The 57,671-nt window shown below is 74.1% G+C and carries 46 protein-coding genes (1 of these 46 cut by a window edge); 23 read left to right on the top strand and 23 right to left on the bottom strand.

The features are described 5' to 3' along the window. Positions 1-82 precede the first annotated feature (82 nt). Together OG556_RS03000 and OG556_RS02995 are read right to left on the bottom strand one after the other, a co-directional pair. Positions 83-1,681, bottom strand: coding sequence for an FG-GAP-like repeat-containing protein (locus OG556_RS03000; RefSeq protein ID WP_371515712.1), 1,599 nt, complete (start codon positions 1,679-1,681; stop codon positions 83-85). 181 nt (positions 1,682-1,862) lie between these two features. Beyond that, positions 1,863-3,827, bottom strand: a complete 1,965-nt coding sequence (locus tag OG556_RS02995) for an FG-GAP-like repeat-containing protein (protein WP_371515711.1) — start codon at positions 3,825-3,827, stop codon at positions 1,863-1,865. Between the two features lie 440 nt (positions 3,828-4,267). Here OG556_RS02995 and OG556_RS02990 point away from each other — a divergent pair, with 440 nt between their 5' ends. The 5 genes from OG556_RS02990 to OG556_RS02970 all read left to right on the top strand — a co-directional run bounded on the left by OG556_RS02990 (position 4,268) and on the right by OG556_RS02970 (position 12,564). Then, the gene (locus OG556_RS02990) at positions 4,268-7,795 is read left to right on the top strand and encodes a chemotaxis protein (RefSeq protein WP_371515710.1); all 3,528 of its coding nucleotides are present in this window, start codon (positions 4,268-4,270) and stop codon (positions 7,793-7,795) included. Between the two features lie 251 nt (positions 7,796-8,046). Beyond that, positions 8,047-8,655, top strand: a complete 609-nt coding sequence (locus OG556_RS02985; protein WP_371515709.1) for a hypothetical protein — start codon at positions 8,047-8,049, stop codon at positions 8,653-8,655. Positions 8,656-8,886: 231 nt separating this feature from the next. Next, positions 8,887-9,915, top strand: a complete 1,029-nt coding sequence (locus tag OG556_RS02980; protein WP_371515708.1) for a phosphotransferase family protein — start codon at positions 8,887-8,889, stop codon at positions 9,913-9,915. Positions 9,916-9,918: 3 nt separating this feature from the next. Beyond that, positions 9,919-11,130 (top strand): acyl-CoA dehydrogenase family protein, encoded by a 1,212-nt coding sequence (locus tag OG556_RS02975; protein ID WP_371515707.1) that lies wholly within the window; start codon positions 9,919-9,921, stop codon positions 11,128-11,130. 144 nt (positions 11,131-11,274) lie between these two features. Continuing rightward, complete coding sequence (locus OG556_RS02970; RefSeq protein ID WP_371515706.1) at positions 11,275-12,564, top strand: alpha/beta hydrolase family protein; 1,290 nt, start codon at positions 11,275-11,277, stop codon at positions 12,562-12,564. 46 nt (positions 12,565-12,610) lie between these two features. On the opposite strand, the gene OG556_RS02965 is transcribed toward OG556_RS02970, so the two are convergent. The 3 genes from OG556_RS02965 to OG556_RS02955 all read right to left on the bottom strand — a co-directional run bounded on the left by OG556_RS02965 (position 12,611) and on the right by OG556_RS02955 (position 15,176). After that, positions 12,611-13,582, bottom strand: coding sequence for an NADPH:quinone oxidoreductase family protein (locus OG556_RS02965; RefSeq protein ID WP_371515705.1), 972 nt, complete (start codon positions 13,580-13,582; stop codon positions 12,611-12,613). Further along, entirely contained in the window at positions 13,579-14,337 is a 759-nt protein-coding gene (locus OG556_RS02960) for an SDR family oxidoreductase (protein WP_371522537.1), read from the bottom strand. The genes OG556_RS02965 and OG556_RS02960 overlap by 4 nt, the downstream gene beginning before the upstream one ends. A gap of 80 nt (positions 14,338-14,417) precedes the next feature. After that, on the bottom strand, positions 14,418-15,176 hold the full coding sequence (locus OG556_RS02955) for an SDR family oxidoreductase (protein ID WP_371515704.1): 759 nt from the start codon (positions 15,174-15,176) through the stop codon (positions 14,418-14,420). A gap of 207 nt (positions 15,177-15,383) precedes the next feature. Between OG556_RS02955 and OG556_RS02950 the strand changes: the two genes are divergently transcribed. The 4 genes from OG556_RS02950 (at position 15,384) to OG556_RS02935 (ending at position 21,215) form a co-directional block, all read left to right on the top strand. After that, positions 15,384-16,013, top strand: coding sequence for a TetR/AcrR family transcriptional regulator (locus OG556_RS02950; RefSeq protein ID WP_371515703.1), 630 nt, complete (start codon positions 15,384-15,386; stop codon positions 16,011-16,013). Between the two features lie 311 nt (positions 16,014-16,324). Beyond that, positions 16,325-16,915 carry a GNAT family N-acetyltransferase gene (locus OG556_RS02945; protein WP_371515702.1) on the top strand — a complete coding sequence of 197 codons (591 nt, stop codon included), beginning with the start codon at positions 16,325-16,327 and terminating at the stop codon, positions 16,913-16,915. A 199-nt stretch (positions 16,916-17,114) separates the two neighbouring features. Next, entirely contained in the window at positions 17,115-18,842 is a 1,728-nt protein-coding gene (locus OG556_RS02940) for a glycosyltransferase family 2 protein (protein ID WP_371515701.1), read from the top strand. A gap of 225 nt (positions 18,843-19,067) precedes the next feature. After that, complete coding sequence (locus tag OG556_RS02935) at positions 19,068-21,215, top strand: acyltransferase family protein (protein WP_371515700.1); 2,148 nt, start codon at positions 19,068-19,070, stop codon at positions 21,213-21,215. 109 nt (positions 21,216-21,324) lie between these two features. On the opposite strand, the gene OG556_RS02930 is transcribed toward OG556_RS02935, so the two are convergent. Beyond that, complete coding sequence (locus OG556_RS02930) at positions 21,325-21,819, bottom strand: hypothetical protein (protein ID WP_371515699.1); 495 nt, start codon at positions 21,817-21,819, stop codon at positions 21,325-21,327. A 272-nt stretch (positions 21,820-22,091) separates the two neighbouring features. Between OG556_RS02930 and OG556_RS02925 the strand changes: the two genes are divergently transcribed. Genes OG556_RS02925 through OG556_RS02915 form a run of 3 tightly spaced genes read left to right on the top strand, consistent with a single transcriptional unit; the run spans position 22,092 to position 23,501 of the window. Continuing rightward, positions 22,092-22,322 (top strand): hypothetical protein, encoded by a 231-nt coding sequence (locus OG556_RS02925; RefSeq protein WP_371515698.1) that lies wholly within the window; start codon positions 22,092-22,094, stop codon positions 22,320-22,322. Positions 22,323-22,347: 25 nt separating this feature from the next. After that, positions 22,348-22,854 (top strand): hypothetical protein, encoded by a 507-nt coding sequence (locus OG556_RS02920; RefSeq protein ID WP_371515697.1) that lies wholly within the window; start codon positions 22,348-22,350, stop codon positions 22,852-22,854. A gap of 5 nt (positions 22,855-22,859) precedes the next feature. Further along, positions 22,860-23,501, top strand: coding sequence for a class I SAM-dependent methyltransferase (locus OG556_RS02915; protein WP_371515696.1), 642 nt, complete (start codon positions 22,860-22,862; stop codon positions 23,499-23,501). Positions 23,502-23,562: 61 nt separating this feature from the next. Here the strand turns inward: OG556_RS02915 and OG556_RS02910 are convergent, their stop codons facing one another. Further along, positions 23,563-24,036, bottom strand: a complete 474-nt coding sequence (locus OG556_RS02910; protein ID WP_371515695.1) for a MarR family winged helix-turn-helix transcriptional regulator — start codon at positions 24,034-24,036, stop codon at positions 23,563-23,565. A gap of 57 nt (positions 24,037-24,093) precedes the next feature. On the opposite strand from OG556_RS02910, the gene OG556_RS02905 reads away from it, so the two are divergent. Next, positions 24,094-24,924, top strand: a complete 831-nt coding sequence (locus OG556_RS02905) for an alpha/beta fold hydrolase (RefSeq protein ID WP_371515694.1) — start codon at positions 24,094-24,096, stop codon at positions 24,922-24,924. An 82-nt stretch (positions 24,925-25,006) separates the two neighbouring features. Here the strand turns inward: OG556_RS02905 and OG556_RS02900 are convergent, their stop codons facing one another. The 4 genes from OG556_RS02900 to OG556_RS02885 all read right to left on the bottom strand — a co-directional run bounded on the left by OG556_RS02900 (position 25,007) and on the right by OG556_RS02885 (position 28,638). Continuing rightward, the gene (locus OG556_RS02900) at positions 25,007-26,119 is read right to left on the bottom strand and encodes an SDR family oxidoreductase (RefSeq protein WP_371515693.1); all 1,113 of its coding nucleotides are present in this window, start codon (positions 26,117-26,119) and stop codon (positions 25,007-25,009) included. Positions 26,120-26,283: 164 nt separating this feature from the next. After that, on the bottom strand, positions 26,284-26,877 hold the full coding sequence (locus OG556_RS02895) for a TetR/AcrR family transcriptional regulator (protein WP_371515692.1): 594 nt from the start codon (positions 26,875-26,877) through the stop codon (positions 26,284-26,286). An 82-nt stretch (positions 26,878-26,959) separates the two neighbouring features. After that, positions 26,960-27,598: a histidine phosphatase family protein gene (locus OG556_RS02890; RefSeq protein WP_371515691.1), complete on the bottom strand. Its 639-nt coding sequence runs from the start codon at positions 27,596-27,598 to the stop codon at positions 26,960-26,962. 104 nt (positions 27,599-27,702) lie between these two features. Next, positions 27,703-28,638, bottom strand: coding sequence for an aldo/keto reductase (locus OG556_RS02885; protein WP_371515690.1), 936 nt, complete (start codon positions 28,636-28,638; stop codon positions 27,703-27,705). 234 nt (positions 28,639-28,872) lie between these two features. On the opposite strand from OG556_RS02885, the gene OG556_RS02880 reads away from it, so the two are divergent. Both OG556_RS02880 and OG556_RS02875 read left to right on the top strand, forming a co-directional pair. Further along, the gene (locus tag OG556_RS02880; protein WP_371515689.1) at positions 28,873-29,595 is read left to right on the top strand and encodes a rhomboid family intramembrane serine protease; all 723 of its coding nucleotides are present in this window, start codon (positions 28,873-28,875) and stop codon (positions 29,593-29,595) included. An 82-nt stretch (positions 29,596-29,677) separates the two neighbouring features. Then, positions 29,678-30,646: a D-2-hydroxyacid dehydrogenase family protein gene (locus tag OG556_RS02875; protein WP_371515688.1), complete on the top strand. Its 969-nt coding sequence runs from the start codon at positions 29,678-29,680 to the stop codon at positions 30,644-30,646. Between the two features lie 153 nt (positions 30,647-30,799). Here OG556_RS02875 and OG556_RS02870 read toward each other — a convergent pair whose 3' ends face one another. Both OG556_RS02870 and OG556_RS02865 read right to left on the bottom strand, forming a co-directional pair. Further along, positions 30,800-32,395: an L-lactate permease gene (locus tag OG556_RS02870; RefSeq protein WP_371515687.1), complete on the bottom strand. Its 1,596-nt coding sequence runs from the start codon at positions 32,393-32,395 to the stop codon at positions 30,800-30,802. A gap of 234 nt (positions 32,396-32,629) precedes the next feature. After that, the gene (locus OG556_RS02865; protein WP_371515686.1) at positions 32,630-33,376 is read right to left on the bottom strand and encodes an IclR family transcriptional regulator; all 747 of its coding nucleotides are present in this window, start codon (positions 33,374-33,376) and stop codon (positions 32,630-32,632) included. Positions 33,377-33,474: 98 nt separating this feature from the next. On the opposite strand from OG556_RS02865, the gene OG556_RS02860 reads away from it, so the two are divergent. Then, positions 33,475-34,641, top strand: coding sequence for an alanine--glyoxylate aminotransferase family protein (locus tag OG556_RS02860; RefSeq protein WP_371515685.1), 1,167 nt, complete (start codon positions 33,475-33,477; stop codon positions 34,639-34,641). Between the two features lie 106 nt (positions 34,642-34,747). Further along, positions 34,748-37,789 carry an FAD-binding and (Fe-S)-binding domain-containing protein gene (locus OG556_RS02855; protein ID WP_371515684.1) on the top strand — a complete coding sequence of 1,014 codons (3,042 nt, stop codon included), beginning with the start codon at positions 34,748-34,750 and terminating at the stop codon, positions 37,787-37,789. Positions 37,790-37,839: 50 nt separating this feature from the next. Here OG556_RS02855 and OG556_RS02850 read toward each other — a convergent pair whose 3' ends face one another. Continuing rightward, positions 37,840-39,435, bottom strand: a complete 1,596-nt coding sequence (locus OG556_RS02850; protein WP_371515683.1) for a M4 family metallopeptidase — start codon at positions 39,433-39,435, stop codon at positions 37,840-37,842. A 209-nt stretch (positions 39,436-39,644) separates the two neighbouring features. On the opposite strand from OG556_RS02850, the gene OG556_RS02845 reads away from it, so the two are divergent. Next, on the top strand, positions 39,645-40,973 hold the full coding sequence (locus OG556_RS02845) for a hypothetical protein (protein WP_371515682.1): 1,329 nt from the start codon (positions 39,645-39,647) through the stop codon (positions 40,971-40,973). A gap of 36 nt (positions 40,974-41,009) precedes the next feature. On the opposite strand, the gene OG556_RS02840 is transcribed toward OG556_RS02845, so the two are convergent. Beyond that, positions 41,010-43,166 carry an amino acid adenylation domain-containing protein gene (locus OG556_RS02840; protein ID WP_371515681.1) on the bottom strand — a complete coding sequence of 719 codons (2,157 nt, stop codon included), beginning with the start codon at positions 43,164-43,166 and terminating at the stop codon, positions 41,010-41,012. Between the two features lie 206 nt (positions 43,167-43,372). Between OG556_RS02840 and OG556_RS02835 the strand changes: the two genes are divergently transcribed. The 4 genes from OG556_RS02835 (at position 43,373) to efeU (ending at position 47,862) form a co-directional block, all read left to right on the top strand. Further along, positions 43,373-44,197, top strand: a complete 825-nt coding sequence (locus OG556_RS02835; RefSeq protein ID WP_371515680.1) for an ABC transporter ATP-binding protein — start codon at positions 43,373-43,375, stop codon at positions 44,195-44,197. A gap of 209 nt (positions 44,198-44,406) precedes the next feature. Continuing rightward, positions 44,407-45,555 (top strand): iron uptake system protein EfeO, encoded by a 1,149-nt coding sequence (gene efeO, locus OG556_RS02830; protein WP_371515679.1) that lies wholly within the window; start codon positions 44,407-44,409, stop codon positions 45,553-45,555. A gap of 106 nt (positions 45,556-45,661) precedes the next feature. Beyond that, positions 45,662-46,993 (top strand): iron uptake transporter deferrochelatase/peroxidase subunit, encoded by a 1,332-nt coding sequence (efeB, locus tag OG556_RS02825; RefSeq protein WP_371515678.1) that lies wholly within the window; start codon positions 45,662-45,664, stop codon positions 46,991-46,993. A 35-nt stretch (positions 46,994-47,028) separates the two neighbouring features. Next, complete coding sequence (gene efeU, locus OG556_RS02820; RefSeq protein ID WP_371515677.1) at positions 47,029-47,862, top strand: iron uptake transporter permease EfeU; 834 nt, start codon at positions 47,029-47,031, stop codon at positions 47,860-47,862. Positions 47,863-47,930: 68 nt separating this feature from the next. On the opposite strand, the gene OG556_RS02815 is transcribed toward efeU, so the two are convergent. The 5 genes from OG556_RS02815 to OG556_RS02795 form a co-directional block, all read right to left on the bottom strand. Next, positions 47,931-48,203 carry a hypothetical protein gene (locus OG556_RS02815; RefSeq protein WP_371515676.1) on the bottom strand — a complete coding sequence of 91 codons (273 nt, stop codon included), beginning with the start codon at positions 48,201-48,203 and terminating at the stop codon, positions 47,931-47,933. A gap of 145 nt (positions 48,204-48,348) precedes the next feature. After that, positions 48,349-50,913, bottom strand: a complete 2,565-nt coding sequence (locus OG556_RS02810) for an ABC transporter permease (protein ID WP_371515675.1) — start codon at positions 50,911-50,913, stop codon at positions 48,349-48,351. Between the two features lie 58 nt (positions 50,914-50,971). Beyond that, entirely contained in the window at positions 50,972-51,742 is a 771-nt protein-coding gene (locus tag OG556_RS02805; RefSeq protein WP_371515674.1) for an ABC transporter ATP-binding protein, read from the bottom strand. Between the two features lie 194 nt (positions 51,743-51,936). Continuing rightward, on the bottom strand, positions 51,937-54,081 hold the full coding sequence (locus OG556_RS02800) for a restriction endonuclease (RefSeq protein WP_371515673.1): 2,145 nt from the start codon (positions 54,079-54,081) through the stop codon (positions 51,937-51,939). A 136-nt stretch (positions 54,082-54,217) separates the two neighbouring features. Continuing rightward, positions 54,218-54,901 carry a maleylpyruvate isomerase N-terminal domain-containing protein gene (locus tag OG556_RS02795; protein WP_371515672.1) on the bottom strand — a complete coding sequence of 228 codons (684 nt, stop codon included), beginning with the start codon at positions 54,899-54,901 and terminating at the stop codon, positions 54,218-54,220. 102 nt (positions 54,902-55,003) lie between these two features. Here OG556_RS02795 and OG556_RS02790 point away from each other — a divergent pair, with 102 nt between their 5' ends. Continuing rightward, positions 55,004-55,942, top strand: coding sequence for a DUF2797 domain-containing protein (locus OG556_RS02790; RefSeq protein WP_371515671.1), 939 nt, complete (start codon positions 55,004-55,006; stop codon positions 55,940-55,942). A 52-nt stretch (positions 55,943-55,994) separates the two neighbouring features. Here the strand turns inward: OG556_RS02790 and OG556_RS02785 are convergent, their stop codons facing one another. From OG556_RS02785 to OG556_RS02775, 3 genes are all read right to left on the bottom strand, one after another. Continuing rightward, a complete protein-coding gene (locus OG556_RS02785; RefSeq protein ID WP_371515670.1) occupies positions 55,995-56,303 on the bottom strand; it encodes a hypothetical protein in 309 nt (102 codons plus the stop codon). A 326-nt stretch (positions 56,304-56,629) separates the two neighbouring features. Then, positions 56,630-57,367, bottom strand: coding sequence for a succinate dehydrogenase/fumarate reductase iron-sulfur subunit (locus OG556_RS02780; RefSeq protein WP_363372913.1), 738 nt, complete (start codon positions 57,365-57,367; stop codon positions 56,630-56,632). Next, positions 57,364-57,671: the 3' end of a fumarate reductase/succinate dehydrogenase flavoprotein subunit gene (locus OG556_RS02775; RefSeq protein WP_371515669.1), read on the bottom strand. 1,636 nt of this gene lie beyond the right edge of the window; 308 of the gene's 1,944 nt are visible here — the last part of the coding sequence; its start codon lies beyond the right edge, outside the window — the gene reads right to left on this strand; its stop codon occupies positions 57,364-57,366. Before OG556_RS02775 ends, OG556_RS02780 begins: the two co-directional genes overlap by 4 nt.

Raw genomic sequence — 57,671 nt, 5'->3', positions numbered from 1 at the left:
GCCGGACGGCGAGGTCGTGGCCACGGCCGGTACAGGGGTGCCGGGGCCTGCGGCGGAGGCGTTCCCGCAGGCCCCGGACCGGTCAGGCGCCGCCGGCGATCTGGCCGAGGCCGGCCCACCCGCCGGCTCCGGCGCTGTCGCCCCCTCGGTAGGCGTAGGCCGTGACGGCTCCACCGGTTTCCGTCCGGAGGTAGTCGGCATGGGTGTCACCGTCGAAGTCCACGAAGGTGACCAGCTCCTGACGATCCGTCACGCCGGTGGCGATCCGGCCGATGGGGAGCCAGCCGCCGTGGCGGTCGCCGCCGCGGTTGAGCCAGGCGTTGACGGAGCCGTCGGGGTTGATCAGGAGGTAGTCGGCCTTGCCGTCGCCGTCGAGGTCGGCGAGCCGGACCCGGGTGCGGTCGTTGGTGACGCCGGTGGCGATCTGGCCGATGCCGTACCAGCCGCCGGCGCCGGCCTGGTCGCCGCCGCGGTTCAGCCAGACCTTGACCGCGCCGTTGTCCTCGATGACCAGGTAGTCGCTGCGGCCGTCGCCGTCGAAGTCGGCGAAGCGGACCTGGTCCTGTCGGTTGGTGACGCCCGCGGCGACCCGCCCGATCGGCTGCCAACCGCCGGCCTGGTCGCCGCCGCGGTTGAGCCAGACGTTGACGGAGCCGTCGGGGTTGATCACGATGTAGTCGGCCTTGCCGTCGCCGTCGAAGTCGGCGAAGCGGACCCGGGTGCGGTCGTTGGTGACGCCGGTGGCGATCTGGCCGACGCTCTGCCAGCCGCCGGCGCCGGCCGGATCGCCGCCGCGGTTCAGCCAGACCTTGACGGCGCCGCTGTCCTCGACCGTCAGGTAGTCGGGCTTGCCGTCGCCGTCGAAGTCGGCCCAGCGCACGCGCCCGCTGCCGCCCGCCTCGGTACCGGCACGGGGGGCTGTGGGGTGGGACGCCCAGCCGTCGGCGACGACCTGGTCGAGGGCCCGGTGGAAGACCTCCGCCATCTTGCGGTACCCGTTGTCGTTGGGGTGCAACTGGTCCGGGAGGTCGGTCGCGGCGTCGAGGTTCGCGGGGTCCACGTACCGGAGGTGCCGTCCGGCGGGCCCGCCGGCCGTGCTCTGGCCCTGCTCCTGGAGGGCGGCGAACTCGCGGTTGAACCGGGCGGTCCTCTGCTCCAGGCCGGGGGTCGCGGTCAGCAGGCCCTGCACGACGACGGTCACGCCCGGCTTGTCGGCGAAGATGCGGTCGACCAGCTCGGACAGCTGGTGGGCGGACTGCACCGGGTCGGCGGCCGGATCCCACTTCAGGTCGTTGATGCCGAGGTGCAGGAGAACGACGTCGGGGTCGGCGGCGGACAGCCAGCGGTCGATGTCCGCGCGGACCTGGGCGATCCGGTAGCCGCTGTGTCCCTCGTGGTCGGGGTCCGCGACGGAGCCCGAGCTGTTGGTGCCGACCAGGTCGACGGTGTAGGAGGACTGCTGGGCGGTCAGGTCCCACAGGGGCGCGCGGTAGCCGGCTCCGCTGGTGCTGCCGGCCCCGTCGGTGATCGAGTCGCCGAGCGGCATGACCTTGATGGGGGGAGCCGTCGGCGCCGGAGCCGAGGCCGCCGCCTGGGGCACGGCCGCTGCGGGAACGACGGCGGGGCCGGAGGTCAGGGCGGCGGCGAGGGCCGCCAGGGTGATCAGGGAGGCACGTTTCACGGGGTGTCCAGTTCTGGGGAGATCAGGGGAACGCGGGCCGGGCCCGAGCGGCCGCTGCTCGTGGCGGTCGCGCGGGCCCGGCCGCGCGGATGGTGAATCCGCTGCCGTCAAGCCCCGGGCCGTTTCGCCCGGCACCGCGCGGCGGTGGGGGCGGAACGGCCCGGGGAGGTGGGGCGCGGGCTCAGGCGCCGCTGGCGATCCGGCTGAGGAACTCCCAGCCGCCGCGGCCGTCGCCGCCCTTGTTGGCGTACGCGTTGGTGGTGCCGTCGCCGGGGTTCCAGAGGTAGTCGGCGCGGCCGTCACCGGTGAAGTCCGTGAGGAAGACGGAGTTGTTGTCCGTCGTCAGACCGGTGGCGACGCGGCCGAGGAAGTCCCAGCCGGTGCTGCCGGCCTGGTCGCCGCCGCGGTTGAGATAGACGTTGACGGAGCCGTCGGGGTTGATCACGATGTAGTCGGCCTTGCCGTCGCCGTCGAAGTCGGCGAAGCGGGCCCGGGCGCGGTCGTTGGTGACGCCGGTGGCGATCTGGCCGATGCCCTGCCAACCGCCGGCCTGGTCGCCGCCGCGGTTCAGCCAGACCTTGATGGCGCCGCTGTCGTCGATGACCAGGTAGTCGCTGCGGCCGTCGCCGTCGAAGTCGGCGAAGCGCACCTGGTCCTGTCGGTTGGTGACGCCCGCGGCGACCCGCCCGATCGGCTGCCAACCGTTGGCCTGGTCGCCGCCGCGGTTGAGCCAGACGTTGACGGAGCCGTCGGGGTTGATCACGATGTAGTCGGCCTTGCCGTCGCCGTCGAAGTCGGCGAAGCGGACCCGGGTGCGGTCGTTGGTGACGCCGATGGCGACCTGACCGATGCCCTGCCAACCGCCGGCCTGGTCGCCGCCGCGGTTCAGCCAGACCTTGACGGCGCCGCTGTCCTCGACCGTCAGGTAGTCGGGCTTGCCGTCCCCGTCGAAGTCCGCGAATCGCAGACGGCCGGTGCCGGCCTCGTAGGCGGCGGCGGAACGCCGACCCTGCAACGCCGTGATCCACGGTCCGAGGTCGTCCACCCGCGTCTCGTAGGCGCCGGTGCGCGTCTCGGTGGCGGTGAGGCAACCGCCCTGCCAGGAGCGGCTGGTGACGGCGACGACCTCGGCCTTGCCGCCCACCTCGCGGACGGCCGGCCCGCCGGCGTCGCCCAGGCAGACAGTGGCGTCGACCGGAGCCTTGGCCGTCACGTCGATGCCGGTGGCCTCGACGGCGCCGACGCTGAAGGCCGCCGTGTGGGGAGCAGCCGGAACCCACTCCGTCCGGGTGCGGCCGTAGCCGGTGACCTTCAGCTCCTCGCCCTGGACCGGGGCGGTGGAGGCCACGGCAACCGGGGTGATGCCGTAGGCGGGGAGGTCCAGGCGGGCCATCACCAGGTCGCGGTCGGTGCGCGGCACCAGCTCGACGATGTCGGTGGTGTGGCCGCCGGTGCCGTTGAGGTCCCCGCGGCCGATCGTCGCGGTGGTCTTCTTCTTCGGGGCGCCCGCCGGGATGGTGAGGGACTGGGCGGGGTTGTCGGCGAAGCAGCTCGCGGTGGTGAGCACCCAGCGCGGGTCGACCAGCGTGCCGGTGCAGCCGCGGCCTCCGATGTCGAGGTTGGCCACGTAGGGGCGGTCCGACGGCCCCGAGTTGGCCGGTCCCGGCCCGGTGGCGGTGATGTCCAGCAGGGTGTGGGGGCGGCTCTGGGGGTCGGCGGCCTCGCCGACCGCTGTCCACAGGTTCTTGTCGACCTTGAACGACGTGGTCGCGCCGTCGACGGACATCGAGACGGACACGTCGCGCACGCCGTCGCTCTGGATGCCGTGCACCCGCGGCACCTCGAGGCTGAGGCGGCCGACCGCGCCGGTCATCCGGAAGCAGATGTCGTCCCGGGTGCGCGCCATGATCCGCAGGAGGCCGGCGCCGGACGAGCAGGTGGTGAGAGTGATGTTGCCGTTGCCGGACTTCAGGCGGATGCCCGACTCGGCCAGTATTCGGTCCGCGCCCGGATACGAGTAGTCCTCGACGGTGAACGGTGCGGTACCGGTGGTCGACGCGTTCGCGACCGGGACGCCGGTGGTTCCGGCGAGAAGCGTGAGACCGGCCGTCGCGGCGGCGGCCAGGATTCGAGAAGAGGCCCTCATTTCGGGCTCCTCACCCCCCATGGATGCGGTTTTTCTGTCTGGGTGTCCTGCCGGGGCGAAGGCCCGAGCGGACCCCGGACAAAGGCCGCGTACGGACGCGTGCGATCCAGGACCTGCCATGCTCTCCCCCACCGAACTGACGGGGACATTGATATCACTACCGCGGGCCGGCCGACGCGGGGGCGTCCGCGATGTGACCGATCGCGAACCATGATCCGAAAATATCTATTTGATCCACGATCAGCCAAGGAAGCGTCAAGGATCGGTATCCAAAATTTTCGTCGGACGTGTCATCATGTGCGGTCGGGCGGGCCTGACTGCCCGACCGGTCTGTTTCCGAACTGACTTGTTTTCGAGGGGATATGACACAGCAGATACCTGGGGGGCGCTGGAAGGCATCCCCCTCACCGCGGCCACGCAACGGACTGACGCTTCGTCTTGTGACGGTCGCCACCGCGATCGCGCTCACCACCGGGTCGCTCTCCGGCGTCGCCGCCGCGACGGACACGGCACCCGGTGCGACCCCGCTGAGCCCGCGGGCCCAGGCCGTCGCCGAATGGAAGTCGGGCGGCGACTCCGTCCGCGCCGCCGCCGAGCTCGCCCTGGTCGGTACCGACGCCGACATCGACGCCTTCCTGACGACCGGACGCAAGGTCGCCACCGAGGCGGACGAGAGGCTCGCCGTCCTCCAGCTGCTGAACGTCAGCGGGCTCGGTGTGCGTGAGGCCGCGCAGACCGCGCTGGCCGGAACGCCGCAGGACGTGCACGCCTTCCTGGCCTCGGGCTGGACCAAGCCGCTGGCCGACGACCGGAGGGTCAGCGTGCTGCGCGCGATGAACACCGGCGGCGTCGCGGTGCAGGAGGCTGGGCAGAAGGCGCTCAACGACGGCTCTCCCGAGGCCATCGCCCAGTTCCTCGCCGTCGACCTCCAGAAGGCGCAGGAGGAGGAGGACCGGGTCCAGACCCTGCGGCTGATGAACCTCGGCGGCCCGCAGCTGAAGAGCGCGGGCAGCGCGGCCCTGAGCGCGGGAGCCCCTGCCGTCCGGGCCTTCCTGCGGGAGGGGCAGTACGCGGCCCGCGCCCAGGACCAGGAGTCCATGACGGTCGGCCAGCTCGTCGAGACCGCCCGTCAGGCCGGTCAGGAGGCCGGCAAGGAGACAGCCGCGGCGAAGGAGGCCTCCGGCCGTGCGGTGGACGCCGCGCGCCTGGCCAAGGAGGCGGCCCAGAAGGCCGCCTCCGAGACCGCCGCCGCCCAGGGCTCCGCTCAGCGGGCGACCGCCGCCGCCCACCGCGCCGCCGACGCCGCCGAGAGCGCGGCGAACGCCGCCCGCACCGCGATCGACGCTGCCAACGCGGCCAGCAGCGCGGCCCGGACCGCCTCGGCCGCGGCCTCCGCCGCCGCGTCCGCCGCAGCCGCGGCGGGACGGGCGGCTGCCCGTGCCTACCAGTCCGCGTCCGCCGCGGCGAAGGACGAGTCGCAGGCCGCTGCCGCCCGGGACGCGGCGAAGACCGCCCGGGACGCCGCGCAGGGCGCCACCACGGCCGCCGAGTCCGTGTTCCGGGCCGTCGGCGCCCTGACGGACGCCCTCACCTCGGTCGGCGAGGCCGTCAGCGCCGGCGTCCACGCCGCCGCCGCAGCCCAAGCCGCCGCCGACGCGGGCGGCAACAGCGTGGTCGCCCGGGCCGAGGCCCAGCGGGCGAACGCGGCCGCCGCCAAGGCCCGCCGCCTGTCCGCCACGGCCGGCAGCGCCGCCGGCACCGCGAGGACGATGGCGACCCAGGCCCTGGCAGCCGCCCAGGAGGCGCGCTCCGCTGCCACCGAATCCGCCGGACATGCCACCGCCGCCGCGCAGGCGGCAGAGGACGCGGCGAACCATGCCGGCCAGGCCGGCAACTGGGCCAACCTCGCCACCGAGCACGCGAACGCCGCCATCAAGGCGGCGGAGCGGGCCACTGGCGCCGCCAACCAGGCGGACCAGGTGGAGAAGACCGCCAGGGAGGCCGAGAAGGTCGCCCTGGAGACCAACCGCGACCTCGCCATCGAGGCCGCGGGCGAGCTCAAACAGCGGTACACCGAGCAGCAGTCCGTCCAGGTGACGGAGCGCGCCGAGGCGTTGCGCCAGGACGAGGAGACCAAACAGCTCCTGGCCGAGGCCACCGCGCCCGGCACCACGCCCGCGACCGTGCTCGACAAGGCCCGCAAGGCGGCCGTGCACCTGATGGCGACCGGCTCGCCGTGGACGGAGCGCGCCGCCGAGGCGGCCCTGTCCGGCACCGAGGCCGACGTCCGGCAGTGGCTCGGCACCGGGCGGCAGGAGGCGGCGTCCCAGGACGACTACACGAAGGTCGCCAACCTGGCCGTGACGGGTACCCCCGCGCTGAGGACGGCCGCCCTCGCCGCGCTCAACACCTCCTCGGACCAGCAGGCGGTGTTCCTGGAGACGGGCCAGCACGCCGTGCTGAAGGACGACTACCGGGTCCAGGTCCTCGCCCTGATGAACGCGGGTGGCAAGGCGGTCAAGGAGGCCGGCTCGGCCGCACTCGGCACCAACACCACCGAGGCACTGCGCGAGTTCGTCGCCACCGGTCAGCACCGGGCGCGCGAGGAGGACGACAAGGTCGAAGCGCTCCGGCTCACCGCCGAGGGCGGGCCGCGGGTGCGCGCAGCGGCCCAGGTCGCCCTCTCCGGCCCCGCCCCGCTGCTGCGCGACTTCGTCGCCGTCACCCAGTACGTGGCGGCCCAGCGCGACCAGACCGACGCCGTCCACGTCGCCAGCGTCCAGCGCATGGTCGCCGAGGGCAAGGCGATCGCCGCGACCGCCACCCAGGACGCGACCCAGGCCGCCGCCGCGGCGGCCACCGCGCGCGGTGCCGCCACCGAGGCCGCGGGCTACGCCCAGCAGGCGAACGCCTCGGCTGCCGCGGCCAACGTCGCCGCCGGCCAGGCCTCGGCCGCGGCGAACGCCGCCGACGCCTCGGCCCGTCGGGCGGCTGCCTCGGCCACGACGGCGAAGAACGCGGCCACCGCGGCCGGCAAGTCGGCCGCGGTGGCGACCCAGTCGGCCCACCGCGCCGCCAACTCCGCAACCGCAGCGGCTGCTTCGGCCCGTTCCGCGTACGCCTCGGCCGACCAGGCGTACGCCTCGGCGGTGGCTGCGGGCAAGAGTGCCACCGAGGCGCTCACCGCCGCGGGCGAGGCGCTGTCCCACGCCATGGAACTCGCCCGGCAGGAGGCCCAGGCGAACGCCACCGCCCCGACCGAGCCTGGCGATCCGGGCGGTGCGGACGACGGGTACGAGCCGGAGCACCCGGACGAGGACCTCGTCATGGAGGGCGGCATCTCCCTGGCCGAGGCCACCACCCTCGCGCTGGACATCGCCGGGATCTTCGACCCCACGCCGATCAGCGACGGGGCCTCGGGCGTCATCAGCCTCTTCCGTGGCGACTTCACCGGTGCGGGCCTGTCCGTGGTCGGCTTCATCCCCTACGCGGGTGACGCCCTCAGCAAGCCGGCGAAGATCGCCAAGCTGCTGGCCAAGAACGAGAAGATCGCCAAGCGGGCGACCGACATGAAGTGGGTGGAGTGGGCCGCCCAGAGCCTGAAGCACATGTCGGTGACCAAACTCAGCGACGGTGTTGCCACGCTCAACTCGCTGGCCCGCGACGCCGAGAAGGCATACAAGTCGAACACCAAGCTCCGGGCCGCGGCGATCAAGCACAACCTGCCGACCGACCTCGAAGGCCCCGTCCCGTTCGTCCCGCCGAAGGGCTGGATGGGAAAGCCGGAAAGGGGAGGCGGTTTCAAGGATGCCTACGGCAATCTCTGGAAGAAGGCGACGGACGGCAAGGACGAATGGGACGTCCAGGTGAAGAAGGGAACGAAGTTCTCCATCTTCTCCAGCGGCAAGAACCAGGGGAAGGACATGGAGCACGCCAACATCGCTCCGGACGGATACGTGACGCACTGAGCACGGCGAACCGCCCCGAGTGGTAACGCCTTTCGGCCCCGGTCCCGATGGAGGAACACGACGACATCGGGGCCGGGGCCCTTCCCCTCCGTTCCGTGATCCGCGGATTCCGCGGATTCCACGGATACGATCCATGGACGGGGCGGCCCCCGTCGGCGCCTCCCCTTCCTCCGTATTTCCGCTCGACACCTCCGCACCGCCCGTGATGTGTCCGGCACCACCGACCGCGCCACCCCGGAGGCGACTGCACCATGGCCCTGGCCCCCCACCGCCTCGTCTGGATGAGCCTCTGGCTGGAGGCACCCGTCGAGCAGGACGCCGCGCTCACCCGCGAAGTCGCCGTCGCCCTGGCCCCGTTCGGCCGCGCGACGGTCACCTCCCGGGGCCCCTACCGGCGCACCCCGGAGCTGCTCTCCTTCGACGTCGAGCTCGTGCCCTCGTCGTCCACCACCGACTGCCTCCTCGCCCTGGGCCTGAGCCCCGACGAGGACGGCGACTGGCCGGTCTGGGAACGCACCGGCGGCGGCGTCTTCCTGCACCCCGCCGTCCGCGGCGCCCAGGTCGGCGAGGAGGAGGCTGCGACGCCACCGCCGTTCGAGAACGGCGACGTGGTGACGGTCCTCGACAGCCCGACCGCCCGTGAGGAGGGCCTGGTGGGCGTGGAAGCCGTCGTCCACAGTTCCTTCTACCTCCCGGACGAGCCCGACCCGCTGCTCCGCCGGTGGCACCACCAGGTGATGCCCGAGGGCCGGGAGATGCTGGAGCCCTTCGAGAGCGCTGAGCTGAGCCCCACCGGCCGTCGCGAGGTCGTCGCGGACGTACCCGATCCCGTGTACATCGCGCACGCCGGGCCGGTCTGAACCGGCCCCGGTCGGACGCAGGGCGGTCTCCGACGCGGTGCTGCGTCGGCGCATCTCGGACGGTGCTGACCGGTGCCGTCCGACCCGATTCCTCGTAGCGAGCCCCCGGACCAAGAGGCCCGGGGGCTCGTCGCGTGCGGGGTGGCATTGACAGCGGGCGGCGTCCGGCTGAATGCTAAGCAAGCGCTTAGTCAACGAGGCCACACCCCGAGGACCCCGAGGAGCCGCCCGATGCCCGAGACCCCCGCCGAGCCGCCCGGGCTGGACCTGGCCCGCCTCCGCGCCCACCTGGACCGGGAGCTGCCCGGCCTCGTCCGGGGCCCGCTGCGGGCCGACCTCATCGAGGGGGGCCGCTCCAACCTCACGTACGTCCTCGCCGACGGCGCCGGCCGCTGGGTGCTGCGCCGCCCGCCGCTCGGGCACGTCCTGGCCACCGCGCACGACATGGGCCGCGAGTACCGGGTCATGACCGCCCTGCGCGACACCGACGTGCCCGTCCCGCGCACCCTGCTGCTCGATCCCGGCACGGAGGTGCTCGGCGCCCCCTGGTACCTGATGGAGTTCGTCCCCGGCGTCGCGCACCGGGCCCTCGCCCCGGTCGCCGCCCTCGGCGAGCAGCGCGTCCACGCGCTCGGGCGGCGGCTGGTTGACACCCTCGCCGCCCTGCACCGGATCGACCCGGCCGACGTCGGCCTCGCGGACTTCGGCCGCCCCGACGGCTACCTGGAGCGCCAACTGAGGCGCTGGTCCACCCAGTTGGCGAACTCCCGCAGTCGCGAACTGCCCGACGTGGAGCGGCTGCACACGCTGCTCGCCGAGCGGCGGCCGATCTCCCCGGCGCCCGCCCTGGTGCACGGCGACTACCGGCTGGACAACGTGCTGGTCGGTGACGACGACGCGATCACCGCCGTGCTGGACTGGGAGATGTCCACCCTCGGCGACCCGCTCACCGATGTCGGCCTGCTGGTGATGTACACCGAGGTCGCCGGCGTCGGCGGCGGCATCATCCCCTCCGCCGCGACCGCCCCCGGCTTCCCGAAGCCGGACGAACTGGTCGCGTACTACGCCGAGTTGACCGGCCGGCAGGCCGCCGACCTGGACTGGTACGTCGCCTTCGCCTCCTTCAAGCTCGCCGTCGTCGCGGAGGGCATCCACTACCGCTACCAGCAGGGCCGCACCCTCGGAGCGGGCTTCGAGCGGGCCGGCGAGATGGCCCCGATCCTCGCCCGGTACGGCCTGAGCACCCTCAAGGAGCACTGACCGATGGACTTCGCCTACGACGCCCGCACCGACGAACTCCGCGCGCAGCTGCTGGCCTTCATGGACCAGCACGTGTACCCGGCGGAGGCGGCTCTCGCGCAGCAGCTCGCCGATCCGGCCCGCGAGGCCTGGAGCATCCCGCCCGTGGTCGCCGAACTCCAGGCCGAGGCACGCAAACAGGGCCTGTGGAACCTCTTCCTCTCCGGGGAGGGCGGCGCCGGCCTGACCAACCTCCAGTACGCCCCGCTCGCCGAGATCACCGGCCGCAGCCCGCACTTGGCCCCGCCCGCGCTCAACTGCGCGGCCCCCGACACCGGGAACATGGAACTGCTCGCCCAGTTCGGCACCGCCGAGCAGCGCGATCGCTGGCTGCGCCCGCTGCTGGACGCCGAGATCCGCTCCGCCTTCGCGATGACCGAGCCCGAGGTCGCCTCCTCGGACGCCACCAACATCGCCACCCGGATCGAGCGCGACGGCGACGAGTACGTCGTCAACGGCCGCAAGTGGTACATCACCGGGGCGATGAACCCGCAGTGCCGGATCCTCATCGTGATGGGCAAGACCGACCCGGCCGCCGAACCGCACCGCCAGCAGAGCATGGTGCTCGTCCCGCGCGACACCCCCGGCGTCACCGTCAGGCGCGGTATGACGGTCTTCGGCTACGACGACGCTGACCACGGCGGCCACGCCGAGGTGCTGTTCGAGGACGTCCGCGTCCCGGTCGGGAACCTGATCGGGGAGGAGGGCGCGGGCTTCGCCATCGCGCAGGCCCGGCTCGGCCCAGGCCGGATCCACCACTGCATGCGCGCGATCGGCATCGCCGAGCGTGCCCTGGAGCTGATGTGCCGCCGGGTGAACGGGCGGGTCGCCTTCGGCCGGCCGCTCGCCGAGCAGGGCGTGGTGCAGGACTGGATCGCCGAATCCCGGGTCAGGATCGAGCAGTTGCGGCTGCTGGTGCTCAAGACCGCCTGGCTGATGGACACCGTCGGCAACCGGGGCGCGCACACCGAGATCCAGGCGATCAAGATCGCCACCCCGCGCACCGTCGAGTGGATCCTCGACAAGGCCGTCCAGGCGCACGGCGCCGCGGGCGTCAGCCAGGACACCCCGCTCGCGCAGCTCTGGGCCGGCAACCGCACCCTGCGGCTGGCCGACGGCCCGGACGAGGTGCACAAGCGCTCGCTGGCCCGGCGGGAGCTGCGGCGGCACCCGTAGGGGTGTCATACCGGAGTACTCAGGGGCGGGTTGGCTCCTGGGTATGACGGCTGCGGACCGCCCCCGCCCGTACTGTCCTGATCAGCGGGTCGGTAGGTCGGCAGATCAGAGGGCCGACAGGTCGACGGGGCGAGGAGAGACATCATGGGCGGGCGGGGACGGGCCGCGGCGGCGGTACTGCTGGCGGCGACGGCGGTGCTCGGAGCGGCCGGCGCACCCGGGGCGGTGGCGGCAGCACCGGCGCCCGGGGCGGACGGCGGCGGCGAGCGGCAGGTCCGGGCCTGGCTGCCGGAGCCTACCGGGCCGTACCCGATCGGCACCACCACGCTGCACCTCACCGACACCGGTCGGGAGGACCCCTGGAAGCCCAGGCAGCGCCGCGAGCTGATGATCAGCCTCTGGTACCCGACCGCCCGCCCGGCCACCGGCGCCGACCGCGCCCGGTACATGGCGCCCGCCGCCGGCGAACACTTCGGCACCGAGGGCAGCACCGGCCAGGCGAACTACGGGGCCACGCCCGGCCGCACCGACTGGGCGGGCATCCGCACCCACGCCCGGCCCGACGCCCCCGCCCTGCCCGGCGGCCCGCGCCCGGTGGTGCTGTACTCGGCCGGCCTCGGCGACCCGCGCACCTGGGGCACCGGGCTGGTCGAGGACCTGGCCTCGCGCGGCTACGTCGTGGTCACGCTGGACCACACCTACGAGGCCTCCGAAGTCGCCTTCCCCGGAGGCGAGCTGGCCACCTCCGTGTTCCCCGCGCTGGTCGGACAGCCCGGCCTGGACATCGGCGCGGTGCTGCGCAGGTCGATGCGGACCAGGGTCGACGACACCCGCTTCGTCCTGGACGAACTCGGCGGCCTGCGCCTGGACCCACGGCTGCCCGCCGGCCTCGCCGCCTCGCTGGACCTCGACCGGATCGGCATGGTCGGCCACTCGGCGGGCGGCTTCACCGCCCTCCAGACCATGCACGACGACCCGCGCATCGCCGCCGGCGTCAACCTGGACGGCCAACTGCACTTCCCCGGGCCCGACGGCCACACCGGGGTGTACCTGCCCAGCGTCGCCCAGGACGGCCTGGACCGCCCGTTCCTGCTGATGGGCACCCGCAACGAGGACTCCGGGGACCACCACCGACAGCCCGGCTGGGACGCCCTCTGGCAGCACAGCACCGGCTGGCACGCCGACGTCACGCTGAACGGCTCCCGGCACGGCTCCTACACCGACGCGCAGTCCCTGCTGCCCCAGCTCGCCCGGCAGGGCGCGATCCCCCCGGAGCGGCTGAGCGAGGACGTCGGCGACATCCGCCCCGACCGGGCGGTGCTCGCCACCCGCTCCTACGTCGCGTCCTTCCTCGACCGCTGGCTGCGCGGACACGACGACCACCTGCTGGACGGGCCCTCCGCGCGCTTCCCGGAGATGGAGTACGCGCGGTAGGGCAACACCCGCCGGCCACCGCACCGCGCTCCCGTCGAGCCCGCCGTCAGTCCCCGAGGACGGCGATCCGGCCGGTGCTGCGCCCGTCGGCGACGAGCTGGACGGCGTCGGCGGCCCCGGCGAGCGGCACCCGGGCGCTCACCAGCGGGCGGACCACGCCCCGGTCGGCGAGCCGGGTCAGTTCGTCGTGGGCGGCGCGGACGGCCTGCGGGTCATGGGTGTTGTAGAGGCCCCAGTGCAGGCCGAGGATGGCGTAGTTCTTCACCAGCGCGTGGTTGAGCGCCGGCGCCGGGATCCGGCCGGCGGCGAAGCCGACCACCACGATCCGGCCCTCGAAGGCGACGCACTTGGTGGAGCCGGTGTAGGCGTCCCCGCCGACCGGGTCGAAGACCACGTCTGCGCCGCGCCCGCCGGTGAACTCCTTGACGGCGGCGACGAAGTCCCCGGCCGTCCGGTCCACCACCAGGTCGGCGCCGAGCGCCCGGGCCGCCTGCGCCTTGGCGGGGCCGCCGACCACGGCGACCACCCGGGCCCCGGCGGCCCGGCCCAGCTGGACCGCCGCGCTGCCCACGCCGCCCGCCGCCGCGTGCACCAGCAGCGTCTCGCCGGCCGCCAGCCGGGCCCGGCGGTGCAGGGCGAACCACGCGGTCTGGTAGCCGATGTGCAGCGCGGCCGCCTCGGCGTCGTCCAGCGCCCCGGGCGCGGGGAAGGCGGCGGCCGCGTCCAGCAGCGCGTACTCGGCGAAGGCGCCGTGCGGCAGCACCGGGTTGCCGATCAGCCGCTCGCCCCGCCGCGCGCCGTCCGCCACCTCGCCGCACAGCTCCACGCCGGGCGTGAACGGCAGCGGCGGGCGGACCTGGTACTGGCCGCGCACCATCAGCGCGTCCGGGAAGTTGACCGCCGCGGCCCGCACCCGGACCAGCAGCTGCCCCGGCCCGGCCACCGGCCGCGGCACCTCCTCGGCCAGCCGCATCACCTCGCCCGGCTCGCCGAGCTGCCCCACCTGCCAGGCCCTCACAGCGCCTCGCTCCTCTCCAGCCCCTGCTGGAGCCGGTTCATCCCGTTGATCCAGCGGTCCGGTTCGGTGGCCCGGACCCTGTAGTACTCGGCGACCTCGGGGTGCGGCAGGATCAGGAAGCGGCCCTCGCGCAGTCCGGCCAGTGCCGCCTCGGCGACGTCCTCCGGGTCCAGCGCGGTGGGCGCGAGCAGCGCCTCGCCGACGGCGCCGGTCGAGGCGAGCATGTCGGTGCGCACACCCTGGGGGCAGAGCGCGTGCACCCGGACGCCGCGGTGGCGGTACGTCGCGGAGAGCCACTCGGCGAAGGCGAGCGCGCCGTGCTTCGTGACGGCGTACGGGGCCGAGCCCAACATGGTGAGCAGCCCGGCGGCGGAGACCGTGGCGAGGAAACGGCCGCCGCCGCGCTCCAGCCAGCGGGGGAGCAGCAGGTCGGCGGCCCGGACGTGCGCGAGGACGTTGACCTCCCAGGCGCCGGCCCAGGCCGCGGCGGGCGCGTCGGCCCCGCCGACCGGGGCGACGCCCGCGTTGGCGCACCACACGTCGATCTCGCCGAGCGCGGCCCGGGCCTGCCCGACCAGGGCGGCCAGGCCCTCGGGGGAGGCGGCGTCCCCGGGGGCGGCGGTGCCGCCGCAGTCCTCGGCGACGGCGCGGGCGGCGTCGGCGTCCAGGTCGTTGACCACCACCCGGGCGCCGGTCGCGGCGAAGGCCCGGGCCAGCGCGGCGCCGATGCCGCGCCCGCCGCCGGTCACCACCACGCCCTGGCCGGCGAAGTCCGTCGTCGGGGCCTCCTGGTTCGCTGTCGCTGTCGTCGGTGCGTTTGCGTCCGCCGCGCCGCTCACAGGCCGCCGCCGAGGGTGACGCCGCCGTCGACGACCAGGGTCTGGCCGGTGATCCAGGCGGCGTCCGCGGAGAGCAGGAAGGCGACCGCGCCCGCGACGTCCTCGGGCACGCCGAGCCGGCCGAGCGGGTAGGCGGCGGCGACCTGCTCCTCCCGGCCCTCGTACAGGGCCTCGGCGAACCTGGTCTTGACCACGGCGGGGGCGACGGCGTTGACCCGGATGCCCTGGCCGCCCAGTTCGGCGGCGAGTTCGGTGGTGAGCCGGATCAGCGCGGCCTTGCTGACCCCGTACATGCCGATCCCGAGCGAGGAGCGGATGCCCGCGACGGAGGCCACGTTGACCACCGAGCCGCCGTGCTCGCCCATCCAGGCGGCGTGCGCGCGGCGGGTCCAGGCCAGCGGGGCCAGCACGTTGACGGCGAGGATCTTGGCGGCGGCGGCCTCGTCGGTGTCGAGGACCGGGCCGTAGAGGGGGTTGATGCCGGTGTTGTTGACCAGGTGGTCGAGCCGGCCGAAGGCCTCCAGGGTGCGGGCGACGGCCTCCTCCTGGTGGGCCGGGTCGTCGGTCTTGCCGGGGACGGCGATGGCGTTCTCCGGCCCGCCCAGGTCGTGGACGGCCTCGGCGAGCGGCTCGGGGTTGCGGGCGGTCAGGCAGACCTTGGCGCCGCGGGCGACCAGCTCGCGTGCGATGCCGAGGCCGATGCCCCGGCTCGATCCGGTGACGACGGCCACCCGGCCCTTGAAGGAGTACGCCACGGAGGGTCCTGCCTTTCGCACGGAACGTTCGACGGGGGTGCCGGGTGGACGCAGACGCAGGTTCGGCGGGGGTGCCTGGTCGGCGGGTGTGCCGGTCCGTCGGCTGACTAAGCGCTTGCTCAGCATGGTGTCGGTGCGGGAGCCTGTCAACAGCCCGCCGACCGGCCGGCGGGAATGTGTGTACGAGTTCTCTGGGAGGATGGCGCCATGACCAGCACGCCCATCGCCGACCTCTGGCGCACCCTGCCCGGCGGCGCCGACTCCCGTCCCGAGGCGGCGTACCGGCTGCTCCAGGCGGCCGTCGAATCCTTCGCGGAGCGCGGTTTCCACGCCACCACCACCCGGGACATCGCCACCGCCGCCGGGATGAGCCCGGCGGCGCTGTACATCCACTACCAGTCCAAGGCGGCGCTGCTGGCGGAGATCAGCCAGGCCGGGCACGCGGCCACGCTGGAGCTGGTCCGGGCGGCGGCGGCCGGCGAGGGCGGCCCGGTGGACCGGATGCGTCGGCTGGGCGAGGAGTTCACCGCCTGGCACGCCCGGGCCCGTACGGTCGGCCGGGTGGTCAACTACGAGCTGCACGCGCTGCCCGAGGATGCCTACGCGGTGGTCGCGGTGCTGCGGCTGGACATCGAGCGCGAGGTCAGCGCGCTGATCGAGGAGGGTGTGAGGGCCGGCGCCTTCCAGGTGTCCGAGGTCCGGACGGCGGCCCGCGCGGTCACCTCGCTGGGCATCGACGTCTCCCGCTGGTTCACCGACCGCTCCACCGAGACGCCGGATGAACTCGGCCGTCGATACGGCGAGTTGGTGCTGCGGATGCTCGGCGCCCGGGTCTGATCCGCCGGTCCGCCCGGCCTTCGTCGAGGCGGCGGCCGGTCGCGGGGCCGCGGCGGTCCTGCCCGTCATCCGCCGACGCCGGGGCGCGGCGCGCAGGACGCGAAGGCGGAGCTGTGGTCGGGGTGGACGGCGGCCGGGCCCGCGCCCCCGCCGGCCGGGCCCGCGGGGGCCGTCGCCGCAGGTCCCCGGGTCTCGGGGCCGGTTCGCGGGCTGTGGCACGATGCCCGCAGGCCGGTCACCAGGGACGGCCCGCGCCACGCCGCAGGCACGAGCGGCGGGCGGTTCCACCGCACGCAGAATGAGGGCCCGCCATGTCCGAGACCATCCCCAGCCACGCCCGGCCCACCGGGCAGCCCGCCTTCCGCCCCGCCACCCTCGCCGACGTACCGGCGCTGGTCGAGCTGGTCGAGTCCGCCTACCGCGGCGACGCCAGCCGGGCCGGCTGGACCACCGAGGCGGACCTGCTGGAGGGCCAGCGCACCGACGCCGCGGGCGTCGCCGAGGTCATCGGCCGCTCCGACGGTGTGCTGCTGGTCGCCGAGCGGGACGGCCAGCTGGTCGCCTGCTGCCAGCTGGAGCACCGCGGGGACCGTGCGTACTTCGGCATGTTCTCGGTGCGCCCCGGGCTCCAGGGCGGCGGCCTCGGCCGGGCCGTGCTCGCCGAGGCCGAGCGGCTGGCCGGCGAGGAGTGGGGCGTGGGCGAGCTGGAGATGACCGTGATCGAGCAGCGCGCCGACCTGATCGCGTGGTACGAGCGGCGCGGCTTCCGCCGGACCGGGGTCTTCACCCCGTTCCCCTACGGCGACGAGCGTTTCGGCGTCCCGCTGCGCCCTGATCTGCGGTTCGAGAAGCTGACGAAGGAGCTGACGAAGGCGCTGGAGGGGTCGTTGGAGGAGGCCTGACCGACGGGGCGCGGGCCGGCGGTGCTCGGGGCCGAATCCATGATCGCTTGACGGTCCGTCGGCACATGATGCCATGTCAAGTCACTGACCAGGGGCGATGCGGAGATGTCATACCTCGTTCATGATTGGTCTAGGCCAATGTGAGAGGCTGAGGGCGAACGGCCACGTTCCGTCCCATGCCCAGGGGGGCCACTTCCGCATGCCCGTACTCCATGGCACCGCCATGCCCGCGCCCGACGCCGGCCCGCGCCGGATCCCCGCGGACCCCGACCTCCGCCTGCCCAGCCCACCCGACGACGAGGAGCTCTACTGGTACTTCGGCCCGCAGCGCCGCTGGGTGCTGCTCTGCGCCACCCTCTCCTACGCGGGAGCCACCGCCACCCTCGGCCTGTTCGCCCTCAGCCGGCCGCTGCTCTGGCCCTTCCTGGTGCTCACCGTGCTCAACGCGGCCACCTGGCTGCTCTCGCTCACCGACGGCCAGCGCGCCCGCCGCTACACCCGCGACTCGCACGACCTGCTGATGCGCGCCTGGCAGCCCGCCCGCCACCCGAGCGTCGACCTGCTGCTGCCGACCGCCGGCGAGCCGCTCGCCGTCCTGGAGAACGCCTACCGCCACACCGCCGCCGTCCAGTGGGCCGGCGCGCTGACCGTCATCGTCCTCGACGACGCCGCCCGCCCCGAGGTGCGCGAACTCGCCGAGTCCTACGGCTTCCAGTACCGGGCCCGCCCCGACCGCGGCCGGTTCAAGAAGGCCGGCAACCTCAACCACGGCCTGGCCGAGGGCAACGGCGAGATCGTCGCCGTCCTGGACGCCGACTTCTGCCCGCGCCCCGACTTCCTGCACCACCTGGTGCCCTACCTCGACAACCCCGAGGTCGGCATCGTGCAGAGCCCGCAGTGCTTCGACACGGACGCCGACATGTCCTGGCTCGAACGCGCCGCGGGAGCCACCCAGGAGATCTTCTACCGCTGGATCCAGCCCTCCCGGGACGCGCAGGACGGCACCGTCTGCTGCGGCACCAACGCCCTCTACCGGCGCGCCGCACTCATGCGCGTCGGCGGCTTCGCCGAGATCGACCACAGCGAGGACCTCTACACCGGCCTCTCGCTCGCCCGCGCCGGGTGGACCACCCGGTACGTGCCCGCCCTGGTCGCCAAGGGCATGTCGCCCACCGGCCTGCCCGCCTTCATCAGCCAGCAGTACCGCTGGTGCCTCGGCTCCCTGGCGCTCGTCCGCGACCCGGACTTCCGCCGCGGACCGCTCCCTCGCTCCGCCCGGCTCTGCTTCTGGAACGGCATCCTCGGCTACGTCACCAGCGCGGTGAACGTCTTCGCCGTCCCGCTGCCCGCCCTGATCATGCTGTTCTTCGCCCCCGGTGAGATCCAGCCGTGGCAGGTCCTGCCGTTCCTGCCGCCGATCTGGGTCTCGCTCGTCCTGCTGCCCGCGATGTCCCGCACCCGCTGGCGCTTCGAGGTCACCCGGGTCCAACTCCTCGGCGGACTCTGCCACGTGGTCGCCATCGCGCACGCGCTGCGCCGCCGCAGTGCCGACTGGGTGCCCACCGGCGCCGTGTCGGGCGGCAGTTCGCTGGCCAAGGCGGTCGCCCGGATCGGCGTCGGCTGGCTGGGGTTCGTCGTCCTCGCGGGCATCGCCGGACTCGTCCGCGCGGCCGTGCTGTACGGCTGGCAGCCCTTCTGGGCGCTCACCGCGCTGCTCGCGCTCACCGCGTACACCATGATCCCGCTGATCCGGTCCCTGTGGCCGCTCCTGCGCGGTGGCAACGGGGCCGCCGTCGGAGAGGTCGCCGCGCCCGTGCGGCGCCGGTCCGACCTGGGATTCGGCCACGCGGAGGCCGTCGCCGTCACCGCCGTGCTGCTGCTCTGCGGGCTGCTGGCCTCCGGCTGGGCCGATCCGCTGATCTTCTGACGCCGCGTCAATTCAGGTCTGCCGACTCCGCTTCACCAACTCGGCTCCATCGAATTCGCTCCACCAATTCCTGACGTCAAAGTCGATGTCTGACGACCCATCAACTTCGTTCGGATCCACCGCGTTTCCAGCGCGTCGCCCCACCGGCGCGGATGCGCCGCCCGGCCGCCCCATCGGCCCGGCGGTCCCGACCACCCGCTGCCTGCCCCTGCGAGGAGCACCGCCGTGTCAACGGCCGTACCACCACCGTCGTCGTCCCCTTCCTTCCCTGCCGACACCGCCTCGGCCGAACTGCTGCCCGGCGTCGTCCGAATGGACCGGCAGGCCGCGCCCGAGCGGCGCCCCTCCGCAGAAGCCGTCGCACCGCCGCAGGCCCAGCGGCGCACCGGCTTCCGCCCCGACATCGAGGGCCTGCGCGGCGTCGCCGTCCTCTCCGTCCTGGCCTACCACGCCGCCGTTCCCGGCTTCGCCGGCGGCTACGTCGGCGTCGACGTCTTCTTCGTCATCTCCGGCTTCCTCATCACCGGACTGCTGCTCGGCCGCCCGATCGGCCTGTGGGACTTCGCCGCCCGCCGCGCCCGCCGCATCCTGCCCGCCGCCGCCACCGTCCTGGTCGCCACCGCCGTCGCCGGCGGCGCGCTGCTCGACCCGCTGCGCGGCACCGACCTCGCCCGCGACCTGATCGCCTCCGCCGGACAGGTCGTCAACTGGCGCTTCGTCGGCCAGCAGACCGACTACCTGGCCGCCGAACACGCCCCGAGCCCGCTCCAGCACTTCTGGTCGCTCGGCGTGGAGAACCAGTTCTACCTGCTGTGGGGCGTTCTGCTGCTCGGCCTCGCCCGCTTCCTGCACGGCCGCCGCCGCACCGTCGCGATCACCCTGGCCACCACGGCCATCGGCGCGGTCTCGCTGCTGCTGTGCGTCCGCTGGACGGCGACCTCGGCGCCGCTCGCCTACTTCTCCACCGGCAGCAGGCTCTGGGAGTTCGCGGCCGGTGCCTGCGCGGCGCTGCTCGGCGGCGCGCTGGCCGGCCGCACGCAGCGGCGCGGGACGGCCTGGACGCTGCGACTGCTCGGCTGGGCCGGCGCCGCCGCCGTCCTCGCGTCGATCCTGCTCTACGACCGGAACACCCCCTTCCCCGGCACCGCCGCGCTGGTGCCCGTCCTCGGCGCCGCCGCCGTCCTGCTCGCCGGCCCCGCCCACCGCGCGCTCGGCGCCACCGACGCCGGACGCCTCCTCGACAACCGGCCGCTGCGCGCCGCCGGTCGCCTGTCGTACGCCTGGTACCTCTGGCACTGGCCGGTGCTGACCATCGCCCAGGCCCGCTTCGGCGCCCTGCCCTGGACCACCCTGGCCGCCCTCGCCGCGGCCAGCGCGCTGCCCGCCTGGCTCACCATGCGGCTCGTCGAACAGCCGCTGCGGTACGGCAGCAGCCCGGCGCCGCGCCGGGGCCTCGCGGTCGGCGCCAGCGCCCTCGTCATCCCGCTGATCGCCGCCCTCACCCTCGGCGGCGGCACGGTCCGCGCCCTCGGCGGCGCCGCCGACACCCCCGCCGCCGCCCCGGCCGGGGCCCCGACCGGCCCCACCCTGCTCGCCCCCGGCGCGCGGGTGCTCGGCCTGACCCCCTCGCTGGCCCGGGCCCGGGAGGACTTCCCGCCCGGCAAGGGCTGCGAGATCCCGCTGAACGCCGACAGCAGCCCGCGCTGCCTGTTCGGCGCCGAGGACAGCCCCGACCGGATCGTGCTGCTCGGCGACTCGCACGCCGGCCAGTGGATATCCTCCGCACTCGCGATGGCCGAGCAGCGGCACTGGGCCCTGGAGGTCCTGGTCAAGCCCGGCTGCCCGCTCGCGACCCTCACGGTGCGCAACAACGTCCTCGGCCGCACCTTCGAGGAGTGCGACCGCTGGCGCGAGAACACCCTCACCCGGCTCACCTCCGGGCCCCGGCCGCGCCTCGTCCTGATGGCCGGCCTCAACCGCTACGGCAGCCAGGAGGAACGCACCCAGGGCTGGACCCGCACCCTGGACCGCCTCGCCGCCGTCGGCGCTCCGCTCGCCTACCTCGGCGACACCCCGATGCCCGGCAAGGACATCCCGACCTGCCTCGCCGCCTCCGACGGCCGCTCGGACGCCTGCTTCTTCCCGCGCGACACCGCCTTCGAGCCGGACCCGATGCTCGACGGCGGCCTCGCCGCCCGCTACGGCGTCCGCACCCTCGACCTGGGCCCGCTGCTGTGCCCCGGCAGCGGACCGGACTGCCCGGCGGTGCTGGAGGGCGTGGTGCTGTACCGCGACACCGGCCACATCACCGACACCCTGGCCCGCGTCCTGGCGCCGCGCCTGGACAAGGGAATCCTGGAGGCGGCCGGGTAGCGCGGCTCCGCCACCTGGGGCGCCCCGCCGGATCGGTCCGGCGGGGCGCCCTCGTCGTGCGGGTGCGGGTGCCGCAGCCGCTTCAGCCGCTTCAGCGGTTTCAGCGGTTTCAGCCGTAGATGCTGTGGCAGAGGCGGGCCTGCTCCGAGCCCGCGGGCCAGCGGCCGACGCGTTCGGCCTGGTCGCAGATGCTGCCCGGGCCGAGGGAGGGCAGCGCCGCGCCGGGGGCCGGGGCCGCCGGCGCGGCGCCGGCCGGGGCCGTGCCGTGGGCCGACGGCGAGGGGTGCGGGGTGCGGCCGGGCTTCGGGTGCGCGGTCGCCGCGTGCTGCGCGTCGGCGGGCTCGTCCTCGTTCGGCGCGGCCGCCGCCGTGGCCGTGGCCACGGCCGGTGCGGCGCCCTGGGGCGTGGGCGGCGGCAGCGGGGACGGCGCGGGCGTGGTGGGGAGCGGGGAGAACGCGGGCGGGTCCGGCGCCGCCGGGTCGGACGCGGAGGGGGAGGCGTGCGGCAGGGCCACCACGTCCAGGTCGTCTCCCGACCCCGGCCCGCACATCGCCAGGACGGCGGCGAGGACGGCGACGGTCCCGACGGTCGCGGCGGCCCACACCTTCCGCGACCGCCGCGGCGCCGGTGCGGGCGGCCGAACGGGGGGCGGCGCGAACGCGGTGGGTACCGGGGGTGGCTGCCATGCGTCCTGCGGCCACTGCCACTGTCCTCCGGTGGGCTGCCCAGTCATCTTGTCGTCCTTCCAGCGCCGAACCCCCGCCGAATCCCCCGCCATGCCTTCCCCGTGCTCAACGAGCGCGCCGACGCCGGGACATGACCCGGAAGAGGGGTCTAGAGGGGCGCCGATTGCCGCCGCGCCACATGCTGGGGGGCATGGAGACCAACAGCACGTCCCAGTACCTGGTCGAGGTGGCCGACTTCCGGACCGACAGCCGCTACCGCCTGGTCCACTTCGAGGGCCACGGCTGGGAGCCGCTCGCTCCCGAGGAGTTCGAACCCCGGATCCACCAGCTCTTCCCGGACCTCGACCCGCGCGATCCGGTCCGCGTCCACTGGGCGGATCGCCCCTGGGAATGGCCCCTGTGGCACCCCGGCGAGGCGTGAGCCGCGCTTTCGTTACGCTGTCCGGGTGAGCGTGGATCATTTCTGGCGCCGCCTGCCCGGCCAGGAGGTCGACACCTGCTCGCCGACGGAACTCGGCGAGCTCGTCCCCGACCGGCAGGACGTCCGCTACGACCAGCTGGCCTCCGCCGGACTCCTCCTCGGCGTGCGGAGCACCGCCCGGCTGATGGAGCTCGCCCTCACCGAGAACGGCCTGCACCCCGACCCGGCCGCCCGCCTGCCCGTGTACGGCGGCGAGCGCCGCGAACCCGACGCCGCGCAGACCGATCCGCTGGTGCTGAGCCCCGCGCAGGTCGCGGCCGCCTTCACCTTCCTGCGCGACTCGGCGCTCGGCGAACTCGTGCGCCAGCAGGACACCGTGCTGGCCCGGACGGTCGCGCGCCTCGGGTACCCGACGCCGTGGTCCGAGACCTGGGCGTCCCGGGTGGTCGCCGACCTGCGGGAGTTGCGGGACTTCTTCGCCGACGCGGCGGCGGCCGGTGACGCGGTGGTCGTCCGGGACCGGAAGGCGTGATCGGGGTGGGCGAGTTGACCGGGGTGGACGGGGTGGAGGACGTGAAGGGGATGGACGGGCTTTCGAGCACCGCCGGTTACGCCGAGGCGGCCGAGGAACTCGCCGTCCAGTATGAGAGCGTGACCTTCGCCGAGGTCCACGCGGACCTGCTGCACAGCTACCCGCCCCCGCCCGCCGCCGTCCTCGACGTGGGCGCCGGCACCGGGCGGGACGCGGCCGCCCTCGCCGCCCTCGGACATCCGGTGGTGGCCGTCGAGCCGACCGCCGAACTCCGTTCCGTCGCCGAGCGGTTGCACGCGGGCTCCGGCGTGCGCTGGGTCGCCGACGAGCTGCCCGAGCTGCCGCAGCTGAGCGCCGGCGCCGAACGCTTCGACCTCGTCCTGCTGACCGCCGTCTGGATGCATCTCGCCCCCGCCGAGCGGCCGTTGGCGATGGCCGCCCTCGGCCGGCTGCTCGCCCCGGGCGGGCGCCTCGCCCTGACCCTGCGCCACGGCCCCGTCCCGCCGGGCCGCCGGATGTTCGACGTCCCGCCCGAGGAGACCGTCGCGCTCGCCGCCGCCCGGGGCCTGCGGCTGCTCCACCGCGCCGAACGCGGTGACCTGCACGGCCGGTCCGGCGTCCGCTGGACGAGCCTGGTCTTCGGGTAGGCCGCTCTCCTGGCGTCCGGGCCGCGCTCGCGCGGTGCGTGCGGAGGTCCGTTTGCGGGGGTCAGTTCACGTCGACGTTGTCGAAGAGTTCGAGCATCTGCGTGAGGACGTGCACGCAGGCGGTCAGGTCGGCGTCGGTCAGCTCGCCGCCGACCCGGCTGAGCAGGGCGTGCTCGCGGGCGCTCACCGCGGCGACGGCGGCCCTGCCGTGGTCGGTCAGCCGGATCAGCGAGGACCGCTGGTGGGCGGGGTTCGGGGTGATCTCGACCAGGTCCAGGGCCACCGCGTCGTTGACCATGCGTTGCACGAACTGCCTGCTCAGCGCCTGTGCGCGACCCATCTGAGGGACGGTCATGGGCCCCTGCTCCGCGAGCAAGAGCAGCACGGCGCGCACGCCGACGGACAGCCCCTCGACGGGAGCCGCGAGTTCCACCTTGCGGAGCACCCGCCGGTACAGCGGGCCGACCAGGTCGAACACGTCCATCAGCCGGTGGGCGAGGACGTCGGGCGGGAGCGGGGCATCGGCATCGGTCACCCCGCCATCATGACACCTGGGTTGCCAATCCCTGCAGGGGGTGGCAACTTGGTTGTCATGACTGACGCATCTGACGTGTTCTCATTCGACGACGGCCTCAGCCACCTCGCCTACCGTGACATCGGGTCGGGCCGACCGCTGGTGCTGCTGCACGGCGGACTGCTCGACCACCGCATGTGGAGCGACCAGATCGCCGCCTTCGCGGGCGACTACCGGGTGATCGCGCCGGACGCCCGCGGCCACGGCGAATCCTCCAACGCGACCGGCCCGTTCCGGCCCACCGACGACCTCGCGGCCCTGCTGCGCCACCTCGGCACCGGCCCCGCGATCCTCGTCGGGCTGTCGATGGGCGGCGCCATCGCCGTCGACACCGCACTCGAACACCCGGACGTGGTCGAGGCGTTGGTCGTCAGCGGCGTCGGCACCAGCGAGCCCGAGTTCAAGGACCCGTGGCTCGGCGAGATCGAGGCCGAGGAGGCCCGCGCCATGGCCGCGGGCGACCTCGAAGGCTGGATCACGGCGTTCACCCGGATCGCGGCCGGCCCGCACCGCACCCTCGACGACGTCGACCCGGACATCGTGCGCACGTTGAAGGACATGACCCGGCGAACCCTCGCCAAGCACACCCCCACCGAACCCGACCACCGGGTGCCCGTCACCGACACCTGGGCGCGGGCGGCGAAGATCGGCGTCCCGGTGCTGGCCATCAACGGCGGCATCGACTCCGACGACCACCTCGGCATGGCCGAGCGCCTCGTCCGCAGCGTCGCCGACGGCCGTACGACGACGGTCGACGGCACCGGCCACTACCCCAACATGGAACGCCCGGACGCCTTCAACGAGCTCCTCGGCGACTTCCTCCGGACCCTGCCCGCCCACGGGGGCTGACAGCGGCAGTCCGCCACCGGCCGACCAGCCGGCCGGCCGGGCCGTTTCGCGCTCGACGTAGACCTGCACGGCGCGCCGTGGTTCACCGGGGCGGGGCGCCGAAGTCCTCGGCGACCAGCCGGTCGGCCCAGTGCCGGAGGGCCGGGGCGAGGGGCGGGTGGACGAGGCCGGCGGCGGCGGCGAGGCGGTCGGCGGAGCTGGTGTCGTAGCGGTCCTCGGAGAGGAAGCCGAGGGTCTCCGGGTCGGCGCCGGTGAGAGCGCGGGGGAGGCGGCGGACCACGGCGACGGGGACCAGGCCGCGGGGCGGGCGGACGCCGAGGTGGGCGGCGATGAGCGCGATCAGGTCCGGGAGCACGGGGGTGGCGGGGTCGAGGACGGTGTGGGCCACCACGGCGGAGCCGTCGGGCGTGGGGGTGGCGGGGCCGTCGGGCGTGGGGGTGGTGGCGCTGTCGTGCGCGGGGACGGCGGCGAGGAAGCGGGCCAGGTGGTCGACGGTGACCACGGGCAGGAAGGTGTGGCGGGTGCCGGGCAGCAGCGGCAGGCGGCCGCGGTGCAACTGGCGGACGAGCTGGGCCGGGCCGAGGTACTGGCCGGCCTCGCCGGTCCGCGAGTGGCCGATGACGCTGCTGGGGTTGACGGTGGTGAGCGGGACGCCGAGTCGGGGCGCGGTGACCCGGACGGCGGCGTCGCCGAGCAGCTTGGAGGCCTCGTACGCGCCGAGGCGTGCGTAGGCGGCGGTGGTGGTGCGGGGGCTGGGCGGGTACTGCGGCTGAGGGTCGCGGCCGACGCGGTAGCCGGAGAGGTGGACCAGGCGGCGCAGCCGGGGCCGGGTGGCGGACCAGTGGAGGGCGTGCAGGGCGCCGTGGACGTTGGCGGGTTCGGCCTGGGCGCGGGTGAGGCCGAACTCGTAGCGGGCGGCGAGGTTGTGGACGTCGCGGACCTCGGCGAGCCGGGCGTCGTCCTCGGGGGAGAGGCCGAGGCCGGGGCGGGTGAGGTCGGCGGCGACCGTGATCAGCGCGGTGTCGTCGGCGCCGTGGGCGCGCAGCCAGCGGCGTAGTTCGGTGTCGCGGCCGACGCCGCGCACGGCGGCGGCCACGGGCTCGCCGCGGGTGAGGAGTTCGAGGACGAGCCAGCGGCCGAGGAAGCCGGTGGCGCCGAGGACGAGGGTGCGGGGCGGTGGCGGGAGGGGCGGCATGGGGCAACTCCTGGGGCTGGAATCTGTAGACCGGTCTGCATATTTTTCGGGCATGGGGAAGCCTCGGGCACGGGACATTCGGGCACAAGGAATCGGGAGGGCCGGAAGGGGTGGGAGGGGCGGAGCCGCGCACCGGCCGGCGGCGGCTCCGCTACCGCGAAGCCCTATGCGGTGCGGGCGGTCGGCTTGGCGCCGAGCAGGTGCCGGACGGCGTGCTGCGCGTGGTCCAGCGGCTCGCGGCTGCGCCGGACCGACGCGAGCAGGACCGCCCCCTCCAGCAGTGCCAGTGCCTGCCCGGCCGCCGTCGCGGCCTCGGCCGGCTGGAAGCCCTCGGCCTCCAGCCGGTCGGCCAGCACGCGCTGCCAGCTCTCGTACACCTCCGCGCAGACGGCGCGCAGCGGCTCGTTGGTGCCGGCGACCTCCAGGGCGACGGTCGCGATCGGGCAGCCCTTGGTGTAGTCGGAGCCCGCCAGTCGCTCGGCGAAGACCTCGGTGAGCCGCTCGGTGAGCGCTCCGCTGTCGCCGCCCTCGGCGGCCAGCGCGGCGAGCAGGTCCTCGACCTCCTGCCCGGCCTGGACGAGGGAGGCGGCGACCAGTTGGTCCTTGCCCTCGGGGAAGTGGAAGTAGAGCGAGCCGCGCGGTGCGCCCGTCGCGGCCACGATCTGGTTGAGGCCGGTCCCGAAGTAGCCCTGTGCCTCGATCAGCGTCCGGGTGCCGGCGATCAGCCGGGCCCGGGTTTCCTCACCCTTGACTCCCATGCGGAAAACAATAGACCGGTCTGCATATTCCTGTCGACGGGCCTCCGTGTCGGACATCAGCGCTGGTCGTCGACGCCGGGCCTCAGCCGCGGGCCTCGGGCGGGAAGCCCGTCCAGCACAGCTCGTCGGGCAGGTGGCGCATGTCGTTGTGGAGCAGCACGTAGGAGGGGCGGCCGGGCGTGTAGCGGATGACGGTCAGCGCCGCGTTGCAGGAGTTGAGGCCGAGCCAGCGCCAGGCAGGGGCGCTCAGGGCGTGCCGGACCAGCCAGCCGATCAGGAACGCGTGGGTGACGACCAGTTCGTGCCGGTCCTCGCCGCCCGCCACCGGACCGGTGAACCGCTGGACGGCCCGGCGCGCCAGCTCCGGGCCGCGGGCGCGCTCCTCCGCCGTGGACTGTGCGAGGAAGTCCAGCAGGTAGTCGGCGCTGTCGGCGGGCAGTTCGTGCCGCTCCGGGACGTACGGCACGTAGTCGCCGGCCTCCTCACAGACCGTCGGGACCGCGCCGGCCTGCCGCCCGCCGCCCAGCTGCTCGGCGATCAGCCGGGCGCTCTGCGCGGCCCGGGGAAGCGGCCCGTGGTGCACCGCGGCGATGGGGCGATCCGCCAGCCGCCGTCCGAGCAGGACGGCCTGTCGGCGTCCGTCGGCCGTCAGCCCGCTGCCGTCCGGCGCGGCCTCGCCGTGGCGGGTCAGGTAGAGGTAGCGAGTGGCGGACTCGGCCATGCTCCGGGACTCCTTCGTTCGTGTCGGCGTGCGTGCTCTCGTGCTCGCCGGTGATCCTGAGCTCGTCCCGGAGCGACGCCGTCGCGACCCTGCCCGGTTCCGGATCAGCCCGCGTGCGCCTCCTGGAGCAGCGCCAGCTCCTCCGGGGAGAGGCGCAGCGCCCCGGCCGCGATGTTGTCCTCCAGGTGTGCCAGGTCGCCGGTGCCGGGGATGGCCAGGACGTGCGGGCCCTGGTGGAGCGTCCAGGCGAGGCGGACCTGGGCCGGTCCGACCCCGTGCGCCTGCGCCACCGCCCGGACCTGGGCCGGTTCGGCGGTGCCCGTGCCGGACTCCCGCCCGCCTCCGGCGATCGCGTAGAACGGGACGAAGGCGATGCCCTGCTCGCCGCAGAGCCGCAGCACGGCGTCCTGTTCGGGCGAGGCGCCGATGCCGTACGGGTTCTGCACGCACACGACGGGAGCGACGGCCTGTGCCTCGGCGAGCTGGTGCGGGTGGATGTTGGAGAGGCCGAGGTGGCGGATCAGCCCGGCCTGCTGCAACTCGGCGAGGGCGCCGAAGCGTTCGGCGACCGAGTCGGTGCCGCTGATCCGAAGGTTCACCAGGTCGAGGTGGTCGCGGCCGAGTTGGCGCAGGTTCTCCTCGACCTGGCCGCGCAGCCGCTCCGGGGTGCGGGCGTGCTCCACCCACTCGCCGTCGAGCCCACGGCCCGGGCCGACCTTGGTGGCGATCACCAGGTCGTCGGCGTACGGCGCGAGCGCCCGGTTGATCAGCTCGTTGGCGGAGCGCAGCGGGGAGAAGTAGAAGGCGGCGGTGTCCAGGTGGTTGACGCCCAGTTCGACGGCGCGCCGCAGCACCCGGACGGCCTGCTCGCGGTCGCGCGGTACGGCGTCGGGGACGAGTGCCCGGCCGGTCTGCGGCAGCCGCATGGTGCCGAAGCCGATCCGGTGGACGGTGCGGTCGCCGAGCGTCCAACTGCCGGAGGCGGCAGCGGTGACGGGGGCGGTGACGGAGGCGGCGGCGGGGGTGGTATCAGAGGCCATGCCGTCATGATCGCCACTGCACCGCCCCGACCGCCAGCGATTTGGGAATGGACGGATCCTCGCAGGATCCGCAGCATCCGCAGGGGTGGAGGTGACGCCGGAGCAGTCCGGACTGTGACAACCGTCATGCCGTTTCCATGATCACCCGCCCTGGTCCGGGGCCCCGCCCGGCCGGAATGATGGGGCGCGTCGACGGGCGGGAGCGCCCGAGGTCGGGTGAACGGGGGGTCGGCGATGTCGCCGCACGAGATCGGGTTGTACGCGAGCGCGGCCGTGGTGGTCGGCGTGGGACTGCAAGCGCTGGTGCTGGCCGGCTCCGCCGCCGGTCGGGGAGCAGGAGCTCCGGCGGGCGCCGGGCCGGGCGAGGCGCTCGCCGTGGTCCGGGCCGCCCTGGCGCGGCGGCCCCGGGCCACCCTCGCACTGTTCGCGCTGATGGCGGTGATGGCCGTGCTCCAGTACGCCGTGCCCACCCTGGTCGACGATCTGATGCGGCAGCCGGGAGCGCTGTCCGACGGGCAGTGGTGGCGGGCCGGGACGGCTCTGCTGGTGCAGTCCTCCGGGATCGCGCAGATCGCGATGAACCTGCCGGCCCTGCTCGTGGTCGGCGCCGTCGCGGAGTCGGTCCTCGGATGGTGGCGGACCCTGGCCGTCTTCCTCGCCAGCGGCGTCCTCGCCCACGTGGTGAGCCTGGCCGGCTGGTCGCCGCGCGGCGGCGGCGACTCCGTGGCCGTCTGCGGCCTGCTCGGTGCCCTGGCCGTCACCTGCCTGCTGCGCGGGAGCGCCCGGGGCCTCACCTTCAAGGGCACCTGGTACCTGCTGCTCATCCCCGCGGCCGGTCTGTTCCTGTGTGCGCTGCGGAACAACCACGGCGCCGGCCTGGTGGCGGGCTGCCTGCTCGGTCTGGCGCTCGCCACCGGGACGGGGACCAGGCCGACCGGGCAGCCCGCCGTGGCGTGACCGGGGGCCGATCTCGCGGACCCGCGGCTCGGACCGGGGCCTGGCACGCCGGGCGCAGGTCGGCGTCTGGGAGAGTGCGGGCATGACACTTCGGACCCTTCGCTGCGCCGTCCTCGACGACTTCCAGGGCGTCGCCACCAGCATCGTCGACTGGTCCCCGGTCTCCGACCGGGTGGCGGTGACCGCCTTCTCCGAGCACTTCGGGTCGGAGGACGAACTCGCCGCCGCCCTGGCCGACTTCGACGTCGTCGTGACCCTGCGCGAGCGGGTGCCGTTCCCGGCCTCGCTGTTCGCCCGGCTGCCGAGGCTCAGGCTGCTGGTCGCCTCGGGCATGCGGAACTCGGTGATCGACTACGCGGCCGCCGAGGCGCACGGCGTGACGGTCTGCGGGACGGCCAGCTCCTCCACCCCGCCGGTCGAGCTGACCTGGGCGCTGCTGCTCGGCCTGGCCCGCGGCATCGTGCCGGAGAGCACGGCGCTGCGCGAGGGCGGTCCCTGGCAGAGCACCGTGGGCGCCGACCTGCACGGGCGGGTGCTCGGGCTGCTGGGCCTGGGGAAGATCGGCGGCCTGGTCGCCCGGGTCGGACTGGCCTTCGGCATGGACGTGCTGGCCTGGAGCCAGAACCTCACGGACGAGCGGGCCGCCGAGGTCGGCGTGCGCCGGGCCGCCGGCAAGGAGGAGCTGTTGAGCGGCGCCGACTTCGTCTCGATCCACCTCGCCCTGGGCGAGCGCACCCGGGGGCTGCTCGGCGAGGCCGAACTCGCGCTGATGAAGCCCGAGGCGTACCTGGTGAACACCTCCCGGGCGGCGATCGTCGACCAGGACGCGCTGCTGGCCGCGCTCACCGGGGGCCGGATCGCGGGCGCCGCCGTGGACGTCTTCGACGTCGAGCCGCTGCCCGCCGACCACCCGCTGCGCACCGCGCCCAGGCTGCTGGCCACCCCGCACCTGGGGTACGTGTCGCGCGACAACTACCGCCGCTACTACGGCGAGGCGGTCGAGGACATCGCGGCCTACCTGGCCGGCGAACCGATCCGCCGCCTGGGCTGACGCTGGTCTGCCGCCTGGGCTGACGCCGGTCCGTCGAACAAGGCCGCAGCACTGAACAGGCCGCCCCACCGAACAGGCCGCCGCGCCGAGCAGGGCGCCGCACCGAACAGGCCGCCGCGCCGAGCAGGGCCGACCGGCGCGGCGGCCACTCGCTCACGGCACCATCCAGCCGAGGACCGGGGTGGACTGGAGCCAGGCGAGGAGGCAGAGGACGGCCAGGACGGCCAGGCTCCAGCCGATGATCCTGCGCAGGACCTCGCCCTCCCGCCCGTACGTCCCGACCGCGCTGGCGGCGATGACCAGGTTCTGCATCGCGACGGCCTTGCCCTGGACGCCGCCGGTGCTGGTGGTCGCGGCGGCCAGGAGGGGCGAGAGCCCGATGCGCTGGGCGGCGGAGACCTGCATCGCGCCGAAGAGCGCGTTGGAGGAGGTGTCGGATCCGGTGAGGGCCACGCCGAACCAGCCGGTGAAGCCGGAGAACAGGGCGAAGGCGCCGCCGAGGCCCGCCAGCCAGGTGCCGATGGAGGCGGCCATCCCGGAGAGGTTCATCAGGTAGGAGAGGGCGAGGACGCAGGCGATGGTCAGGGCTGCCCAGCGGATCTGGTGCAGCGCGTCCAGGTAGCAGCGCAGTGCCCGCCGTACCGGCACCCGCAGGATGAGCGCCGTCAGGACGCCGGTGGCGAGGAGCAGGGTTCCGGCCGCGCCGAGCCAGCCGAAGTCGAAGGTGGTGACCGCCACGGGTCGGCCGCTCGGGCTGGTCACGTGGAGGCCGGGCCAGGGGAAGGAGATGTCCTGGTCCTTCACGAAGCGGGCGAGGGGCCCGCCGTAGGACACCAGGGTGAACAGCGCCGTGATGATCGCGTACGGGAGGAAGGCCAGCACGGTGTCCCGCCGGGGGAGGCGCGCCGCACGGGGTTCCGCTTCGGCGGCGCGGCCGTGCCGCCGCGCCCGGATCTTGAGCAGCACGATGACCGAGGTGAGTGAGGTGAGTGAGGCCACCAGGTCGGTGAGTTGGTAGGTGAGGTAGTTCGAGCAGAGGAACTGGCCGACGGCGAAGCCGGTTCCGGCGGCCAGGGCCACCGGCCACACCTCCCGGAGCCCTCGGCGTCCGTCGAGGAGGAGGAGCAGGACGAACGGCACCAGGGCCGCGATGACGGCGGACTGGCGGCCGACCATGGCGCCGAGGTCGGCGCCGGGGAGGGAGGTGACCTTGGCCAGGGTCTGGATCGGGTTGCCCACCGAGCCGAAGGCCGCCGGTGCCGTGTTGGCGAAGGCCGCGACGGCGGCGGCCTTCAGGGGGTCCAGCCCCAGGCCGAGCAGGATGAGCGAGGTGACCGCGATGGGGGTGCCGAATCCCGAGAGGGACTCGATCATCGCCCCGAAGCAGAAGGCGATCAGCACGGCCTGGATCCGGACGTCGCCGGAGAGGGACGAGAAGGTCCTTCCGATGACGTCGAAGTGTCCGGAGGCGCGTTGGAGGCGGTTGATCCACACTGCGCCGAGGATGATCCACACGATCGGGAACAGCCCGAAGGCGGCTCCCTCCAGTGCGCCGTCGGCGGCCTGGCCGAGCGGCATGCCGTAGCCGGCGGTGGCGATCAGGAAGGCGGTGGCGAGCCCGGCGAGGGCGGCCCAGTGCGACTTCAGGCGCACCAGGCCGAGCAGGGCCAGGAGGACGAGGAGGGGGGTCGCCGCGAGCAGGGCGGCGAGAGCGGGGTGTCCGAGCGGGTCCGGGACTTGGCGATACACGGGTGGGTCTCGCTTTCTCCAGTCGGCGATGACCGCGACGGCGAGAACGCTCGATCCATCCGGGTGCGGATGATCGGCGCACGCACGTTTTCGCATCATGGAACCCGAGTTCCATCAGGCGCCAAGCATGGGATGCGCCGATACCGCCGTCAAGGGGTCGGGGCGCGGGCTCCGGATCGGGAGCACGGGCCCTGACGCACCATCAGGGAGGCTTCGAGCAAGCTGAGTTCGCCGTCATCCGCGCGCTCCGAGCGCGACGCCGAGCCGCTTCGCCGCCGCGCTGACCAGGGCTCCGTGCTCCGTCCGCGACGCGTCGGTGGCCCGGCTGGCGGGGACGTTGACGCTGATGCTCGCGACCGGCAGCCCGAGGCCCCCGATGACCGCCGAGGCGACCGCCGAGACGTCGGAACGCCACTCGCCGCTGTTGGTCGCGTAGCCCCGGCGCCGGACCTCCGCCAACTCGTCCAGCAGCCGCCGCGGTTCGACGATCGTCGTGTCGGTGTACCGGGCCAGCCCCTCGGCGAGGTAGCTCTCCAGCGCCTCGGCGGGGCTCGCGGCGAGCACCGCCTTGCCGTTCGCGGAGGCGTGGGCGGGCAGGTCCTGCCCGAGCGGAAGGACGATCCGCACCGGCTGGCTGGTCTCCAGCCGCTCCACCAGGATCACCCGGCCGCCCTCGGGCACGGCCAGGTGCACCGTTTCGCCGGTCTGTCGGCGCAGTTCCTCCATCACCGGCACAGCGGCGTCGCGCAGGCCCAGTTCGCCGGTGGCCTGCCGGCCGACCTGGAGCGCCTTGGCGGTGACCAGCCACCGGGTGGGCGCCCCGGCGGCCTGGCGCAGCCACCCCGCCGTGTGCAGCGTGAGCAGCGCCCGCTGCACGGAGCTCTTCGGCAGGTCCATGGCCCGCGCCAGCTCCGCGACACCGATCGGCTGGCGCGCGGCGACCTCCTCCAGTACCCGCAGTGCGTTGAGCACGTTCTGCATCCTTGACCCCCTTCGAAGGTGGCGTCTACGCTCCACTGTGCCGCTTCACGATACGACGTGCCGTCACACGGCACAACCCTTAAGGGGGTTCGACGCGTATGTCCTTCCGTACCGGCCGCCACTTCCTCCAGATCCCGGGCCCCACCAACGTCCCCGACTCCGTGTTGCAGGCGATGGCGGCTCCCACGACCGACCACCGGGGGCCCGAGTTCGCGACACTGACGCTCCGTCTGCTCGCGGCGATCGGGCCGGTGTTCGGCACCTCGGGCCCGGTCGTGATCTACCCCGCCTCGGGGACCGGCGCCTGGGAGGCCGCGCTGGTCAACACCCTCAGCCCCGGCGACCGGGTGCTCTGCTTCGAGACCGGGCAGTTCGCCACGCTCTGGCAGGAGATGGCCCAGGCCCTCGGTCTGCGGGTGGACCTGGTCCCCGGCGACTGGCGCCACGGCGCCGATCCCGAGGTGCTCGCGCGGCGACTCGCCGAGGACACCGACCGGACGATCAAGGCGGTGTGCGTCGTCCACAACGAGACCTCCACCGGAGTGACCAGCCGGATCGCGGAACTGCGCCGGGCCCTGGACGAGGCGGGCCACCCGGCGCTGCTGCTGGTCGACGCGGTGTCCTCGCTCGGCTGCCTCGACTACCGCCACGACGAGTGGGGCGTGGACGTCACGGTGTCCGGCTCGCAGAAGGGCCTGATGCTGCCGCCCGGGCTGGGGTTCAACGCGGTCAGCCGCAAGGCGCTGGTCGCCTCGCGCACCGCCGGGCTGCCCAGGTCGTTCTGGAGCTGGGCGCCGGTCATCGAGGCGAACAGGAACGGCTCCTTCCCCTACACCCCCGCCATCAACCTGCTCTACGGCCTGGACGCGGCCCTGCGGATCCTCGACGCCGAGGGGCACGCCAACGTCCACGCCCGGCACGCCCGGCACGCCGCCGCCACCCGGGCCGCCGTCCACGGCTGGGGCCTGGAGGTCCTGTGCGCGGACGAACGCGAGTACTCCGGCTCGCTCACCGCCGTCCTGCTGCCCGAGGGCCACGACGCCGACCGGTTCCGCGAACTCGTCCTGGAGCGCTTCGACATGTCGCTCGGCGCCGGTCTGGGCAGGCTCGCCGGCCGGGTCTTCCGGATCGGCCACCTCGGCCACCTCAACGACCTGACCCTCATCGGCACCCTCGCCGGGGTGCAACTGGGCCTGGAGCTCGCCGGGGTGCCGATCGACCCGGCCGGCCTCGGCGCGGCGCTCGACGTGCTCCGCCGGCCGTGAACGCCTCGGCACTCCCAGGCACTCGGCACCCCCCAGGCACTCGGCACTCCCAGACACTCGGTACCCCCAGGCACTCGGCACCCGCGGACAGAGGAGCCAACCGGACATGACAGCGAGCAGTTCCGACGCCTCGACGGCCGGCCGCGGCCCCGAGCGCGCCGACCGACCCGAGAGCGGCAGCCGCGACGGCGACACCCGCGCACTGGAGCACCGGCTCCGCCGCGACCTCGACGGCGAGGTCCGCTTCGACGACTACACCCGGCACCTGTACTCCCGGGACGCGAGCATGTACGCGATCACCCCGGTCGGCGTGGTCCTGCCCCGGCACGCCGACGACGTCCAGGCCGCGGTCGCCGCGGCGGCCGAACACGGCGTACCGCTGGTGCCACGCGGCGCGGGCACCAGCCTCGCGGGGCAGACCGTGGGGCCCGGGCTCGTCCTGGACCTGTCCCGCCATCTGAACCGCATCGTGGAACTGGACCCCGAGGCCCGTACCGCCCTGGTGGAACCCGGTGTCGTCCAGGCCCAACTGAACCGCGCGGCAGCGCCGTCGGGCCTGGTGTTCGGCCCCGACACCTCCACCGCCAACCGGGCCACCATCGGCGGCATGATCGGCAACAACTCGGGCGGCAGCGGATCGCTGCGCCACGGGATGACCATCGACCACGTCCGGGAGCTCGACGTCGTGCTCTCCGACGCCAGCCGGGCCCACCTCGCCCCGGTCGACGCGGCGGAGCACCGCCGCCGGGCCGCCCTGCCGACCCTCGAAGGCGCCGTCTACCGTGAACTCCCGCGGATCGTCCGGGCCAACGCCCGGGCCATCGCCGAGGGCACGCCGGAGTTCTGGCGCCGCTCCGGCGGGTACCGCCTGGAACGGCTCCTCCGCGAGGCCGCGGTGGGCGCCGTGGGCGCGATGGGCGCCGTGGACGCCGAGGAGGCCCCCTTCGACCTCGCCAAGTTCGTCGTCGGCTCGGAGGGCACCCTGGTCATCGCCACCAGGGCGCTGGTCGACCTGGTGCCCAGGCCCGCGCACACGGTCATCGCCGTCGGCCACTTCACCTCCGTCGCCGGGGCCGTCGACGCGACCGAGGACGCCCTCGCCTGCGAACCCGCCGCGGTGGAGCTGATGGACCGGACGATCCTCGAACTCTCCCGGCGGAAGATCGAGTACGCCCCGCTCGGCGGCATCCTGGAGGGCGATCCCGGGGCGCTGCTGTTCGTCAGCTTCAGCGGGGACGACGAGGGCGAACTGCGCGGCCGGCTCCAGCGGCTGACCGCCCGGTGGGCCCGGCACGGCCACGGCTACCACACCCTGCACGCGGTGACCGCGAAGCAGCAGGAGGCCCTGCTCAAGGTCCGCTCGGCCGGCCTCGGCCTGCTGATGGCCGCCGGCGAGGGCACCCGCCGCCCGCTCGCCTTCGTCGAGGACACCGCCGTCGACCCGGTCCACCTCGCCGACTACACCCGCCGCTTCCAGGAGGTGCTGGACCGGCACGGCCTGGCGGCCGGCTTCTACGGGCACTGCTCGGTCGGCTGCCTGCACATCCGCCCCTTCGTGGACCTGACCGATCCCGCCCAGGTGACGACCATGCGGGCGGTCGCGGAGGAGATCCGGGACCTGGTCACCGAGTACGGCGGCGTCAACTCCAGCGAGCACGGCGACGGCCTGGCCCGCAGCGAGTTCAACCCGCTGCTCTTCGGGCGGGACCTCTACGAGGCGATGCGCGGGACGAAGCGGCTCTTCGACCCCCGGAACCTCCTCAATCCCGGCAAGATCGTCGACGCCCCCGCCATGACGGACCACCTGCGGGACCCGGCCCTGCCGCCCGCGCCCGAACTGCGCACCCGGCTCTCCTTCGAGGTGCTCGGCGGCATGCGCGGGGCGGCCGACCGGTGCATGAACATCGGGCTGTGCCGCAAGAGCGCCACCGGCACGATGTGCCCCTCCTACATGGCCACCCGGGAGGAGGAGCACTCCACCCGCGGCCGCGCCAACGCCCTGGTGAAGGCACTCTCCGAGCCGGACCCCCGGCAGGCGCTGGGGGACGAGCGCCTGCACGGGATCCTCGACCTCTGCCTGATGTGCAAGGCGTGCAAGAGCGAGTGCCCGCTCGGCGTCGACATGGCCACGCTCAAGGCCGAGACCCTCTCCCACCACCACGACCTGCACGGGGTGCCGCTCAGGTCCCGGGTGTTCGGCGCGATCCGTCTGCTCAACCGGCTCGGCTCGGCCACCGCGCCGCTCTCCAACCTCCCGGGGCGCAGCCGGTTCGTCCGCCGGCTGCTGGAACGGAGGCTGGGCATCACCGGTGCCAGGCCGCTGCCGGCCTTCGCGCGGCACAACCTGCTGCGGTGGTTCCGGCAGCACGAGGGCGCGGCCCCGTCGGCCCCCCTCGGCGAGGTGACCTTCCTGGCCGACTCCTTCACCACCTACACCGAGCCGGCCATCGGCCGCGCCGCCGTCGAACTGCTGGAACTGGCCGGTTGGCGGGTCCGGTTGGCGGCGCAGGGCTGCTGCGGTCGCGCGAGCCTGTCCAAGGGGCTGCTGGACGACGCCAAGCGGCAGTCGGCCGACTTCGCCCGGGCCATCGCCGCGACGGCCGCCCCGGACTCACCGGTCACCGGCTGCGAGCCGTCCTGCCTGATGACGCTGCGGGACGAACACCTGGCCCTGCACCCGGACGACCCGGTGGTCAGGGACCTCGCGGGCCGGGTCCGGCAGGTGGAGGAACTGCTCACCGAGGCGATCGACGCCGGACGCCTGCGCCTGAGCCCCGCGGCCTGGCCGGCCGGTCGCCGGCTGCTCTACCACGGCCACTGCCACCAGAAGGCCGAGGTCGGTACGGCCGCCACCGTGGCCCTGCTCAACCGCATCCCCGGCGTCGAGGTGGTCGAACTGGACGCCGGCTGCTGCGGGATGGCGGGCTCCTTCGGCTTCGAGAGCGAGCACTACGAGGTGTCCATGACCGTGGGCAACGACCGGCTCTTCCCCGCCGTCGACGCCGAACCGGCGGACACCGTGATCGTCGCCACCGGTGCGTCCTGTCGCCAGCAGATCCTCCACGGGACGGAGCGTCACGCCTGGCACCCCGTCCAGCTCGTCCGCGAGGCCCTGTTGACCGGCGCCGCAGCCGCCCCGTCCGGCTGAGCGGGAGCGCGGCGGCCCGGGTCACCCGGGCCGCCGCGCCGGACCGCGCGTCAGTTGACGTTGACGCCGCTCCAGGCCGCCGCGACGGCCTTGTACTCGGTGCTGTTGAGGCCGTACAGGTCCTTGGCCGCGCTCAGGGAGGCGGTGCGGGCGCCCTTGTAGGTGGTGGTGGAGGTCATGTAGACGGTCAGCGCGCGGTACCAGATCTTGGCGACCTTCTGGTTGCCGATGCCGGCCACCGTGGAGTTGTTGCAGGTGGGGCTGTTGTAGGTGTAGCCGTTGATGGTCTTGCTGCCGCTGCCCTCACTGGCCAGGTAGAACCAGTGGTTGCCGACGCCCGAGGAGTTGTGCACGTCGAGCTTGCCGACCGAGCTGCTCCAGCAGTCCGCCGACCGGCCGTCGAGCGAGGGCTTGTCGAAGCGGCGCAGCCACGGCGGGGTGGACTGGTCGCTGAACAGGTAGTCGGGGGTGTCCACCTTGTTGTTGGCGTACCACTCCACCATGGTGCCGAAGATGTCGCTGGTGGACTCGTTGAGGCCGCCGGACTCGCCGCTGTAGCGCAGGTTGGCGGTGGCGCTGGTGACGCCGTGGGTCATCTCGTGGCCCATGGTGTCGAGGTCGACCTGCTCGGGGTCGGTGCTGCCGTCGCCGTCGCCGGTCATCATGCAGAAGCAGCTGTCGGACCACTGGGCGTTGTCCCAGTTGGTGCCGACGTGGACGAAGACGGTGGCGCCCTTGCCGTCGTTCTTGATGCCGTTCCGGCCGAAGGTGTTCTTGTAGTAGTCGTACGTCCAGGCGGTGTTGGCGTGGGCGTCGACGGCGGCGGTGGAGCGGTCGGTGGAGAACTTCTTCCCGTCGCCCCAGACGTTGGTGGCGCTGGTGAACGCGGTGCCGGAGCCGGCCTTGAGCGCGCTCGCCGCGACGTTGTTGGCGTCCTTGGTGACGTGGCCGCGGACCGAGTCCTTGAGGGTGTAGCCGCCGCCGCTCTGGGCGGTGGTGTCGATCGTGATGTCGCCGGTGTACTCGGAGTGGCCGGTGCCGGAGGCCTGGTGCTCGGCGTCGTAGGTCTCGATCTGCTCGCCGGTGGTGGCGTCGGTGACGACCACCTTGCCGGCCGGCTGGCCGTGCTCGCCGGTGCCCTCGACGGTGGTGCGCCAGGCGAGCCGGGGCGTGCCGTCGGCGGCCCAGACGACCAGTTCGGGCGTGCTGGTGGCGTCCTGGACGCCGGGCGCGGCCGCGAGCGCGCCGGCGGCGCCGGCCTGCGCGGGCACCTTCGGGACGGTGGACCCGACGGCGGCGTCGTGGGCGGCCGCGCGGGAGGAGTCCTTGAGCCGGCCGCGGGCGTCCTGGTGGACGACCAGGTCACCGCCGACCACCGGCAGGCCCTGGTAGGTGCGGTCGAAGCGGACGTGCTGGGTGCCGTCGGCGTCGAGGACGACGTCCTTGACCACGAGGTCCTGGCCGGCGCCGAAGCCGAACACCCCCGCGTTGTGGGTGACGTTGGCGCGGGCCTGGGATATCGCGGCCTCCCTCGTGCCGGTGGCGGCGGAGGCCGTGCCGGTGGGGACGGCGACGGCGACGAGGGCGGCGACGACCGCGATGGATCCGGCCGCGAGGGGGCGGCGGGAGGAGGAGGTGGGGCTCACTCTGACTCCAGTCGGGGTAGCTGCAGGGAAAAGAGCTGCGACCGACATTGACGGCGATCAGTCAGATAGAGCTAGAGGAATGGTCATATCTTTGCCAAGTTGTGTCCTGTTCAAATCAAAAGTGAGCAGAAATCAACACCCGTGCCGCATATGGCCGATCGCGTTCCGACGCATGACGCACGACCTGACGAGGCCCTAGGCTCGCCCCCATGGACGGATGGGTGGGGGCCTGGACCGGCGGTCGGGCGGCGGTCCACGTGGGCAACGTCGCGGACTTCAACGAGCAGTTCTTCGCCCCGGGCATGGACGCCCCCCAGCGCGCCCGACGGCTGCGGCAGGCCCACCACTACGCCTGCCTGGCCACCTGCTACAGCCCCGAACCCGCGCTGCTGGTGCTGCCCGCCGAGCTCGGCCCGGAGTGGACCGACTGGCTGGCCCGGGAGCTGGAGTGGGGCCCGGTGGAGGTGCACGGCGGCGTCGCGCCCGAGCGGACGGTCGCCCGGGCGCTCGCCGAACGGCCGGCCCTGGCCGCGCGGATCGCCGCCCTCGGCGGGCCGGTGGTCGCCTGGGGCCGCACCGCCGCCCAGGGCGAGGGCCCCGAACTGGCCGCGGTGCACCGCTACGAGTCCAAGGCGGCGGCCCACGACCTGTTCGCCGAACTCGCCCCCGACCACCCGGGCGTCGTCGTCCCCCGGCAGGAACGCCCGGCGGGCCGGGGCCGGGCGGCCCGCCGGCTGACCGCCCGCGCCGCCCGGGGGCTGACCACCGTGCTGAAGAGCCCGCATGGCGTCGGCGGCTACGGCACCGTCGTGGTGGAGCCGGCCGATCTGTTCGCCGCCGGCGGCGGCCGGGCCCTGCTGCGGCGCCTGGTCCGCTCCGAACTCCTGCCCGCCCAGGGCGCCCTGCTGCTGGAGGAGCACGTCGACCCGGGCCCGGCCGCCCGGCTGCGCGACCTCACCTACGACGCGCTGGTCGGCCCCGACGGAGCCGTCCACCCGGTGGGCGCCGGCGACATGCACGTCGCCGGCACCCGCTACCAGGGCGTCACCGTCGGCCCCGACGTGGTGCCCCGGGGCGCCGCCGGGACGGCCCGCCGGTTCGCCCTCGCGGTGGGGGAGCGGCTGGCCGCCGAGGGCTACCGAGGCTGGTACGACGTGGACTTCGTCACCGACCGGCAGCGCCGGCTCGCCCCCACCGAGATCAACCTGCGGCTCACCGGCCCGGCCGTGGCCTTCATGCTGCGGGCCCGCCTCGACCAGGTGCGGGGCCCGGGCCACCTCGTCCGCACCCTGGACGCGATGCCGCTCGGCGCCCGGCTCGCCCCGGGCGCGCTGCACGACCACCTCGACCGGCTGCGGACGCGCTGCGCCCGGCTCGACGTCACCCTCCTGCCGTTGATCCCGACGGCGGGCCACGACCCGGAGCCCGCCGTCGGCCTCGCCCTCGCCGGGCCGAGCACCGAGGCGCTGGACGCCGCGCAGGCGCTGCTCACGGCCGCGCACCACGGGCTGGCCGGGATGTTCGAGGCGCTGCGCTGACCGGCCTCCACCCCGACCGCTGCCGCCGAGCGGACGTCACCGCCGGTCGGTCGGCCGCCGGATCAGGAAGACCAGCACCACCAGCGCGGCCGCCATCAGCGGCACGTTGAAGGTGAACACCATCGCCGTCTCGCGCGGCCAGTCGGTCGCGTCGGTGAGCCGATACAGGTTGTCCTGCGGCCACCAGGAGGCCAGCAGCCACACCACCGAGAGGTAGGTGAGCAGGGAGAGCCGGTACGACCGCCCCTGCCGCAGCACCGCCGGGAAGCCGAAGAAGAGGAAGGCCACCCCGGCGCCGAAGGCGAGGTTCTCGCACAGGTAGAGCAGTTCGAACCAGAAGTGGTACGCGTCGGGCACCGCCCCGAGCTGCGTCGCGCCGGGGAAGAAGAGGTCGGTGCTGACCCAGGCCATGAGCGAGAAGAACACCGCGCAGCCGAACACCAGACAGCCCGGCAGGTCCGACGTGCCGCCGCGCCCGCCCCCGGCCTTGCCGCCGCCGCCCTTCCCCGCGCGCGACCCCGCCTTCGCCGATCCGGCGGCGGTGTGCTTCGGCGGGGCCGGCAGCGGCAGCGCGGCGCGGTCCAGCTTTCCGGCCCGGGTGCGCGGCAGCTCCGGCACCGGGACGACGGCCTCGGGCGCGTCGCCGACGGGCAGTTCGGCCGCCAGGTACTGGGAGAGCGACCAGCCGTCCGCCCCGTCCGCGTCCGGCGCGGTCACCGCGTACCCGACCAGGCTGCGCCGGCCCGGCCGCAGCTCCAGCTCCACCACGACCGCCTCCCGGACCGCCGGGTGGGCGCGCAGCCGGCCCTCGGCCCGGGCCGCCGCCGCGACCCGGGAGACCACTGCGGCCTTGCGGGCGAAGGGGACCGGCCCGACCACGTGCGCGGCCCGGCCGAGGAACTCCAGGACGCCGTCGTCCCGGAGCCGGCCGATGTCCCCGGTCAGCAGCACCCGGCCGTCCGGGTCGAAGTCCGCCCGGACGAACCGGTGGCGGGTGTCGTCGGCCCGGTCGAGGTAGCCCCGGCCGAGGCCGCCGCCCGCGATCGCGATCTCGCCGGCCTGCCCCGGCGGCACCGGGGTGCCGTCCGGGCCGACCACGTACACCCGGGTGCCGGGGAACGGCCGGCCGACCAGGGAGACCCGCTCGCCGTCCTCGGTGGCCGCCGTGCCCCGCGCGTCGAAGTAGGTGCTGTCCACGCCGGCCTCGGCGAGGCCGTACACGTTGAGCACCCTGGTCCCGTCGCCGAGCAGCCGTTGGAGGCCCAACTGCTCGTCCAGGTACCACTTCTCGGCGCCGACGGTGAGCAGCCGCACACCGGGCAGCGGCGTACCGGCCAGGGGTTCGCCTGCCCGTGGCTCGCCCGTCCGTGGCTCGCCGCTCCGGGCGAGGTGGGCGGCCAGCCGGCGCGCGAGGCGGGCGTTCAGCTCCAGGACGGTGATCCCTTCGGCGGCCACCAGGGCGGGCAGGCCGGCGAGGTCGGCGGTGCGGTCCAGGGTGAGGTTGCGCGGGGCGACCACCAGGGTGGCGCCGGAGCCCAGCGCGCGGACCCAGTCGGCGGTGAAGACGTCGAACTCCAGGCTCGACGTCTGCAGGATCCGGTCCGCCGGGGACAGGCCGTACACCTCGCGCCAACCCCGGTACGCGGACAGCAGGTTGCGGTGCTCGACCAGGGCCCCGGTGGGCAGGCCGGTGGAGCCCGAGGTGTAGAGGACGCAGGCGAGGTCCGCCGGGCCGGTGGGCGCCTCCGGCGGGCCGGACGGTGCTTCGGCGAGGTCGGCCGTGTCCAGGCAGACGATCTTCGCCGGGCCCGCGTCGGTGAGCCGCACCCGGTGGCTCTCCTCGGTCACCACCAGGTCCGGGGCGGCGTCGGCCAGGACGTGCCGCAGCAGCGCGTCCGGCGCGCTCGGCTCCAGCGGCACGTACGCGGCGCCCGCCTTCAGCACCGCGAGCAGCGCGACGTACACCTGCGTGCCGCGGCCCAGGGCCACCGCCGCCCGGCCGCCCGGGGCCAGGCCGCGCGCCGCCAGGTGGCGGGCCAGGGCGTCGGCCCGCGCGTCCAGTTCCCCGTACGTCAGCTCGGCGTCGCCGCAGCGGACGGCCACCGCCTGCGGTGCCTGCCGGGCCCGCAGTTCGACCAGCCCGTGCAGCGTGTCGGCCGCCCGGTCCTCGGCCGCTTCCCCGTCGGTCGGCATCGGCGCTCCCCTCGTCCCCTCCGAATCCCCCGATCATCCTCCCAACTCCCGCCGGGCGACAGGGTTCTGGAGCGTCCACTCCTCGGACGGCCCGGACCCGCGCGCGGCGACGGTTGTACTCTGCACGCAGACGGTCGGCGCCGGCCCGTCCGGTACGGCGCCTCGCCCGCGCCCTGTCCGGCGCCGCACCTCGGAGGTCCGCCCCCATGAGCTCGTCCGTCCCGTCCTTCGACGGCCCGCTGCTGCGCACCCAGGACGTGGACGTCGTACGCGACGGCCGCCACCTGCTGCGCGGGATCACCCTCGCCATCGAGCCGGGCGAGCACTGGGCGCTGCTCGGCCCCAACGGTGCCGGGAAGTCGACCCTGCTCGCCCTGCTCGGCGCGGTCTCCCACCCCACCCGGGGCGAGGTGGACGTGCTCGGCCGCCGGCTCGGCCGGGTGGACATCCGCGAGCTGCGCGCCCACCTCGGGCACGTCAACCCCCGGCACCCGCTGCGCTCGCCGCTGAGCGTGCGCGAGGTGGTGCTCACCGGGCACACCAACACCATCGAGCCGGAGTTGCACCGCAAGCCGGGCCCCGAGGCGCTGGAGCGGGCCGAGCAGCTGATCGAGACGCTCGGCATGGGCGCGATCGCCGAGTCGGCGTGGACCACCCTGTCCCAGGGCGAGCGCGGCCGGGCCCTGATCGCCCGCGCGCTGATGCCGAGCCCCCGCCTGCTGCTGCTCGACGAGCCCGCCACCGGGCTGGACCTGACCGCCCGAGAGCTGCTGCTGGACAGCCTGGACCTGCTGCGCCACCAGCACCCGGAGCTGGCCAGCGTGCTGGTCACCCACCACCTGGAGGAGCTGCCGGAGAGCACCACCCACGCCCTGCTGCTGCGGGACGGGGAGTGCGTGGCGGCCGGGCCGGTGGACGAGGTGATGACCACCGAGCTGATCAGTGTGACCTTCGGCCACCCGATCCGGATCAGCCGGCACGAGGGCCGGTGGACGGCCCGGGCGGCCGCGCGCCGTACGCCGGGGCGCTGACGGATCCCGGTCGGGGTATGGCCGGGGCGGGCAGGGGGGGGCGGGCCGGGCGTCGGCCCGCTTCCGGCGGGGGGCGGGTATGGACGTAAAAAAGTTTTTACGTAAGGTATGCCTTAGCTAAGGCGGGGTTGTCGCTGGTTCGGCGCCCCCACCGGTGCTCAGCCCTGCCCCGCCCTGGCACACCCATGCCCTTTTCCGTTGGAGCCCGCATGTCCGCCCGTCGCCGTTCCACCGCAGCCGCGCTGCTCACCCTCGCCGTGGCGACCGCCACCCTGGCGGGCTGTGCGGCGAAGAAGGACGACAAGGCGGGCGGCGCGGACGCGGTCAAGATCAACGCGACCGACACCGCCTGCGAGGTCTCCAAGACCAGCTTCCCGGCCGGCCACGTCGTCCTGGACATCAGCAACAAGGGCGGCAAGACCACCGAGGTCTACGTCTACGGTGCCGGCGACAAGATCATCACCGAGCGCGAGAACATCGGCCCCGGCACCAAGGCCACCATCAACGCCGAGATCAAGGCCGGCTCCTACGAGATCGCCTGCAAGCCCGGTATGGTCGGCGACGGCATCCGCCAGAAGATCACCGTGACCGGCGAGGGCGCCAGTGCCGCCGCCGCCGACCCGCGCCTGACCGCCGCCGTCGACGCGTACCGCACGTACGCCCAGCAGCAGGCCGACGCCACCATCCCGGCCGTCGAGGCCTTCGCCGCCGCGATCAAGGCCGGCGACGTGGAGAAGGCCAAGTCGCTGTACGCGCCGTCGCGCACCGGCTGGGAGCGCACCGAGCCGGTCGCCGAGAGCTTCGGCGACGTCGACCCCAAGACCGACACCCGCGAGGACAAGCTGGAGGCCGGCCAGGAGTGGACCGGCTGGCACAAGCTGGAGAAGTCGCTCTGGGCCGACGCCAGGATCGGCGACGACGAGAAGAAGCTCGCCGACCAGCTGGTCAACGACCTCAAGGACTGGCAGAAGAAGATCCCCGAGGCCGAGATCACCGCGACCAGCATGGCCAACGGCGCCAAGGAGCTGCTGGACGAGGTCGCCACCAACAAGATCACCGGCGAGGAGGACCGCTACAGCCACACCGACCTGGCCGACTTCCAGGCCAACGTCGAGGGCGCGCAGAAGGCCTACGAGCTGCTGAAGCCGGTCGCCGCCGAGAAGGACCCGGAGCTGTCCAAGACCCTGGACTCCGAGTTCACCGCGATCCAGGCCCTGCTCGCCAAGTACAAGCAGGCCGACGGCACCTTCACCTCCTACGACAAGGTCACCGAGGCCGAGCGCAAGACCTTCTCCGACGCGGTCAACTCGCTGGGCGAGCCGCTGTCGAAGCTGGCCGCCGCCGTGGTCGTCAAGTAACGACCGCAGCCCACCCGAGCACCGTCCCCACCCCACCGACGCCGTGGCGGCCCGAAGCGGCCGCCACGGCATCGGCGAGTCAGCACAGAGAAGGATCCGCCCGCCGATGGACGCCGAGAACGCCAAGGGCACCGAGAACCCCGAGAACCCCGAGGGCGCCGCGAACGCCCCGGCCGCTGCCGCCGGTGGTGCCGGGGGCGCCGTCAGCCGACGGGCCGTGATCGGCTGGGCCGGCGCGGGCGTCGCGCTCGGCGCCGCCGCCGTCGGCTCGGTCGCCGCCGCCACCCGGCAGGACGACCCCGCCCCGGCCCCGGCCGCCCAGACCGGTGCCGAGGTGCCCTTCTACGGCGAGAACCAGTCCGGCATCGCCACCCCGGTCCAGGACCGCCTGCACTTCGCCGCCTTCGACGTCTCCGAGAAGGCGACCCGCGAGTCGCTGGTCAAGATGCTCAAGGAGTGGACCAAGGCCGCCGCCGCGATGACCGGCGGCCGCGAGGTCGGCACCGGCGCCGCCGACGGCCTGCCCGAGGCACCGCCGGACGACACCGGCGAGGCCCTCGGCCTGCCCGCCTCCCGGCTCACCCTCACCATCGGCTTCGGCCCCACCCTGTTCGACCGGGACGGCGTCGACCGCTTCGGCCTCGGCGCCAAGCGCCCCGAGGCCCTGATCGACCTGCCGAACTTCAAGGGCGACAAGCTCGACCCGCTGCGCAGCGGCGGCGACCTCTGCGTCCAGGCCTGCGCCGACGACCCCCAGGTCGCCGTGCACGCGATCCGCAACCTGGCCCGGATCGGCATGGGCACCGTCAACATCCGCTGGTCCCAGCTCGGCTTCGGCAAGACCTCCTCCAGCACCCCGGACGCCCAGACCCCGCGCAACCTGCTCGGCTTCAAGGACGGCACCCACAACATCGCGGGCACCGACGGCGCCGGGCTGGCCGAGCACGTCTGGGCCGCCCCCGGCGACGGCCCCGAGTGGATGACCGGCGGCTCCTACCTGGTCGCCCGGCGGATCCGGATGCACATCGAGACCTGGGACCGCGCCTCGCTCAAGGACCAGGAGGACACCTTCGGCCGCACCAAGGGCGAGGGCGCCCCCTACGGCAAGGCCAAGGAGCACGACGCGCCGGACCTCAAGGCGATGCCCGCCGGCTCGCACGTCGCCCTGGCCCACCCGGACGCCAACAACGGCCTGATGATCCTGCGCCGCGGCTTCTCCTTCACCGACGGCACCGACGGCCTCGGCCGCCTGGACGCCGGCCTGTTCTTCCTCGCCTACCAGCGCGACACCCGCAAGGCCTTCGTGCCGCTCCAGCAGCGGCTCGCGGCCGGCGACAAGCTCAACGAGTACATCCAGCACGTCGGTTCCGCCCACTTCGCCTGCCCGGCGGGCGTCCGCAAGCCCGGGGAGTGGTGGGGCCAAGCGCTCTTCGGCTGATCCCCCGCCCCGTTCAACCCCCCGAGGAGAGTGCCGTGTTCGGCAACTACCTGATCGGCCTGCGCGAAGGCCTCGAAGCCAGCCTGGTCGTCTGCATCCTGATCGCCTACCTGGTCAAGACCGGCCGCAGGGACAAGCTGCCGCCGGTGTGGATCGGCGTCGCCTCCGCCGTGGTGCTCAGCATGGCCTTCGGCGCCGTGCTGCAGTTCGGCTCGTCGCAGCTCACCTTCGAGGCCCAGGAGGCGCTGGGCGGCTCGCTGTCGATCATCTCGGTCGGGCTGGTCACCTGGATGGTGTTCTGGATGCGCCGCACCGCCCGGCACCTGAAGACCGAACTGCACGGCAAGCTGGACGTGGCCATCGCCATGGGCACCACGGCCCTGGTGGTCACCTGCTTCCTGGCGGTCGGCCGCGAGGGCCTGGAGACCGCGCTGTTCATCTGGTCGGCGGTGCAGGCCACCAACGACGGCTACAACCCGCTGATCGGCGCCGCCCTCGGCCTGCTCACCTCGGTGGTGCTCGGCTGGCTGTTCTACCGCGGCGCGCTGAAGATCAACCTGGCCAAGTTCTTCACCTGGACCGGCGCGATGCTGGTGGTCGTCGCGGCCGGCGTGCTCGCCTACGGCGTGCACGACCTCCAGGAGGCCGGCTGGCTGCCCGGCCTGCACAGCGTGGCCTTCGACATCAGCAGCACCATCCCCAAGGACAGCTGGTACGGCACCCTGCTCAAGGGCGTGTTCAACTTCCAGCCGGACCCGACGGTGCTGCAGCTCGTGGTCTGGCTGCTCTACCTGGTGCCGACCCTCGCCGTGTTCTTCGGCCTGTTCGGCGGCAAGGCGAAGCCCGTCGCCGCCAAGCCGGCCGCCTGACCCCTCCGTCCGGCGAACCGCCCCGCCCCGTCCGGCACCCGCCGGGCGGGGCGGTGTCGTGTGCGGCGCTACCCCCCGTACAGGCAGAGGAAGACGATGAAGGCGACCAGCCCGACGGCCGCGGCGATCCACGGGCCCGGCGCGAACTCCTGCCGGACGTACCCGGCGTCGTGCGTCTGCGACAGGTGCTCGGAGGCCTTCGCCTGCGCGTTGAACGTCGCCGATCTGCGGTAGCCGCAGCTCTCGCAGACCACGCGCCGGGTGTTGTTCCGCCTCGAGACGACCTTCACCGCGTGCTGGTGCCCGTGCGGGTCCTCGCCCGTGAACCGGCTGGTCTCCATGCCTTGGCCCCCTTCGCCTCGCCCCTGTGCGCGCGAGCATCCTTGCACGCACCACCGACAGCCGTACCCCGGTGGGACCGGGATACGCCGGAGCCCCGGACGGTCGAGGACCGTTCCGGGGCTCCGGCGCGCTTGCGGGGGGCGCCTACTCGCTCTTGATCGCGCCCAGGATGTCCATCCGGGCGGCCCGGTGGGCCGGCCAGAGGGCGGCCAGCAGGCCGATCACCGCGGCCGCGACGAGGAAGCCGACGATCTGCAGCGGCGGCACCACGGTGGTCATGTTCTTGAACGAGTCCGCCATCGTGCGGTTGCCCGCCCAGGCCACCAGGATCCCGAGCCCGATCCCGACCGCGCCGCCGAACAGCGCGATCAGCAGCGACTCCAGCCGGACCATCCGGCGGATGCCGATCCGGTCCAGGCCGATCGCCCGCAGCATGCCGATCTCCCGGCGCCGCTCGAACACCGACATCGCCATGGTGTTGACCACACCGAGCACCGCGATCACCACGGACATCCCGAGCAGCCCGTACATCATGTTCAGCATGTCGGTGACCAGCTTGCGGCTCTCCGCCTTGATGTCCTTCTCGCCCTTGACCGCGATCAGCGGGTTGCCGCCGGTCGCGTCGCGCAGCGCCTGCTTCAGCTTCTCGTCCGCACCGTGGACGCCCTTCACCAGGACCTTGTCCGGGCCGGCGCCGGGCAGCGCGTGCGGGCCCACCACGTTGTCCGGGGCGACGATGCCGGCCAGCGCGGTGTTGGCCTCCAGCACGGCGCCGATGGTGAGCGAGCCCTTGGTCTTGTCCGGGTAGGTGACCGCGAGGGTGTCGCCGACCTTGTAGTGGTTGCGCTCGGCGGTGCCCGAGCTGACCATCAGCCGGCCCTGCTTGAGGGCGTCCGCCGAACCGTCCTTGACCTTGACGGTGGCCAGCTGGTCGATGGTCGCGGCGTCGACGGCCGTCAGCCACTCGCTGTCGGAATCTCCCTCGCCGGTCTCCACCGGGACGCTGCGCGTCACGCTCATCGCGCTGACGCCGGGCGCCTTGGCGATCTGGCCGGCGACGTCGGGGGAGAGCATCGAGCCGTTCTGCATGGCGACCGTGAAGTCGGCCTTGAGGTCGTCCGCGGTGGCCGCGTCGACGGCCTTGTTCACCGAGGCGCCGACCACGGTCAGCGCGGTGATCAGGGTGACGCCGATGGTCAGCGCCGAGGCGGTGGCCGCCGTCCGGCGCGGGTTGCGGATCGCGTTCTCCTGGGCCAGCTTGCCCGGCGTGCCGTAGACCTTGCGCAGCAGCGGGGCGAACAGCGCGATCAGCGGCCGGGCCAGCAGCGGGGTCAGCACGAACACGCCGATCAGCAGGGCGCCCGCGCCGAGGCCGACCAGCTTGACCTCCTTGCCGCCCGCACCGGCGGCCAGGGCGCCCGCGCCGGCCAGCGTGAACAGCAGGCCGATCGTGTTGCGGATCCGCAGGCTCTTCTGGGTGGCCGGCTGCTCGACCGAGCTCATCGCGGCCACCGGCGCGATCCGGGAAGCGCGGCGGGCGGGCAGCCAGGCCGCCAGCACGGTCACCAGGACGCCGACGCCGATCGAGGCGATCACCGTGGAGGGGCTGACCACCAGCGGGCCGTCCGGGAGGTTGGCGTCCACCGGGCCGTTCAGCAGCGCCTGCAGCCCGGCGGCGATGCCGACGCCGGCGAGCAGACCGGCCACCGAGGCGGTCAGGCCGACGAGCAGCGCCTCGACCAGCACCGAGCGGGTGATCTGCTTGCGGCTGGCACCGACGGCGCGCAGCAGGGCGAGCTCCTTGGTGCGCTGGGCGACCAGCATGGTGAAGGTGTTGGCGATGATGAAGATCCCGACGAACAGCGCGATGGCCGCGAAGCCCATCAGGAAGGTGCTCAGGACCTTGGTGCCCTGGGCGATCATCCGGTCCTGCTCCTCGGCGAGCGAGCGTCCGGTCTTGGCCACGATCGAGTCGTCCTGCGGGACGGCCTGCTTGACGGCGGCGAGCAGCGCGGTGTCGTCCGCGCCCGGCTTGCCCTTGACGTCGAGCTCGGCGTAGCGGCCCGGGTTGAGGTAGAGCTGCTGGGCGGTGGCGGTGTCGAAGGCGGCGAGCGAGCCGCCGGCCAGCACGCGCGGGTCGTTGGTGTGCAGGGTGCCGGTGAGCTTGAGCTCCATCACCGGGCCGTTGACGGCCACCCGGACGGTGTCGCCGACCTTGTAGCCGCCCTTCTCGGCGGTCTTGGCGTCCAGCGCGATCTCACCCGAGGTGCGCGGGCCGCGCCCGTCGACCAGCGGGTAGCGCGGGTCGGTGCCGTCGGCGCCCGGCACGTAGTTGGTGCCGGTGGTGGAGAAGCCGTCGCCGATCAGCGCGCCCTTCTTGTCGGCGATGCCGGCGAAGCCGCTGACCACGCCGCGCGCCTCGGCGGCGCCGGGCAGCGCCGCGACGGCCTTGCGGGTGTCCTCGGTGAGGGCCGCGCCGGAGGAGGTCCGGCCGGTGTGGTCGTAGCCCCGGCCGACGGCGTCGCGGTCGCTGACCGTGACGGCGATGTCGGTGTAGCTCTTGGAGCTCTGGGTCCTGAGCGCGTTGCCGAGGGTGTCGGTGAAGACGAGCGCGCCGGAGACGAAGGCGGTGCCGAGCAGCACGGCGAGCATCGTCATGAGGAGTCGGCCCTTGTGGGCCAGCACGTTGCGCAAAGCGGTGCGGTACATGAGGGGGTGTCAGTCCTGGGGGTTCTCGAAGGTCGGGGGCGCCGGGGCCAGGGCGTGTCTAGCTGGTGCGGCCCTTGGCGTCGAAGCGGCGCATGCGGTCCAGGACGGTGTCGGCGGTGGGGTGGTGGAGTTCGTCGACGATGCGGCCGTCGGCGAGGAAGACGACGCGGTCGGCGTAGGAGGCGGCGACGGGGTCGTGGGTGACCATGACGACGGTCTGGCCGAGTTCGCGGACGGAGTTGCGCAGGAAGGAGAGGATCTCGGCGCCGGAGCGGGAGTCGAGGTTTCCGGTGGGTTCGTCGGCGAAGATGATGTCGGGCTTGCCGGCGAGGGCGCGGGCGCAGGCGACGCGTTGCTGCTGGCCGCCGGAGAGCTGGGAGGGGCGGTGGCTGAGGCGGCCGGAGAGGCCGACGGTGTCGACGACGCGGTCGAGCCAGGCCTTGTCGACCTTGCGGCCGGCGATGTCCATCGGGAGGGTGATGTTCTCCAGGGCGGTGAGGGTGGGGAGCAGGTTGAAGGCCTGGAAGACGAAGCCGATGTGGTCGCGGCGGATCTGGGTGAGCTGCTTGTCCTTGAGGCCGACGAGTTCGGTGTCGCCGATGGTGGTGGAGCCGGAGCTGATGGTGTCGAGGCCGGCCATGCAGTGCATGAGGGTGGACTTGCCGGAGCCGGAGGGGCCCATGATGGCGGTGAACTGGCCCTGCGGGAAGTCGACGCTGACGTTGTCGAGGGCCACGACGCGGGTCTCCCCGTCCCCGTAGACCTTGTTGAGGCCGGTGGCGCGGGCGGCCGCCAGGCCGGTACGGACGGCGGTTGCGGGGGTCGTCACGGGGGTGCTCCTGAGGGCGGGAACGGACAATCGGGTTCCGTTCCATCCTCCCAATCCGTTCGAGCGCGATGCGTATGTCCCGAGGAGGGGCGACCCCCGCCGTCTCGGCGGCTCGGCGGGGGTCTTCTCCTCCTCAGGTATGACACCGATCCCTGAGGACCATGGTCCCCGTACTACGGACGATGGTCCCCGTGCTACTCCACCGCGACGCCGAACGCGCCCGCCAGCCCGAGCAGACCGTTCGTCACCGAGCGGCCCGACGGGCTGAACTGCCAACCGCCGCCCGCACGCTGGAACGAACCCATGAGCATCGCGCTGTCCGGCACGCCGCCGGTGCCGGCCGCCCACTCCGCCGGACCGGCCGCGCCCGGACCGTACGTCGCCGCCAGGGCGACACCGTGCACGTAGCCGAGCGGCAGGGCCCGCGGCTCCTCCTCCTCGGTGGAGACGGCGACCACCACCTCGTCCACCGTGGCCGCCAGCCGCTCCAGGTCCAGGGTCAGCCGGACCGCCCGGGCCGGCTCGCCCGGCACCGAGTGGGTGGGGTGCAGCCGCACGGCGCCGTCCGGGTCCTGCGGGTTGTTGAAGAACACGAAGTGCTCGTCGCTCAGCACCCGCCCGGCGGCGCACAGGAACGCGGTGACGTCCAGCTCCACCGCGTCGCCGCCGGCCGTCCGGCTCTGCCAGCTGACCGTCAGGCTGCTGTGACGGTCCGTCGGCGCGGCCGCCGGTGCGGGCTTCTCCTGTTCCGCGGAGCCGCCGCCGAGCCGCCCCCGCAGCCCCTGCTCGGCCAGCAGCTCCACCAGCTCCGGCCCGCTGACCAGCGTCAGCGGCTTCCCCTCGATGTAGCTGTACGAGCCGCGGCCGAAGCCGGCGGTGGTCACCAGGATGCCCTTGTTCGCCCCGTGGTGCCGGACGGTCGACTCCAGGTCGCGCACGGCCGTCGGGGACACCGTCTTGCGGTAGCGCTTGGCCTGGATCACGATCTTGCCGCCGGTCACCGGGTCCAGGTCCTCGGCGACCACGTCCACCCCGACGTCGCCGCTGCGGGCCGTGGTCATCACCCGGAAGCCGCGCAGCCGGAACAGCTCGGCGATCAGCTCCTCGAACTCGATCGGGTCCATCTCGAACAGGTCCGGGTCGCCGTCGCCGCCGTGCCCGGCCAGGCTCCCGCCGACCGTCTCCGGCAGCCGGTCCGGCCGCACCTCGTCCAGCCGCTCCGGGCGCGCCGACAGCTTGCCGCCCAGGCCCTGGAAGCAGTCCACCGGCGCCACCCGGTCCAGCGCCAGCCCGGCGAACTCGGCCCGGGAGGCGGTCAGGGTGGACAGGAAGCGCTCCGCCTCCCGGCCGGTCGCCGGGTCGATGCCCAGGACGAAGCCGTTCAGCACCACCGAGTCCAGCATCCCGTCCCGGTCCGCCCGGAACAGCTCCGCCGCCAGCCGCAGCGCCGACTGCGCCAGCACCTCCCGGTACAGCGCCTTGCGCTCCGTCGCGGGGCGGGCCACCTCCGCCTCGCGGTCGTCCGTCTTCACGTACCGCACCCGGCCGGCGGCCGGCACCACGTCCGGACCGGGCAGCTCCCAGTTCACCACCAGCTGCCGGGTCGACGCCTCCCAGGCCGCCACCAGCCGGTGCGGGAAGCCCTCCGGCCAGGCCGCCGAGGCGTACAGGCCGGCGGTGAAGTACTCCTGCACCGCCTCCGGCTCGCCCGCGCGCAGCCGCCGCAGCAACTCCTCGGTACGGGCGGCGCGGTCCTCGTCCTGGCGGCGGAACTGCGCCGCCCAGGCCAGGTACTCCTGGTGGTACACGGCCAGCCGGCGCTGCCGGTCGGCCTCCTGCGCCTGGGCGGCGTACCAGTCCTGCTCGAACCGGGCCCGGGCCTGCGCCAGGTACTGCTCGTACTGCCGCCGCACCCCCGGATTGCGCGCCTGCACCTGGTCCGGCGGCGGCACGTGGTACTTCGGGCCGGCCTGGTCGGGCAGCTCCACCGGCCGGCCCAGCGGGCCCGGGTCGAACGGCGGCACCGGGCGCGGCGCCAGCAGCGCCTGCGGGCCGAACGCCGGCGCCGCCAGCCCGGCGGCCAGCAGCCCGCGCAACTCCTCGACCCGGGAGTCCAGTTCGGCCGTCAGCCGGGCCGCCTCCGCCTCCCGGGACTGCTGGTAGGCCCGCTGCGCCTCCCGCTCGTTGCGGGCCGTCGCCCGCTGCTCGTCCCGCTGCTCGCGCTCCAGCCGGCGCTGCTGCGCCGCCTCGGCACGCCAGCGGGCCTCCTCCCGGCGCTGCTGCTGCCGCTGCGCCTCCGCCCAGATCGCCAGCACTCCGTCGTTCCGCCGCCCCGCCACCGTCCACCCCTTCATTGCACGCCGGACCGGTCGCGCCGCCCGCCTCCCGGCCGCGCCGCCAACCGCGCCCGCAACAATAGAACGTGAACACCCCACCGGGCCAAGCCCCGCGAGCAGCACGGCCGCACTGCACCGGTCAGTGCACCTGGGCCGCGTCCTCGGGCCGGGCGTACCAGCGCCAGTCGGTGCGCAGCGGTCGGCCGGGCAGCGCGGTGCGGCCGGTGGCCCACAGGAGGGTCGGCCAGGGGGCGTCGGCGGGGGTGACGGGGACGTCGGGGAAGAGGCGGGCGAGGACGCGGCGGCAGAGCTCGGCCGGGGGGTCCCAGGGCAGGCCGAGGCCCTGGGCGACGTCGTGCAGGTGCACCAGCGTCTCGACCAGGCTCATCGCGACGAACCCGGCCGGGTCGGCGACGCCCCACGGGTGGTAGGCGCGGACCTCGGGCGCGGCGGCGCGGGCGATCGCGACCATCAGCCCGCCGCTCGCCTCCAGCACCTCGACCAGCCCGTCGGGCCCGCTCGCGCGGTCGGCGCGGACGAAGTTGTTCGGCCCGCCGGGGAAGCGGCGCTCGGTGGCGAAGGGGACGTAGCGCTCGCGCGGCGGGGCGGCCGGGCCGAGCTGGGCGGCGTAGGCGAGCAGGTCGTCGGCGAGGTGCTCGACGGTGGTCCAGCAGTCCCAGGCGACCGTCCCGGCAGGCCGGGACCAGTCGGCGTCCGCGGGCGCCCCGCGCAGGGTGGCGGCGGCGAGCCGGAGGACGAGCGCGAGGTCGTCGGCGGTGACGGGGGAGTGGGCGGCGGGCTGGGCGGCGGGCTCGGGCGTCATGGTCGCGGAGGCTAGCAGGGGGCACTGTCAGCGGGAGCACTGTCAGGGGTGGCGGGTACTCTGCACTGGTTCGAGGCACTGGTTCGCGAGGGAGGGATGCCCGTGACGATCGCACCGCAGCACCACCCGGACCGGCCCGCCGGCTGGGTCTCCACCGGGCTGAGCTGGCACGAGGGCCGCGCCCTGCTCGGCGCCGTGCGTGGCGGTCAGGCGCACGAGCGGGCCGTCACGCCCGGCGCGGAGGTCGGCTGGTTGCTGGGCGGGCCGCGCCGCTGCACCGGCGCCTGGCTGGCCGGGGCGACGGAGCGCACCCCGTGCCCGCACCACGCGGTGATCGCGCCGGACGGCGCCGCGGTGCAGTGCCCGGCCTGCCAGAGCGTCGACCGCGGCCTGGCCCTCGCCCGGGACCAGATCCTCGACGACGGCCGGACGTACCTGCTCTACCTCGCCTGGTTCGGCGACGGCCTGCTGAAGGTCGGCCTGACCGCCGAGCAGCGTGGCGACAGCCGACTGCTCGAACAGGGCGCACTGGCCTACGCGTTCACCGCCCGGGGCGGGCTTCCGGCCATCCGTCGCGCCGAACTCACCGTCGCCGCCTCCGGGTTGGCGCGTGAGCGGTTCAAGGCCAGGCTGAAGACCGAGCACTGGTGGGCGCACGGCGACGAGCCGTACCGCCGGGCCGTGCTGGCCGAGGCCCGGGCCCAGGCGCACCGCCTGCTGGCCGGCCACGCGCTGGAACTGCTCGCCGAGCGCCCGGTGGTCGACCACGTGGCGCGGTTCGGGCTGTCCGAGGGCGCCCCGGAGGCGTACCGGCAGGTCGGCGGGCTGGCCGACGGCGCGGTGATCGCGGGCACCCTGCGGCCGCCGGTGGGCCGGCACCTCTTCCTGGACCAGGCCGACGGCTCGGGGCCGCTGCTGCTGGACACCCGGCTGCTCACCGGCTGGACGCTCGCGCCCGTCTCCGGCCGTCCGACGTCCGGGGTGGCCCTGGAGGAGCGGGTCCGCCCGCCGGAGCCGGACACCCAGGAGGCGCTCTTCTAGAGCGGATCCGGGGCAGCGGGAGTGGTTCCCCGTGGGCGGTGGGGCTGCGGGCTCAGCCCAGTTTGCTGCGCACCCCGCCCGGGCCGGAGTGGGCCCGGCGGGACAGCGGCGGCCGCGACGGGCGGACGTCGGCGCGCGCGGCGGGCTCGCCCTCGGTGACGGCGGTGCGCCGGGCGAGCGCGGCCCGGGCGGCGGCCAGGGCCACGCGGGTGAGCAGCGGGTCCTCCTGGACGCCGGCGGACCGTTTGGCCGCCTGGCAGTGCGAGCACCAGATCGGGGAGGCGGGCCCGTCCGGGTACGCCATGCTCTCGGGCGGAAGGTAGTGTGCGCCGCACTCGACGCACTCGAAGACGAGCCTCATCCGGCGATCACCGTCCCGGATCCGTGGCACCGACCGCAGGGCGACCAGAAGGTGTGGATCCTCGGCACCATGCTCCCTTCCTCGTCCCGCTCGACCGTGGCTTCGGTCTTCTGGGTCCCCCCGGACCCGCCGCAACCGGAACAGGACTGAACCTCGGGCATATGCCGTCCTTCCGTAGCGGAGCACCACGGTAGCGCGAATTCCCGGGTGCGGGCGCGGGACCTGACGATCCACCACCCCTCGGGGGAGCGTGCGAATGCCCCGCACGCCCCACTTCACGCCGTCGGCCCCGCGCCCGGGGGCGCGGGGCCGGTCGGAGCCGCCCGTCAGCCGCGCGCGGCCCGCAGGAACTCGCGGTTCATCGCGGCGATGCTGGGCAGCGGGATGCCCTTGGGGCAGGCGGTGGCGCACTCGCCGGTGTTGGTGCAGCCGCCGAAGCCCTCGGCGTCCATGGCCGTGACCATGTCCCGCACCCGGGAGGCGCGCTCCGGCGCGCCCTGGGGGAGCACGTTGAGGTGGACCACCTTGGCGGAGGTGAACAGCATCGCCGAGCCGTTCGGGCAGGCCGCCACGCAGGCGCCGCAGCCGATGCACTCGGCGTGCTCGAAGGCGGTGTCGGCGGCCTCCTTGGGGACGGGCGTGGCGTGCGCGTCGGGGGCGCTGCCGGTGGGGGCGGAGATGTAGCCGCCGGAGCCGATGATCCGGTCGAACGCGGAGCGGTCCACCACCAGGTCCTTGACCACCGGGAAGGCCGCCGCCCGCCACGGCTCGACGTCGATGGTGTCGCCGTCCCGGAAGTGCCGCATGTGCAGCTGGCAGGTGGTGGTCCGCTCGGGGCCGTGGGCCTGGCCGTTGATGACCATGCCGCAGGCGCCGCAGATGCCCTCGCGGCAGTCGTGGTCGAAGGCGACGGGCTGGTCCCCGCTGGTGATCAGCTCCTCGTTGAGGCTGTCGAGCATCTCCAGGAAGGACATGTCGGGGCTGATGCCGCCGACCTGGTAGGTCGTCATCGACCCGGGGGCGTCCGGGCCCGGCTGGCGCCAGATGCGCAGGGTGAGGTTCATGCGTAGCTCCGCTGGGTGGGGTGGACGTACGCGAAGTCGAGGGCCTCGCGGTGGAGGACGGGGGCGGTGCCGGTGCCGGTGAACTCCCAGGCGGCGGCGTAGCCGTACTCCTCGTCGCGCCGGGCGGCCTCGCCGTCGGGCGTCTGGCTCTCGGTGCGGAAGTGGCCGCCGCAGGACTCGGCGCGGTGCAGGGCGTCCAGGCACATGAGTTCGGCGAGCTCGAAGTAGTCGACGAGCCGGTTGGCCTTCTCCAGCGACTGGTTGAGCTCCTGCCCGGTGCCGGGCACCTTGATCCGGCGCCAGA

Source organism: Kitasatospora sp. NBC_01300 (assembly GCF_041435235.1).
Taxonomy (GTDB): Bacteria; Actinomycetota; Actinomycetes; order Streptomycetales; family Streptomycetaceae; genus Kitasatospora.
The sequence above is the reverse complement of the archived record's forward strand: the minus strand, read 5'-3'. Positions and strand labels throughout refer to the sequence as shown.

Excerpts from the sequence above, each read along its gene's own strand:
- OG556_RS02995 (WP_371515711.1), bottom strand. The coding sequence starts at position 3,827 with ATGAGGGCCTCTTCTCGAATCCTGGCCGCCGCCGCGACGGCCGGTCTC.
- OG556_RS02985 (WP_371515709.1), top strand. The coding sequence starts at position 8,047 with ATGGCCCTGGCCCCCCACCGCCTCGTCTGGATGAGCCTCTGGCTGGAG.
- OG556_RS02980 (WP_371515708.1), top strand. The coding sequence starts at position 8,887 with ATGCCCGAGACCCCCGCCGAGCCGCCCGGGCTGGACCTGGCCCGCCTC.
- OG556_RS02975 (WP_371515707.1), top strand. The coding sequence starts at position 9,919 with ATGGACTTCGCCTACGACGCCCGCACCGACGAACTCCGCGCGCAGCTG.
- OG556_RS02970 (WP_371515706.1), top strand. The coding sequence starts at position 11,275 with ATGGGCGGGCGGGGACGGGCCGCGGCGGCGGTACTGCTGGCGGCGACG.
- OG556_RS02950 (WP_371515703.1), top strand. The coding sequence starts at position 15,384 with ATGACCAGCACGCCCATCGCCGACCTCTGGCGCACCCTGCCCGGCGGC.
- OG556_RS02945 (WP_371515702.1), top strand. The coding sequence starts at position 16,325 with ATGTCCGAGACCATCCCCAGCCACGCCCGGCCCACCGGGCAGCCCGCC.
- OG556_RS02940 (WP_371515701.1), top strand. The coding sequence starts at position 17,115 with ATGCCCGTACTCCATGGCACCGCCATGCCCGCGCCCGACGCCGGCCCG.
- OG556_RS02925 (WP_371515698.1), top strand. The coding sequence starts at position 22,092 with ATGGAGACCAACAGCACGTCCCAGTACCTGGTCGAGGTGGCCGACTTC.
- OG556_RS02905 (WP_371515694.1), top strand. The coding sequence starts at position 24,094 with ATGACTGACGCATCTGACGTGTTCTCATTCGACGACGGCCTCAGCCAC.
- OG556_RS02900 (WP_371515693.1), bottom strand. The coding sequence starts at position 26,119 with ATGCCGCCCCTCCCGCCACCGCCCCGCACCCTCGTCCTCGGCGCCACC.
- OG556_RS02895 (WP_371515692.1), bottom strand. The coding sequence starts at position 26,877 with ATGGGAGTCAAGGGTGAGGAAACCCGGGCCCGGCTGATCGCCGGCACC.
- OG556_RS02890 (WP_371515691.1), bottom strand. The coding sequence starts at position 27,598 with ATGGCCGAGTCCGCCACTCGCTACCTCTACCTGACCCGCCACGGCGAG.
- OG556_RS02885 (WP_371515690.1), bottom strand. The coding sequence starts at position 28,638 with ATGGCCTCTGATACCACCCCCGCCGCCGCCTCCGTCACCGCCCCCGTC.
- OG556_RS02880 (WP_371515689.1), top strand. The coding sequence starts at position 28,873 with ATGTCGCCGCACGAGATCGGGTTGTACGCGAGCGCGGCCGTGGTGGTC.
- OG556_RS02875 (WP_371515688.1), top strand. The coding sequence starts at position 29,678 with ATGACACTTCGGACCCTTCGCTGCGCCGTCCTCGACGACTTCCAGGGC.
- OG556_RS02865 (WP_371515686.1), bottom strand. The coding sequence starts at position 33,376 with ATGCAGAACGTGCTCAACGCACTGCGGGTACTGGAGGAGGTCGCCGCG.
- OG556_RS02860 (WP_371515685.1), top strand. The coding sequence starts at position 33,475 with ATGTCCTTCCGTACCGGCCGCCACTTCCTCCAGATCCCGGGCCCCACC.
- OG556_RS02855 (WP_371515684.1), top strand. The coding sequence starts at position 34,748 with ATGACAGCGAGCAGTTCCGACGCCTCGACGGCCGGCCGCGGCCCCGAG.
- OG556_RS02845 (WP_371515682.1), top strand. The coding sequence starts at position 39,645 with ATGGACGGATGGGTGGGGGCCTGGACCGGCGGTCGGGCGGCGGTCCAC.
- OG556_RS02840 (WP_371515681.1), bottom strand. The coding sequence starts at position 43,166 with ATGCCGACCGACGGGGAAGCGGCCGAGGACCGGGCGGCCGACACGCTG.
- OG556_RS02835 (WP_371515680.1), top strand. The coding sequence starts at position 43,373 with ATGAGCTCGTCCGTCCCGTCCTTCGACGGCCCGCTGCTGCGCACCCAG.
- efeO (WP_371515679.1), top strand. The coding sequence starts at position 44,407 with ATGTCCGCCCGTCGCCGTTCCACCGCAGCCGCGCTGCTCACCCTCGCC.
- efeB (WP_371515678.1), top strand. The coding sequence starts at position 45,662 with ATGGACGCCGAGAACGCCAAGGGCACCGAGAACCCCGAGAACCCCGAG.
- OG556_RS02815 (WP_371515676.1), bottom strand. The coding sequence starts at position 48,203 with ATGGAGACCAGCCGGTTCACGGGCGAGGACCCGCACGGGCACCAGCAC.
- OG556_RS02810 (WP_371515675.1), bottom strand. The coding sequence starts at position 50,913 with ATGTACCGCACCGCTTTGCGCAACGTGCTGGCCCACAAGGGCCGACTC.
- OG556_RS02795 (WP_371515672.1), bottom strand. The coding sequence starts at position 54,901 with ATGACGCCCGAGCCCGCCGCCCAGCCCGCCGCCCACTCCCCCGTCACC.
- OG556_RS02785 (WP_371515670.1), bottom strand. The coding sequence starts at position 56,303 with ATGAGGCTCGTCTTCGAGTGCGTCGAGTGCGGCGCACACTACCTTCCG.
- OG556_RS02780 (WP_363372913.1), bottom strand. The coding sequence starts at position 57,367 with ATGAACCTCACCCTGCGCATCTGGCGCCAGCCGGGCCCGGACGCCCCC.